Here is a 53,744-nt window from a genome sequence, read left to right as displayed (position 1 = left end):
GGATATCCCCTAAGTTGAAAGCCGGTGAGGCAAAAACAGCCGCCATTGTAGCGGCCAGCCGTCCACTTATCCACATGTAGGTTGCTCACAGGCCACCCAAAATCAATGCCTTAACCGCTAAAAAGGCGACCAATGGTCTGTGCATAAGCTCTGTGGATAAACCCACCTGAGCTCGTTGCACAAGTGGGGTCAAAAGTCTGTGGGTAACTGGCCTGTGGATAACTACCCGTTCCACACACAGCTTATCCGATAGCGCAGCACAGGCAGAGCACCGCTTCTCCCCCGTGTTGTCATTCTCTGTACAACACGTGGAACAAGGGCTCAAAGCAGTTATCCACAGATGATCGTGTCCCTAGCTTTTATAAGCTTTACAGAAAAGCTTTAAATAACTTCCTTCTTTATTTTTATATCTATCGCATGCCGGATGGAAGCCAAACGGGGAGAAGGGCGTCAGGACCCCGTCGACATCTAATTAAAGGAAAAGCTGGTTGGAAATTGACCTAGAGGCTTGCTTTCTCTAGAATCGCCGGTCTCTTAAAACGGGGGCCATTCCGGCCCGTTGTGGACGAACCAGGTAACAACGCCATGAAACGTACTTTCCAACCAAGCACCATCAAACGCGCCCGTACTCACGGCTTCCGTGCTCGCATGGCTACCAAGAACGGCCGTGCTGTCCTGTCGCGTCGCCGCGCCAAAGGTCGTGCGCGTCTGGCAGTTTGATAATCCGGTACTGGTGGTGAGTCAGGACTTCAGTCGGGAAAAGCGTCTGCTAACCCCCCGGCATTTCAAGGCAGTCTTTGACTCCCCCACCGGCAAGGTTCCGGGGAAAAATCTCCTGCTCCTTGCGCGTAACAACGATCTTGATCACCCCCGTCTCGGGTTGGTGATCGGCAAGAAGAGCGTAAAGCTCTCCGTTGAGCGCAATCGCCTCAAGCGTCTGATGCGCGAATCGTTTCGCCTCCACCAGGACACTCTGGTTGGTTGGGATATTGTTATCGTCGCGCGCAAAGGCTTGGGTGATGTAGAAAACCCCGAATTGATTCAGCATTTCGGCAAGCTCTGGAAACGTTTGGCGCGTACCCACAAGCCAGCACCAGCAGTCAGCACCGAAACTGTAGGGGTAGACAGCCTTGATGCGTAAACTGGCAATCGTTCCGATCCAGTTTTATCGCTATGCCATTAGTCCTCTGATGGCCAGTCACTGTCGTTTCTACCCCAGTTGTTCCTGCTACGCGTTAGAGGCCATAGAAAATCATGGTCTTCTGCGCGGTGGCTGGCTGACCTTTCGTCGTTTAGGTCGCTGTCATCCGTGGAATCCCGGTGGTTATGACCCGGTTCCACCTATCCCTACCTCCCGTTCTTCTTCGATGGCCGAGTAATCATGGATATTAAACGCACAATCCTGATCGTCGCCCTGGCAATCGTGTCCTATGTCATGGTCCTTAAATGGAACCAGGACTACGGTCAGGCTGCCCTGCCGACTCAGAATGTTGCTACCAATCAGGCTGCGCCGGCTATTCCGGACACCCCGCTGGGTAACAATGCGTCCGCGAGTGCCGATGTACCCAGCGCGAATGGCGAGACAAGTGCCCCGTTAGAAACGCCAGTGGTCACCAACAAAGACCTCATCCACGTGAAAACGGATGTGCTCGAGTTGGCTATCGACCCACAGGGTGGTGATATCGCACAGCTGAAGCTGCCGCTGTATCCACGTCGCCAAGACCATCCGGATGTGCCGTTCCAACTGTTCGATAACGGCGGTGAACGTACTTATCTGGCACAAAGCGGCCTGACCGGTACCAATGGTCCGGATGCACGTGCTACCGGCCGTCCGGTTTATTCGACCGAACAAAAGACTTATCAACTGGCAGACGGCCAGAACCAGTTGAACGTCGACCTGAAATTCAGCCTCGACGGTGTCAACTACATCAAGCGTTTCAGCTTTACCCGCGGTTTGTACGATTTGAAGGTCACTTACCTGATCGACAACACCAGCGACAAAGCCTGGAGCGGCAACCTGTTTGCCCAGCTCAAGCGTGACGCCAGCTCCGATCCGTCTTCCAGCACCGCCACCGGCACCGCCACTTACCTGGGCGCCGCCCTGTGGACAAGTAACGAGCCGTACAAAAAAGTGTCGATGAAAGATATCGACAAGGGCACGCTGAAAGAAACCGTCCAAGGTGGCTGGGTAGCGTGGCTGCAGCACTATTTCGTGACCGCCTGGATTCCGAACAAGGGTGACGCGAACCTGGTTCAAACCCGCAAGGACAGCCAGGGCAACTACATCATTGGCTTCACTGGCCCGGCGTTGACCGTCGCTCCAGGTGCCAAGGCTGAAACCAGCGCTACCCTGTACGCCGGCCCTAAAAGCCAGGCGGTACTGAAAGAGTTGTCCCCAGGTCTGGAATTGACCGTGGATTACGGCTTCCTGTGGTTCATTGCCCAGCCGATCTTCTGGCTGTTGCAACATATCCACAGCATCGTCGGTAACTGGGGCTGGTCGATCATCTTCCTGACCATGCTGATCAAAGGGCTTTTCTTCCCTCTGTCGGCAGCCAGCTACAAGTCGATGGCGCGTATGCGTGCCGTGGCCCCGAAACTGGCCGCGTTGAAAGAACAACATGGTGATGACCGGCAGAAAATGTCGCAAGCCATGATGGAGCTGTACAAGAAAGAGAAGATCAACCCGCTGGGTGGATGCTTGCCGATTCTGGTGCAGATGCCGGTGTTCCTCTCGTTGTACTGGGTACTCCTGGAAAGCGTTGAAATGCGCCAGGCGCCGTTCATGCTGTGGATAACTGACCTGTCGATCAAAGACCCGTTCTTTATCCTGCCGATCATCATGGGCGCGACCATGTTTATCCAGCAGCGTCTGAACCCAACCCCGCCGGATCCGATGCAGGCCAAGGTAATGAAAATGATGCCAATCATCTTCACCTTCTTCTTCCTGTGGTTCCCTGCTGGCTTGGTACTGTACTGGGTGGTCAACAACGTGTTGTCGATCTCTCAACAGTGGTACATCACACGTAAAATCGAAGCGGCTACCAAAAAAGCCGAGGCGTAATTTACTCTGTGGATAACCACTCAAGACGCCCCCTAGTGGGGCGTTTTGCTTTCCGTCACTTTTGTTCTGGAAACCTGCTGATGAGCGCTCCTCGTGAAACCATCGCTGCTGTCGCTACCGCTCAAGGTCGGGGCGGCGTCGGCATCGTTCGAATTTCCGGGCCATTGGCGGGCGTGGCAGCCAAGGCTATCAGCGGCCGGGAGCTGAAACCCCGTTATGCCCATTACGGCCAGTTCCTGGATGCCGACCACAGCGTATTGGACGAGGGGCTGGCCATCTATTTTCCAGGGCCAAACTCGTTCACCGGTGAGGATGTCCTTGAACTACAAGGGCACGGTGGTCCTGTGGTGTTGGACATGCTGCTGCAGCGCTGCTTGCAATTGGGTTGCCGCCTGGCCAGACCAGGGGAATTCAGCGAACGCGCATTCTTGAACGATAAGCTCGACCTGGCCCAGGCCGAAGCCATCGCCGATTTGATCGAAGCCAGTTCTGCACAGGCTGCACGTAACGCATTGCGTTCATTGCAGGGGGCTTTTTCCCTGCGTGTGCATAACTTGACCGAGCAACTGATCAGCCTGCGCATCTACGTCGAAGCCGCGATTGATTTTCCGGAAGAAGAAATAGACTTCCTGGCGGATGGCCATGTATTGGCGATGCTGGATAAAGTCCGCGATGAGTTATCCACAGTGCTGCGCGAAGCCGGACAGGGCGCCTTGCTGCGCGATGGTATGACGGTGGTGATTGCCGGCCGGCCCAATGCCGGCAAATCCAGCCTGCTCAATGCTCTGGCAGGGCGCGAGGCGGCCATCGTCACCGAGATCGCCGGCACTACCCGGGATATCTTGCGTGAACATATCCACATCGACGGTATGCCGCTGCACGTGGTCGACACCGCTGGTCTGCGCGACACCGACGACCAGGTGGAAAAGATCGGCGTGGAACGTGCGCTCAAGGCGATCAGCGAAGCCGATCGTGTGTTGCTGGTGGTGGATGCCACTGCACCTGAAGCTGTGGATCCTTTTGCCTTGTGGCCGGAATTTCTTGAACAACGGCCAGACCCGGCCAAAGTCACCTTGATCCGTAACAAGGCCGACCTTACGGGTGAAGCCATCGCCCTGGAAACCAGTGAAGATGGCCACGTCACTATCAGCTTGAGCGCGAAATCGGCCGGCGAGGGTCTGGAATTGCTGCGAGAGCACCTTAAAGCCTGCATGGGCTACGAACAGACCTCGGAAAGCAGCTTCAGTGCGCGGCGCAGGCACCTGGAAGCGCTGCGTCATGCCAGCGCGGCCCTGGAGCACGGGCGGGCCCAGCTGACCTTGGCGGGGGCTGGGGAGCTGCTGGCTGAAGATTTGCGTCAGGCGCAGCAGCTGCTGGGTGAAATCACCGGCGCTTTCAGCTCGGATGATTTGCTGGGGCGGATTTTCTCCAGCTTTTGCATTGGCAAATAGCCGAGTTATCCACATCGTCTACCAGTTGTAAGACACCGTACCGAGCAAGGTACGGCTGTCGCCCACCGACGTGCGGTAATCAGCCCATACGTTGCCCAGCGACGTATGTTGCTGGACGTTCCACCCCACTGCCGCCGAGCACCAGCATCCACTTGAGGACCTGGCGCCGCTGTTGCGTGGTGGATAACGCGCGGCGTGTGAGGTCAGGGGACAGGGCACCAAGGCTGCGCTGCAACTGCTCCATCTGGTTCCAAGCCGCCTGGTGGGATGGGTCACGATTAAGCCACTGCTGCCAGGCTTGATGTTGTGCGGGCGTCGGTGGTTGCGACTGAAATTGCACATACCAACTGGCAGCGGCCTCGAACGTCTTGCGGTGGGGGCTGACCATTACCGGTTGGCCATGATCAGGGAGCATTCGGTGAGGGCGCGGATCATGTGTTTCTTCACCGTGGTCAGCGATACCTGCAGTTGATCGGCGATCTGTTGATAAGTCAGCCCTTCAATCTGTGCGAGCACGAAAATTCGTCGTGCCCGCTCACCCAGGCCAGACAGCGCTTTATCCACAGCCACCAGGGTTTCGATGATGATTGCCTTGTCTTCTTCACTGATAGCTGTGGTTTCGGGACGCTCTGCCAGGGTTTGCCTGTAGGCCTGCTCGATGGCGTGCCGGCGATACCGGTCAATCACCAGGCCCCTCGCGATGGTGGCCAGATAGTCCCGTGGTTCGAGGATCTGCGCCGCATGTCGTCCACCGAGCATGCGCACGAACGTATCGTGGGCCACATCGGCTGCATCGCTGGCGTTATGCAATTTTCCCTTGAGCCATCCGCGCAATCACGAATGGTGCTGTTCATAGATGTGCTGGACCGCTGCGGTATGTGAGGAGGAAGGCATAGGCGCGACAAGGTAGGTTAATGATAATCCCTATTATTAACTGGCCCGGTGTTTTCCCACAATAGATCTGTTTTTGTGCCACCCGGGACTAATTCCCAGCTTTGCCGTGGACGAAATCGGCCGTTTCTGTGGATTAAGCCCTGTGAATAACCGCGGTTGTGCCCAGTTGATAACAGGGCCTGAAACCTGAGTAAAAACCCATCTGTGGATAACCAGTCGTTTAATCCACAGGTTTAAAGCACTTATCCAAGGGCCTCATCGGCAGATGACCACAACGTTTTGAATCGCTGTACACATTGAAAATAAAGGCCTGCAGAGATCTATCCACAGAAATGTTGCTCAGTATAAATAAACATAAAAACAAAGATTTAATAAATTTCTCTCTTTTAATTTCTATTGTCTGTGATTCATCCACAGCTGGTTAAATTTTGTGCAAAGGGTTCTTTAGGAAGGGCGAAGTCCCTATACTTGCCGCCAAAGCTGTAGAACCCTTTCAACAAACAATTCCTGATTACCTACATAAGCAGGCACGAGGTGCGTGGTGGATTTCCCTTCCCGTTTTGAAGTGATCGTCATCGGCGGCGGTCACGCCGGTACCGAGGCAGCACTGGCGTCAGCACGCATGGGTGTAAAAACCCTGTTGCTGACGCATAACGTGGAAACCCTCGGTGCCATGAGTTGCAACCCCGCAATTGGCGGGATTGGCAAAAGCCATCTGGTCAAGGAAATCGATGCCCTTGGCGGGGTAATGGCGATGGCCACCGACAAGGGTGGTATTCAATTTCGCGTGCTCAACAGCCGCAAAGGCCCGGCCGTACGTGCTACCCGGGCTCAGGCCGACCGCATCCTGTACAAAGCAGCGGTACGCGAAACCCTGGAAAACCAGCCGAACCTGTGGATATTTCAGCAGGCCGCCGATGACTTGATCGTCGAGCAGGACCAGGTACGCGGTGTCGTTACGCAAATGGGTCTGCGTTTTCATGCAGATTCGGTCGTACTGACCACGGGCACGTTCCTCGGCGGACTTATCCACATCGGTATGCAAAATTATTCCGGTGGTCGTGCCGGTGACCCGCCGTCGATTGCCCTGGCAAAACGTCTGCGTGAACTACCGCTGCGCGTCGGCCGTTTGAAAACCGGAACCCCGCCACGCATTGATGGGCGTTCTGTGGATTTCTCGATGATGACCGAGCAAGCCGGCGACACGCCGATCCCGGTCATGTCGTTCATGGGTTCCAAAGAACAGCACCCGAAACAGGTCAGCTGCTGGATTACCCACACCAACACCCGAACCCACGAAATCATTGCCGCGAACCTTGATCGTTCGCCGATGTATTCCGGGGTGATCGAAGGCATTGGCCCGCGTTATTGCCCGTCGATCGAAGACAAGATCCACCGCTTTGCCGACAAGGAAAGCCACCAGGTCTTTATCGAACCCGAAGGCTTGACCACCCACGAGCTGTACCCCAACGGAATTTCCACTTCGCTGCCGTTCGATGTGCAAATCCAGATCGTGCAGTCGATTCGCGGTATGGAAAACGCGCACATCGTGCGTCCGGGCTACGCCATCGAGTACGACTACTTCGACCCGCGCGACCTGAAATACAGCCTGGAAACCAAAGTGATCGGCGGCCTGTTCTTCGCCGGCCAAATCAACGGCACCACCGGTTATGAAGAAGCCGGGGCCCAAGGTTTGCTGGCCGGGACCAACGCAGCATTGCGTGCACAGGGCAAAGACAGCTGGTGCCCGCGTCGCGATGAAGCCTACATCGGCGTATTGGTCGACGACCTGATTACCCTGGGTACCCAGGAACCGTACCGGATGTTCACATCTCGGGCGGAATACCGTCTGATCCTGCGCGAAGACAACGCCGACCTGCGCTTGACCGAAAAAGGTCGCGAGCTGGGCCTGGTCGATGACGCCCGCTGGGCGGCCTTCTGCAAAAAACGCGAAAGCATTGCGCTCGAAGAACAGCGTCTGAAAAGTACCTGGGTTCGCCCGGGCACGGAGCAAGGCGACGCCATTGCAGAAAAATTCGGCACGCCGTTGACCCATGAGTACAACTTGCTCAACCTGCTTTCCCGCCCGGAAATCGACTACGCTGGTCTGGTCGAAGTGACTGGCCAGGGCGCAGAAGACCCACAGGTTGCCGAACAGGTTGAAATCAAGACCAAATACGCAGGCTACATTGATCGCCAGCAGGACGAGATCGCCCGGCTGCGCGCCAGTGAAGACACCAAGCTGCCTGTGGACATCGACTACACCGGGATTTCCGGGTTGTCGAAAGAAATTCAAAGCAAGTTGGGGATAACTCGGCCGGAAACCCTCGGGCAGGCTTCACGTATCCCTGGCGTCACCCCGGCAGCCATTTCGCTGTTGATGATTCATTTGAAAAAACGCGGCGCGGGCCGTCAGTTGGAGCAAAGCGCTTGAGTTCGTTGGTCACCTCGCAACACGCCGAAGAGTTATCCACAGGGGCGCGCCAGTTGGGCGTGGCCCTGACCGAAGCCCAGCATGAGCTACTGCTGGGCTACCTGGCCCTGTTGATCAAATGGAACAAGGCTTACAACCTGACCGCAGTGCGTGACCCAGACGAGATGGTGTCGCGGCATTTGCTCGACAGCCTCAGCGTGATGCCGTTTATCGAAAATGGCCGTTGGCTCGATGTGGGCAGCGGCGGCGGCATGCCTGGCATCCCGTTGGCGATCCTGTTTCCCGAGTCCCACGTGACCTGCCTGGACAGCAACGGCAAGAAAACCCGCTTCCTGACCCAGGTCAAACTCGAGCTCAAGCTGGATAACCTGCAAGTTATCCACAGTCGTGTCGAAGCATTCACGCCTGAACTGCCTTTCAATGGGATCATGTCCCGGGCGTTCAGCAGCATGGAGAACTTCAGCAACTGGACACGCCACCTGGGCGACCGTGATACCCGCTGGTTGGCAATGAAGGGCGTTCATCCAAGCGACGAGCTGTTAGCATTGCCGGCAGACTTCCACCTCGATAGCGAACACGCCTTGGCCGTACCTGGTTGCCAAGGCCAACGCCATCTGCTGATACTGCGCCGCACGGCATGATTGGGAACACAAGCAAGAATGGCTAAGGTATTCGCGATAGCGAACCAGAAAGGTGGCGTGGGTAAGACCACCACCTGTATCAACCTCGCAGCATCCCTGGTCGCGACCAAGCGTCGGGTGCTGCTGATCGATCTCGATCCACAGGGCAACGCCACCATGGGTAGCGGTGTGGATAAACACGGCCTGGAAAACTCGGTCTACGATTTGCTGATTGGCGAATGCGACCTGGCCCAGGCCATGCACTATTCCGAGCACGGCGGTTACCAACTGCTGCCGGCCAACCGCGATCTGACCGCGGCGGAAGTGGTGCTGCTGGAAATGCAGATGAAAGAAAGTCGTCTGCGCAGCGCTCTGGCGCCCATTCGCGAAAACTACGATTACATTTTGATCGACTGCCCACCGTCGCTGTCGATGCTCACGCTTAACGCGCTGGTTGCCGCCGATGGGGTAATTATCCCCATGCAGTGCGAGTACTTCGCTCTCGAAGGCTTGAGCGACCTTGTGGATAACATCAAGCGGATTGCCGAGCTGCTCAACCCGAACCTGAAAGTCGAAGGCCTGCTGCGGACCATGTATGACCCGCGCCTGAGCCTGATGAACGATGTGTCGGCGCAGCTCAAGGAACACTTTGGCGATCAGTTGTACGACACCGTGATTCCACGCAACATCCGCCTGGCCGAAGCGCCAAGCTATGGCATGCCCGCGCTGGCGTACGACAAATCCTCGCGTGGTGCCATTGCCTACCTGGCATTGGCTGGCGAGATGGTTCGCCGCCAACGCCGTAATTCACGCACCGCTGCAGCCCAGCCAACTTAAGGAATCCCCATGGCCGTCAAGAAACGAGGTCTCGGACGTGGACTGGATGCACTGTTGAGTGGTCCGACCGTCACATCGCTTGAAGAACAAGCGGTGCAGGCCGACGAGCGCGAGCTGCAGCACTTGCCGCTGGACCTGATCCAGCGCGGCAAATACCAGCCACGACGGGACATGGACCCCCAGGCCCTGGAAGAACTGTCCAACTCGATCAAGGCCCAGGGCGTGATGCAGCCCATCGTGGTGCGCCCCATTGGCGGTGGCCGCTTTGAGATCATCGCCGGGGAGCGCCGCTGGCGTGCCAGCCAGCAGGCCGGCAAGGAGACCATCCCGGCGATGGTGCGCGATGTGCCGGATGAAACTGCGATCGCCATGGCGTTGATCGAGAATATCCAGCGTGAAGACCTAAACCCGATCGAAGAAGCGATTGCGTTGCAGCGTTTGCAGCAGGAATTCCAGCTCACCCAGCAACAAGTGGCTGAGGCAGTGGGCAAGTCCCGCGTCACCGTGTCCAACTTGTTGCGTTTGATCGCGCTGCCGGAAGTGATCAAGACCATGTTGTCCCACGGCGACCTGGAAATGGGCCATGCCCGTGCGTTGCTCGGTTTGCCGGAAAATCAACAGGTTGAAGGGGCGCGACACGTTGTCGCACGAGGCCTGACCGTGCGTCAGACTGAAGCGCTGGTGCGCCAGTGGCTCAGCGGCAAACCTGCACCGGTCGAAACCGCCAAACCTGATCCGGATATCGCGCGACTCGAGCAGCGCCTGGCCGAGCGCCTGGGCTCTGCGGTGCAAATTCGTCACGGCAAGAAGGGCAAAGGGCAATTGGTCATCGGATATAACTCCCTTGACGAGCTTCAAGGCGTCCTTGCCCACATCCGCTGAAACATTTGCTTATGTAGCGCGTGATCGGAAATCACTACCCGACAGTTGAATAGGGGCTGAACCGCCCCTATACTCTGCGCGCATTTTGTCGGCACAAATTATGCCAAGTTATTGATTTCCGGCAGCCGACCATTGAGGAGCAAGAGTGATGGAAACCCGCACGCCAAACACGTTGCCGTTCCATCGCTTGGCTGTTTTTCCGGTTCTACTGGCTCAATTTGTCATTTTACTGATCGCCGCATTGGCGCTTTGGTATTGGCATGGAGTCGTAGCCGGGTATTCAGGACTCTGCGGAGGCCTGATAGCCTTGCTGCCCAATATGTATTTTGCTCACAGGGCCTTTCGGTTTTCCGGCGCCCGAGCAGCCCAGGCTATCGTCCGGTCTTTTTATGCCGGCGAGGCGGGGAAACTGATTTTGACGGCAGTGCTGTTTGCACTGACCTTTGCAGGTGTGAAGCCATTGGCGCCGCTGGCTGTATTCGGCGTCTTCGTGTTGACCCAACTGGTCAGCTGGTTCGCTCCCCTGCTAATGAAAACAAGACTTTCGAAACCTTAGGGCGTTTGAGGCAACCATGGCAGAAACAACCGCTTCGGGCTATATCCAGCACCACTTGCAGAACCTGACCTTCGGTCAGCTTCCTAATGGCGGCTGGGGCTTTGCCCACACCGCAGCAGAAGCCAAAGAAATGGGTTTCTGGGCTTTCCACCTGGATACTCTGGGTTGGTCGGTCGCATTGGGTCTGATCTTCGTCCTGATTTTCCGCATGGCGGCAAAGAAGGCGACTTCCGGTCAGCCAGGTGCTTTGCAGAACTTCGTTGAAGTATTGGTCGAATTCGTCGATGGCAGCGTGAAAGACAGCTTCCATGGCCGTAGCCCGGTGATTGCACCGCTGGCACTGACCATCTTCGTCTGGGTGTTCCTGATGAACGCCGTCGACCTGATTCCGGTGGACTGGATTCCTCAGTTGGCCATGGCGATCTCCGGCGACCCGCACATTCCATTCCGCGCCGTATCCACCACTGACCCGAACGCCACACTGGGCATGGCTCTGTCGGTATTCGCGCTGATCATTTTCTACAGCATCAAGGTCAAGGGCATCGGCGGCTTCATCGGCGAACTGACCCTGCACCCGTTCGGCAGCAAGAACATCTTCGTTCAAGCTCTGCTGATCCCGGTGAACTTCCTGCTGGAATTCGTCACCCTGATCGCCAAGCCGATTTCGCTGGCTCTGCGACTGTTCGGCAACATGTATGCCGGCGAGCTGGTGTTCATTCTGATCGCTGTGATGTTCGGCAGCGGCCTGCTCTGGCTTAGCGGCCTGGGCGTAGTTCTGCAGTGGGCGTGGGCTGTGTTCCACATCCTGATCATTACCCTGCAGGCCTTCATCTTCATGATGCTGACCATCGTCTACCTGTCGATGGCGCACGAAGAGAACCATTAAGACCAGTCTCGACTAGTCTGATGTCCTTCCCGGTCAAACGGGAAGGTGGCCCAACAGGGCTATGAAACGATTTGTTTTACCGCTTTAAAATCTAAAAAACCTAAACCATACGACGTAAAAGTCGGGAGGAAAGATGGAAACTGTAGTTGGTCTAACCGCTATCGCTGTTGCACTGTTGATCGGCCTGGGCGCCCTGGGTACTGCCATTGGTTTCGGCCTGCTGGGCGGCAAATTCCTGGAAGGCGCAGCGCGTCAGCCAGAAATGGTCCCAATGCTGCAAGTTAAAATGTTCATCGTCGCCGGCCTGCTCGACGCCGTGACCATGATCGGCGTTGGTATCGCACTGTTCTTCACCTTCGCGAACCCCTTCGTTGGTCAACTCGCTGGCTAATCACTCGATTTTCGAGTGATTGGGGTGATGGACAACGAATGAGCGAGGTGTTGGCGTGAACATTAATGCAACCCTGATTGGCCAATCCGTTGCGTTCTTCATTTTTGTAGTGTTTTGCATGAAGTTCGTGTGGCCTCCGGTCATCGCGGCTTTGCACGAACGTCAGAAGAAGATCGCGGATGGTTTGGACGCTGCCAGCCGTGCAGCTCGCGACCTGGAGTTGGCCCACGAGAAAGTGGGTCAGCAACTGCGCGAAGCTAAAGCACAGGCAGCCGAGATCATTGAGCAAGCCAAGAAACGCGGTAACCAGATCGTCGAAGAGGCTGTTGAAAAAGCCCGCGTCGAAGCTGACCGTGTGAAGGCTTCGGCTCATGCCGAGATCGAACAGGAACTGAACGGTGTCAAAGACGCGCTGCGTGCCCAACTGGGTGCTCTGGCCGTTGGCGGTGCTGAGAAGATCCTCGGTGCCACAATCGATCAAAACGCGCACGCGGAGCTGGTTAACAAACTGGCTGCTGAAATTTAAGCGAGGGCGATCATGGCAGAACTGACCACGTTGGCCCGACCTTACGCTAAGGCAGCCTTCGAGCACGCCCAGGCCCACCAGCAGCTGGCCTCTTGGTCAGCCATGCTCGGCCTGGCTGCAGCAGTGTCGCAAGACGACACCATGCAGCGCGTGCTCAAGGCCCCGCGCCTGACGAGCGCAGACAAGGCCGCCACTTTTATTGAAGTGTGCGGCGACAAGTTTGATGTGAAGGTGCAGAACTTCATCCACGTCATTGCCGAAAACGACCGTCTCCCGCTTTTGCCGGAGATCGCCGCTCTGTTCGACCTGTACAAGGCCGAAGCAGAGAAATCGGTAGACGTTGAAGTGACCAGTGCTTTCGCATTGAACCAAGAACAGCAAGACAAACTCGCCAAGGTTCTCAGTGCACGACTCAATCGGGAAGTGCGCCTGCAAGCTTCGGAGGACGCATCGCTTATTGGTGGTGTTGTTATCCGTGCCGGCGACCTGGTTATCGATGGCTCGATTCGCGGCAAAATCGCGAAACTTGCCGAAGCATTGAAATCTTGAGTTTGAAGGGGCAGCAGAGCAATGCAGCAACTCAATCCTTCCGAAATAAGTGAAATTATCAAGGGCCGCATCGACAAGCTCGATGTGACCTCCCAAGCCCGTAACGAAGGCACTGTCGTCAGCGTATCTGACGGCATCGTGCGGATTCACGGTCTGGCCGACGTAATGTACGGCGAGATGATCGAGTTTCCGGGCGGCGTCTACGGTATGGCCCTCAACCTGGAGCAAGACTCCGTAGGTGCCGTTGTATTGGGCGCGTACACCAGTCTGGCTGAAGGCATGAGCGCCAAGTGCACAGGCCGCATCCTGGAAGTTCCGGTTGGTAAGGAACTGCTGGGTCGCGTAGTCGACGCACTGGGTAACCCTGTTGACGGTAAAGGTCCACTGGGCAACACCGAGACCGACGCGGTCGAGAAAGTTGCTCCAGGCGTGATCTGGCGTAAGTCGGTAGACCAGCCTGTACAGACTGGCTACAAGGCTGTCGATGCCATGATCCCAGTCGGCCGTGGCCAGCGTGAGCTGATCATCGGTGACCGTCAGATCGGTAAAACCGCTCTGGCGATCGACGCGATCATCAACCAGAAAGACAGCGGCATTTTCTGCGTCTACGTAGCCATCGGTCAGAAGCAATCGACCATCGCCAACGTAGTTCGCAAGCTGGAAGAAAACGGCGCCCTGTCCAACACGATCATCGTGGCTGCCAGTGCTTCGGAATCTCCTGCGCTGCAATTCCTGGCACCGTACTCCGGTTGCACCATGGGTGAATTCTTCCGCGACCGCGGTGAAGACGCGCTGATCGTTTATGACGATCTGTCCAAGCAAGCAGTGGCTTATCGCCAGATTTCCCTGCTGCTGCGCCGTCCACCAGGTCGTGAAGCTTACCCAGGCGACGTGTTCTATCTCCACTCCCGTCTGCTGGAGCGCGCATCCCGCGTTTCGGAAGAATACGTAGAGAAGTTCACCAACGGCGCAGTGACCGGAAAAACCGGTTCCCTGACCGCACTGCCGATCATCGAAACCCAGGCTGGCGACGTTTCCGCGTTCGTTCCGACCAACGTGATTTCCATCACCGACGGTCAGATCTTCCTGGAATCGGCCATGTTCAACTCGGGCATCCGCCCTGCAGTGAACGCCGGTGTTTCGGTATCCCGTGTGGGTGGTGCCGCTCAGACCAAGATCATCAAGAAGCTCTCCGGTGGTATCCGTACCGCTCTGGCTCAGTACCGTGAACTGGCGGCATTCGCCCAGTTCGCTTCTGACCTGGACGAAGCGACCCGTAAGCAACTTGAGCATGGTCAGCGCGTTACCGAGCTGATGAAGCAGAAGCAATACGCCCCAATGTCGATCGCTGACATGGCGTTGTCGCTGTATGCCGCTGAGCGTGGGTTCCTGACCGACGTTGAAATCGCCAAGGTCGGCAGCTTTGAACAAGCGCTGATTGCTTACTTCAACCGCGATCACGCCGAATTGATGGCGAAGATCAACGTGAAGGGTGACTTCAATGACGATATCGACGCTGGCATGAAAGCCGGTATCGAGAAGTTCAAGGCCACCCAAACCTGGTAAGCCGCAGCGGGAGCCGCAAGGCTCCCGCTTGCTAACCTGATAGGTGTTACATGGCAGGCGCAAAAGAGATTCGCAGTAAGATTGCGAGCATCAAAAGCACGCAAAAAATTACCAGCGCCATGGAAAAAGTGGCGGTCAGCAAAATGCGCAAGGCACAAATGCGCATGGCTGCTAGCCGTCCTTATGCGGAGCGTATCCGCCAGGTAATTGGGCATCTGGCCAACGCCAACCCGGAATACCGCCACCCGTTCATGATCGAGCGCGCCGTCAAGCGTGCAGGTTATGTGGTAGTGAGCAGTGACCGTGGTTTGTGTGGTGGTCTGAATACCAACCTGTTCAAGGCCCTGGTCAAGGACATGGCGGTAAACCGCGAAAACGGCGTCGAGATCGATCTGTGTGTTGTTGGTAGCAAGGGTGCGGCCTTTTTCCGTAACTTCGGCGGTAACGTCGTTGCAGCTATCAGCCACCTGGGTGAAGAGCCGTCGATCAATGATTTGATCGGCAGTGTGAAGGTGATGCTGGATGCGTACCTGGAAGGCCGGATTGACCGCCTTTCCGTGGTATCCAACAAGTTCATCAACACCATGACCCAGCAGCCAACCGTGGAGCAATTGATTCCACTGGTGGCGACTCCGGATCAGGAACTCAAGCACCACTGGGACTACCTCTACGAACCAGACGCCAAAGAGCTGCTTGACGGCTTGATGGTGCGCTACGTGGAGTCGCAGGTGTACCAGGCGGTGGTCGAGAACAACGCAGCTGAACAAGCGGCGCGGATGATCGCGATGAAAAACGCTACCGATAACGCCGGTGATCTGATCAGCGATTTGCAGCTGATCTACAACAAGGCGCGTCAGGCTGCGATCACCCAAGAGATCTCGGAAATCGTCGGCGGCGCTGCCGCGGTTTAACGGTTCAAATATTCAGAGGATCCAGCTATGAGTAGCGGACGTATCGTTCAAATCATCGGCGCCGTTATCGACGTGGAATTTCCACGCGACAGCGTACCGAGCATCTACAACGCGCTGAAAGTACAAGGCGCGGAAACTACCCTGGAAGTTCAGCAGCAGCTGGGCGACGGCGTAGTTCGTACCATTGCGATGGGTTCCACCGAAGGCTTGAAGCGCGGTCTGGACGTTGTCGACACTGGCGCTGCCATCTCCGTACCGGTCGGTAAAGCGACCCTGGGCCGGATCATGGACGTACTGGGCAACCCGATCGACGAAGCTGGCCCGATTGCCACCGAAGAGCGCTGGGGCATTCACCGCGCAGCACCTTCGTTCGCAGAACAAGCGGGCGGCAACGACCTGCTGGAAACCGGCATCAAGGTTATCGACCTGGTTTGCCCGTTCGCCAAAGGCGGTAAAGTCGGTCTGTTCGGTGGTGCCGGTGTAGGCAAGACCGTAAACATGATGGAACTGATCCGTAACATCGCCATCGAGCACAGCGGTTATTCCGTGTTCGCAGGTGTTGGTGAGCGTACTCGTGAGGGTAACGACTTCTACCACGAGATGAAGGACTCCAACGTTCTGGACAAAGTGGCACTGGTTTACGGTCAGATGAACGAGCCGCCGGGAAACCGTCTGCGCGTAGCCCTGACTGGCCTGACCATGGCCGAGAAGTTCCGTGACGAAGGTAACGACGTTCTGCTGTTCGTCGACAACATCTATCGTTACACCCTGGCCGGTACTGAAGTATCCGCACTGCTGGGCCGTATGCCTTCGGCAGTAGGTTACCAGCCGACCTTGGCTGAAGAGATGGGCGTTCTGCAAGAACGTATCACTTCGACCAAGGAAGGTTCGATCACCTCGATCCAAGCGGTATATGTACCTGCGGATGACTTGACCGACCCGTCGCCAGCCACCACTTTCGCCCACTTGGACGCCACTGTCGTTCTGTCCCGTGACATCGCTTCCCTGGGTATCTACCCAGCGGTCGATCCACTCGACTCGACTTCGCGCCAGCTGGACCCGAACGTGATCGGCCAGGAGCACTACGACACCGCTCGCGGCGTTCAGTACGTGCTGCAGCGCTACAAAGAACTGAAGGACATCATTGCGATCCTGGGTATGGACGAGCTGTCGGAAGCCGACAAGCAGTTGGTAAACCGTGCTCGTAAGATCCAGCGTTTCTTGTCGCAGCCGTTCTTCGTGGCTGAAGTCTTCACCGGTGCCTCGGGTAAATACGTTTCCCTGAAAGACACCATTGCTGGCTTCAAAGGCATCCTCAACGGTGACTACGACCACCTGCCAGAACAAGCGTTCTACATGGTCGGCGGCATCGAAGAAGCGATCGAGAAAGCCAAGAAACTGTAATCCTGGCGCCCGGAAACGGGCGCTCATCAGGTTGAGGCAATCAGATGGCTATGACAGTCCATTGCGATATCGTCAGCGCGGAAGGGGAAATCTTCTCCGGTCTGGTAGAAATGGTGATTGCACACGGCGAACTCGGTGACCTGGGTATTGCCATGGGCCACGCGCCATTGATCACCAGCTTGAAGCCAGGTCCGATCACTCTGACCAAGCAAGGCGGGGAAAAGGAGGTGTTTTACATCTCTGGTGGTTTCCTCGAGGTTCAGCCGAACATGGTCAAGGTACTTGCCGACACCGTGCAACGTGCTGGCGACCTGGATGAAGCCTCCGCTCAGGAAGCCGTCAAGGCTGCCGAGAAGGCGCTGAACGAAAAAGGCGCAGACTTCGACTACAGCGCTGCTGCAGTCCGTCTGGCCGAGGCCGCAGCCCAGCTGCGTACTCTCCAGCAGATCCGCAAGAAGTAAGCGGCCACGCCGTTTTGCTTGATGCGTGATTGATTAAAAAGGGTAGCCTCGGCTACCCTTTTTCTTTTTTTGCAAAACACTTCTTTGGTCTGAACCCGGACCGCCCAGGATTGGTAGCCATTCATGTCTCTTGAAATCGTCATTCTCGCCGCAGGCCAGGGCACCCGCATGCGTTCAGCCCTGCCCAAGGTACTGCATCCGGTTGCGGGCAACTCCATGCTGGGCCATGTTATCCACAGCGCCCGCCAGTTGGACCCACAACGTATTCATGTGGTGATTGGCCACGGTGCCGACGTGGTCCGTGAGCGTCTGGCTGCGGACGATCTGAATTTCGTATTGCAAGACAAGCAACTGGGCACCGGCCACGCGACCGCGCAGGCTGTGCCTTTCATCACCGCGGACACGGTATTGATCCTCTACGGCGATGTCCCGCTGATTGAAGTGGAAACCTTGCAACGTCTGCTCAAGCACGTGGTGCCTGGCCAGATGGGCCTGCTGACTGTTGAGCTGGATGACCCTACGGGCTACGGCCGCATTGTGCGCAACGCCGACGGCAAGGTGGCCGCCATCGTTGAACACAAAGATGCCAGCGAAGCCCAGCGCGCGATTACTGAAGGCAATACCGGCATTCTCGCCGTGCCTGCCAACAAGCTCGCCGACTGGATGAGCCGGCTGTCCAACAACAACGCCCAGGGCGAGTACTACCTCACCGACGTCATCGAGATGGCCGTCAGCGATGGCCTGCTGGTCGCCACCGAGCAGCCCCATCATCCGATGGAAGTGCAGGGCGCCAACGACCGCAAACAACTGGCAGAGCTGGAACGTCACTATCAACTGCGCGAAGGCCTGCGCCTGATGGCCCAGGGCGTGACCCTGCGAGACCCGGCGCGTTTCGATGTACGTGGCGAAGTCACGGTGGGCCGCGACATCCTGATCGATATCAACGTGATCCTCGAAGGCCGCGTGATCATTGAAGACGGTGTGGTCATCGGTCCGAACTGCGTGATCAAGGACAGTACCTTGCGCAAAGGCGTGGTGGTCAAGGCCAACAGCCATATCGACGGTGCCGTGATGGGTGAGGGCAGCGATGCCGGGCCGTTTGCGCGCTTGCGTCCGGGTAGTGAGCTGGGGGCCCAGGCCCATGTGGGTAACTTTGTCGAACTGAAAAACGCTCACCTCGGCGAGGGCGCCAAAGTCGGTCACCTGACTTACCTGGGCGATGCCGTCATCGGCGCACGCACCAACATTGGGGCTGGCACCATCACCTGCAACTATGACGGTGCCAACAAGTACCAGACCACCATTGGCGAAGACGTGTTCATCGGCTCCAATAACTCGCTGGTTGCTCCCGTGACCATCGGTGATGGTTCCAACACCGCAGCGGGCTCGACCATCAACCAGGATGTGGATAAGTCCCAACTGGCCGTTGCCCGCGCTCGTCAACGCAACATCGACGGCTGGAAACGCCCGGTCAAAATCAAAAAGACCTGAGTTATCCACAATTCGATGGCCTGGTGCGCTCCTGTGGGAGCTGGCTTGCCTGCGATAGCGGTCTGACATTCACCATGATGTCGTCTGACACGCCGCTCTCGCAGGCAAGCCAGCTCCCACAGTTGTTTAGTGGCATGCCCGAAAGCTCTACAAAAATGCCTTCTTCCCCTTGACGATCTTTCGCCAATAGGTTTTGATTGCCTTCGTTATCTTTCGAAACGAAACTTATCACTACCATGTCGAAACGAAACACCCCCCAACGACGCCACAATATCCTCACCTTGCTCAACGAACAGGGCGAAGTCAGCGTGGACGAGTTGGCCAAACATTTCGAAACTTCGGAAGTGACCATCCGCAAGGACCTTGCCGCCCTCGAAAGTAACGGCCTGCTCCTACGTCGCTACGGTGGCGCAATCACCATGCCCCAAGAGCTGGTGGGCGACGCTGCCCAGCCCATCTCGGCCTACAAGCGCGCCATCGCCCGTGCGGCCGTGAAGCGCTTGCGTGAACACGCGCGCATCATCATCGACAGCGGCAGCACCACCGCCGCGATGATCCCTGAACTGGGTCATCAGCCGGGCTTGGTGGTGATGACCAACTCCCTGAACGTGGCCCGCGCCTTGAGCGAACTGGAACATGAACCGGTGCTGTTGATGACCGGGGGTACCTGGGACCCGCATTCGGACTCGTTCCAGGGGCAGGTCGCCGAGCAGGTCCTACGTTCTTACGACTTTGATCAACTGTTCATCGGCGCCGATGGCATTGATCTGCAGCGCGGCACTACCACCTTCAACGAGCTGCTGGGCTTGAGTCGTGTGATGGCCGAGGTCGCCCGTGAAGTGGTGGTGATGGTCGAATCTGACAAGATCGGCCGCAAGATTCCCAACCTGGAACTGCCCTGGAGCAGCGTCCATACCCTTATTACCGATGATCGCCTGCCGCTCGAGGCCCGCGACCAGATCCAAGCCCGCGGCATTACGCTGATATGCGCGGCAATCATCTAGGAGAAGCACCATGTGTGGAATTGTTGGCGCAGTCGCCGAACGTAACGTTACTGCCATCCTGATCGAAGGCCTCAAGCGCCTCGAATACCGCGGTTACGATAGCGCCGGTGTGGCCGTCTTCACCAACGCCGGCAAGCTGGAGCGCATGCGCCGCCCGGGCAAGGTCAGCGAACTGGACCAAGCCCTGGCCGGTGAGCCGCTAGTAGGTCGCCTGGGCATTGCCCACACCCGTTGGGCCACCCACGGTGCACCCTGCGAGCGTAACGCTCACCCGCACTTCTCCGGCGACCTGGCGGTGGTGCACAACGGCATTATCGAAAACCATGAAGTGCTGCGTGAACAACTCAAGGGCCTGGGCTATGTGTTCACCTCGGACACTGACACCGAAGTGATCGCCCACCTGCTCAACCACAAGCTCAAGGATCACAGCGACCTGACCACCGCCCTCAAGGCCACGGTCAAGGAACTGCATGGCGCCTACGGCCTGGCCGTGATCAGCGCCAGCCAGCCTGACCGCCTGGTTGCCGCACGCAGCGGCAGCCCATTGGTGATCGGCCTGGGCTTGGGCGAGAACTTCCTTGCCTCCGACCAACTGGCCCTGCGCCAAGTGACCGACCGCTTCATGTACCTGGAAGAAGGCGACATTGCCGACATCCGCCGTGAAAGCGTGCAGATCTGGGACGTGAACGGTCAGTCCGTCGAGCGCGAAGCCGTGCAATACCGCGATGGCGCCGAAGCCGCCGACAAAGGCGAGTTCCGCCACTTCATGCTCAAGGAAATCCACGAGCAGCCGTCCGTGGTACAGCGCACCCTGGAAGGTCGTCTGAGCCAGAACCAAGTATTGGTGAACGCTTTCGGCCCGCAAGCCGCCGAACTGTTCGCCAAAGTGCGCAACGTGCAAATCGTCGCCTGTGGCACCAGCTACCACGCCGGTATGGTGGCGCGTTACTGGTTGGAGGAACTGGCCGGCATCCCGTGCCAGGTCGAAGTCGCCAGCGAGTTCCGCTACCGCAAAGTGGTGGTACAGCCTGACACCCTGTTCGTGACTATCTCTCAGTCCGGTGAAACCGCCGACACCCTGGCCGCCCTGCGCAATGCCAAGGAACTGGGCTTCCTCGGCAGCCTGGCCATCTGCAACGTCAGCATCAGCTCCCTGGTGCGTGAATCCGACCTGACCCTGCTGACCCAGGCCGGGCGCGAAATCGGCGTCGCCTCCACCAAAGCCTTCACCACCCAACTGGTGGGCCTGTTACTGCTGACCCTGTCCCTGGGCCAGGTGCGCGGCACCCTCGCCGAAGGTGTCGAAGCCACCCTGGTGGAAGAACTGCGCCGCCTGCCGACCCGCCTGGGTGAAGCCTTGGCCATGGACAGCACCGTGGAAAAAGTCGCCGAGCTGTTCGCCGACAAGAACCACACCCTGTTCCTGGGCCGTGGCGCGCAATACCCGGTGGCGATGGAAGGCTCGCTGAAACTCAAGGAAATCTCGTACATCCACGCCGAAGCCTACCCGGCCGGTGAGCTCAAGCACGGCCCGCTGGCCTTGGTGGATGACGACATGCCGGTGGTTACCGTGGCGCCGAACAACGAACTGCTGGAGAAGCTCAAGTCCAACCTGCAGGAAGTACGCGCCCGTGGTGGCCAACTGATCGTTTTCGCAGATGAAAAAGCCGGCATGACCAACGGTGAAGGCACCCACGTCATCAACATGCCGCACATCCACGACACGCTGTCGCCGATCCTCTACACCATCCCGCTGCAGTTGCTGTCGTACTACGTTGCCGTGCTCAAAGGCACCGACGTTGACCAGCCGCGTAACTTGGCCAAGTCGGTGACGGTGGAGTAAGCCTTACTGACGTACCCAAAAGTGAAGCTACGAAATAAAGTCTGTCGGAAATAAATAAAGTCTGTCGCTGGCGCCTTCGATCCCCCGCGATTGAGGAGCCGGTGACGCTTTGTCCGGGCCACCGTGCTCGGGACGCACTTCAAGGTTTAGACGAGCAAATGATCTTAGCTATTCAGCCTGAGGAGACGGTGCGTTCCTTTGTGGCAAGAACTCTTTTTATTAAAGGGAAACATTCTTCCGAGGAGGTCTTTCGGAAGTTTCCCAAAAACTGCATCTTAAGCACGGATATTTTGTCAATCGCCGGAACGCAGGGATGGATTGGTTGCTACGGTTTTAACAAGATTCTTCATAAGCATACTGATTATCCGTTAAAAGAAATTTTTAAAAATATTCAAGATATTTCCTACTCTAGGGACGAATATATAGGTCGTCCGAATCTCTATAGTTCCGATAGTACCCAGGCCGGATTTTGCCCAGTTTGTGTTGCCGAAGATGTTGAACGCTTAGGGTTCTCCTTTTGGCGACGTGCTCACTGTTGTGAGCTGAAAGTCTGTGCTGAGCACAATGTAGAGTTAGTCAAACGCTGCCCATACTGTGACAAGCCGTTCCGCCATGGTGGCCATGATCTGAATGTGATGTGGGCTACCTGTGAGGGACAGCAGTTTAAAGATAGCTCAGTGATGTTGAACGCAGACCAATTTGAGCTGAAGAAAGCTCAATTCTTTGCAGAGATCCTGTCAGCCACCTACCACCTCTCTGAGGAGGCAGTTCTTGCGGTTTTGAATGAGAAAGTCCATCAAAATGACAAACTAAAGCTTAAAATTTGGAACTCCAGATACAACCAGCCTCTAGGATATACAATTAAACGGCGGCTAGAGATTGTCCAAGAGGCCAGGTCTAGGAACAGGCTACCACATGGAGAAACTACTGATTTTATTATTCAGGCTATATTGGGAGTCTATGAAAGATTTGCTGACTTTGTCATTGACGTGAAGTCGTATGGGGACGAAGTTCGCCCAGTGGAGACATTATGGTCTACTTATATAGCAGGACATCAAGAGTCAACACATTTCGTTGAAGAAAACTATGACCAAGGTGTTGGTGTCTGGTGTTGTCCGTTCCCTGCTAGGGACTTTTTACGGATGTGGGATTGGCGGCCAGTGTATTATCCCTGCTGTAGTTTTGAGCGACCAAAAAGAAAAGGTCCTCAACCTCGACCCGAGCTAGTCAAGAAAGCGCCGCCGGGTGTTTACAGACGGAAATAGGTTTCCGCTCTAAATGTACGCTACGAGGACTAACCTCCAATAAAGTGATTCCCATGAGTATCGATATCCCCGTCATACTATAGGATCAACAGCTCAATCCCTGGCGGTGAGCACCGCTTTTCCTCTCGCAGGCCGCTAGGGAGCCAGAACAGGTCACATATAGACTCCGTGTTCAATTCTGAGCAATACGTCTCGAACCTCGGGATAGCCGCTAGGTTTGGTCAGCATCTCGCAAGGGCTGCGTCGGTTGAGCGCAAGTACTGGTGAACCGAGCCACCTATCGGCGCTTTTACGGTTTCCTAAGGTGTGACTTGCCTGCATCAAGGCTTGTACCCGTCTGAACTCGTAGCCACGGTATGTTGAGCTCCAGCATGCTGGCGGGCGCGAAAGGGCCAATCCTAGGATAGAAATCTTACTCATGTCCTTACACCTCGTTCGTTTCTTCAGCTAGCGTGAGGGGCTACCGAAATCCGCTGGCCTTACCGCATTGCACGTGGTCGTGAAGGACCTTCGACTTGGAGCGACGCAGCACCGTGGACAAGAATGCTCTTGAGGCGGGGTATCGGTTCCGATTTTCCAAGCAAGACGAGAGCATGGGAACCCGGGCGTAAAGCTCGGTCGTAGTGACTGGACCGCGCTGCAGTCCAGTAATCGCCTCGTACGCCGTTCGTATCATGCTGAGCAGCCGAGAATCCCGGGCCTCCCAGTCAATGGGGTGTTTTTCCACTTTGGCCGGTTTGACGAAGGTTTGCTCTTTGGCCATCAACCATGCTTTGTCGTTTCTATAAAGCCAGGCATAGATAGAAGGAATGGTGTTTCTCAAAGCCTGGACCCCCAGTTCAGGATGCAAATTGTGTAGGTATTGCCACTGCGCTCTGTGCTCCGCTAGTTCCCGGCTGTTCCTAGCTTCAATAGCCAGGGCATTGGTAACTGGATTGGCACGCAACAACCTATTGATCGTTGAGACCGAGATCTCAAGCTCTTTACAAAGCTTCTGTTTCGGAATGCCCTTGCCCAGTTTTGAGAGCAGAACCTCTTTAAGCTGGCCTTTTAATCGTTTGGGTCTTGGAGTGTTTTTGGTTGGAGCCGCAGCGTTTGAAAGCGAGACTTGCTCATCAGGTTTTCGCGATGGAGTGCTAGCGACTCGCTGGACTAATCTGGCGACCTCAGCGTCGTAGGCCTTCAGGAACGAGCGCAGGTCATCAAATAGCCAATCAATCAGTAGCAGATGCTTCAAAGGATGAATGCTTCTGCGGGGGGTACGGATAAGCTGGTTCATAAATGACTCAGTGCTTTTCTCATCTTCCGGCAATGATTCAAACAGATGAAAGCGGCGAAGCGGCTCTATGCGATCAAGCAGCGATGCAGATCCACCCCCTTGGAGCACAGCTTTTCGATAGGTCGCAGCGACGGTGCAGGACTCGAGGGACATTACTCTGCCGATGACCGCAAGATCGATGACATTGTTTGCCAAGTTCAGGAAAGCCGGGCGTAACCACAGCTTCTGTGAGGAGGCCTGTTGGATCAAGCAGTCCTTGGTAGGTAGCGACCATTCAAACCTACCTGACCACCGCCTACTTTTGGTGGATACCATGAGCCAAGCTTGGTGGCGTGGACAGATCAACACACCTGGGTATTGATGTGTGAGGTGCCAGTAAGCTATACCATGGGCGTCCACATCCTCGCGCATACAATATGGACATGCTTTCAACGGGTGTTCAGCGCCAAAACCACTTGATACCAAGCCAAGTCGATATTTAAGTGAATCAATTCGATCGCCTTTTATAGTTATTATTGCATCTTCAATTTTGATTTTATTTTGGAACGGTACAAACACTGAGAATATTGTGTGATGTAGGAGAATCGACTCCGCGCTTCCCCAATAATGAAATCCATTCTGTTCTAAAGCTGCTATGCCGCAAGGAATATCATGCTTTATAAATTTCTCAGATAGGCCCAGCACGGCAGTCGATGTAGTCGCAGGGTCTAGGTTACCCATTACAAGATGCTGTCGACTGCATAGGCTGAATAGCGTTTCGTCGGGTAGCCAGTCCAGCCGAGGGAATTGCCCTCTCACCCATTCCTGACCAGAAGTGACGTTCATGTGGCCTCCGAGCGGAAACAGAGGAAATGAGTTTAGCGGCCGGCTACTCGTGCTACGGATCAATTTCGCCTAAACAGGTAGACGATTATTCACGAATCGTAGGTCCCATAACTGGGGGGATTTACCAAATTTTTTTAATTACCGGGTCATCTATGCATGCCGGTTTTTGGCGCTCCAAGCACCGAAAACACTGGGAAGTCAGTAAAAAAGCGCCGGCGGAGGCGCAACTTAGCTGTTTTATTCCAGTTGTCAACCGACATTTTTCGGCGGTACTATGCATCATTAAGTGACGTTTACTAAAGGCAGTACTGAAACTGAAGATGCATTACAAACGATCGATGCAAATTCTGCCTAATTAACGTAGAGGTTGCTATCAAAGTGCAGCTATCTCAAACGAGATAGTTTGAGTGACTATTACTGAAGCTTGAGGAAAAACAACATGGAATCTGGATAGAAAACCCAGGAGCCAGATAGACAAAGGCCCAAGTGTGACCTTGGGCCTTTGAGGATAAGTCAGCTTTCGACTCCTGACGAATCCATTGTCTATCCCCTCGCGTAGGGCGTCAAGCCCTGCACGGCTCCGCTCGTCTCCAGAAAAGTATACTGCGCGTGGTGTAGCTATCGCCGTGCCCGCGCTATTGGATGGCTTATTCAACCGATGTAGGTGGATTGTTATGCGTCACCTGCTAAGGATTGAATGGATGGTAGATAACATAAGTGGATCTAAAAAAATCGTTACTCCGCATAATAGGCCGACAAGGCCGTTTCAAATGGGGAGATAATTACTTATCCGGAATTTATGCGGTCCCTGGTGAAGCACCCAAGGGCTCTCGTATATGCCGCCTTAATAGCAGGAAGCTTGGACGAGCACTGCATCTTCTTTCTACCCCTGAAAGAATCTTCGCACAACTGGCTCTTTATAATCCCGACGTGTTCGAGTTGCATGAGCAGAAAATGCTCAGCCCCATTCCACAAGTTCATCCACTTCAAGGAAACCCCTTAGCTGCTGGGCTGAAACTTCTGCCAGTGAAGGGAACATCATTGGTTGCAGAGGAAATCGGTCTCAAACACGCTACAGCTGTCGTGACCTACGATGATGGTGAGCGCCAGAGGGTTCCCCACCCCTATTTGGGCGATCTGCTTCTCTATATCCAGCCGCAAGGCTCGGACCCCTATGCCGTGAACTGGACAGTAAAGTTGAATGCGATGGATTTTGATGAGGTCGCTCGGGGAAGTTTGAAGAGCTTGGCGAAACAGAAAGAAAACCGCGAGAAAGCTCGCTTACGGCACGCCTTGGAAGAAATTTACTACCACAGTGCAGGCATCAGGACTGTGAGGGTTTCCAGGGATCTGCTGGATCCAGTCCTAGTGGCCAACTTGGATCTTCTGTATGGCTACCATGATCGCGAGATCAGCCTCGAATCAAATCTTCTCGAGGATTTCTCACACGACATCGAAGACTGTGTCACTCAAGGGAGACCAGTAGCGTCCGTTGCGTTGATGTACGGACAGCGGTGGGGGCGGCGTGATCTGTTTCTGACGAAGATCTACAAAGACATATGGGAGCGCAAACTACCGGTCAGTTTGTTTGACCCGATCCTTATCGATCATCCATTGATGACGGATGCGCCGGATGTTCTGCAGGTCTATAGCTCACTTTTTGCCGGGCTATCCGAATGATCACTGGTTCTAAGCTGAGAGCACCTGAAGGATTCAAAGGGCTGACGAAGGATGTCGAATACTATTTCCTTGCAGGTGACGGCAGGGTAAACAGGGCACGCCTTGTATTTTTTGATGAAGAGGGCACGACTGCAAGTTTGCTAACGTTTTCCCGGCCTGAATTTGATCTAGCTCTGACCAATGGTGATCTTGTGGAATGCGGTAGCGACGCCACACCTCCTTGGTTAATGGCCATCCGTGGCATTTCAGTGGATCAATTGGAAAAAGATCGGGTAAGGGCAACGAAAAGCTACGATGAAATGGTTAACAAGCGTTACCTCGCCATAGCGGAATTGGTAGGCCATGCTGAAGAGATCCTCTCTAACGACAATCCCGAATCGATCATCAACGCTCATGCTGCCAATCAGTCACCTTCTCAGAATGCAGCCCGGTTGAGGTTTTGGTTTTTTAGCTATCTGGTATTCGGCCGCTCGAAGTGGGCGCTTATGCCAAAGTTCGACCGCTGCGGCAGAGGCAAAAGGGAACAGACCGCAGACGGGCAAATGTTGGGAAGGCCGCCAAAGTCAGGACGTAAATCCCGATCTCCTGCTACGGCCCAAATGCAGGCTTCTATCCTGGACGGGTTTATCAAATACAACGATAAAACTAAATCTGACGCTGAAATCTTTGGTGCCGTGCTGGTGGGTGAGTTCGGTTGTGTTCCTTTTACAACATCGACAGGAAATAAGAAGTTCTATCATCCCGAAGGTAAGCCTTTCCCCACAAAAGGACAGTACGATTACTACCTTGGTCAGGCGATAAGTACGAAGGCGTATAGGAAAGCACGTAGAGGTACCAGTGGGGCTCGAGCTAAGTCCGGGTTTGTTGGGAGCTTTTCCCATGACTTGGTCAATGTAAACCAAGTTGTTGAGTTTGACGGCTACAACCCCAAAGGCAAGATATCTGGCTTGCTCGAAGGATCCGCTATGGATTCGGCCTGTATAGTTCGAGGGGTATGTGGCCAGTCTGGTGCCGTCGTCGCCTTGGGTTTCTCCGAAAACAAAGAAACCATGGAAGCTTACCGCATGGCCCTGTTCTCGATGGCCATAAGCAAGGTCAAATTTGCGTCGTTGTTCGGCCTGACTATCAGAAAAGAAGACTGGCCTACTTACGGTCTGCCGCAAAACATCGTCTTCGACCGTGGGCCAGGCTCTACCATGGGCGTACCGACTCGTTCAGAAGCAGTGGCCCGTGACGAAATGATGAGTTGGTTATCCAGACTTGAGCTGACTCCTACCCACTCGGGTCAGTCGAAAGCCACGGTTGAATCGTCACATCCTCGGACTAAGTCCGACAATGATCAGCCAACACACTTTCATAGCTCGCTCAACTTTGTGGAGATATGCAAGCGGCATATTCTACAAGCTATTTACGATAACCATGCTTCAGATGCTGAAGGGAAGATGACACCTGAGATGCTAGATGTGGGCTTCAGCCCCACCCCACATAACATTTACAAGTTCTACAGTGATCTTGGTTACGATTCCGGCACGGAGGTAACTTTTGACTACGCCGTGAGAGAATTCCTGACACCTCATCCGGCGCACATCAAAAGGAGTGGGGTTTATTTTTATGGTCGTAAGTACAATTCATCGAAGCTGATTGATACCTCGGTTTTTGACCGCATTGCGCTCAATGGCCAGATACCGGTCACAGCTTATGTGATGACCATGTGTGTTAGACATATCTGGATCGAATTAGAAGGCGTTTTGTACGAGTTGGACTTTGTAAAGCCGGCGAGCGTCCATCCCAGCAGTGTCGACATTTCGCTGTCGGATCTTCAGGTGCTCAATGAGAATCGGCTGCGTGGCAATGCGCAGCTTCGTGAAGAGCAGCCCGCAATCCTTCAGGATCGCAATGCCCAATTTCTTCACGCTACAGGCAAAGCCTGGGACAGTGGTACCCGCAAGCTTGGGCGTCCTGCGAAGGGAGGAGCGTCTGAACGTGATGCCGCCGACCAGAAGCGGTTGATGGGGAAACGCAATGACTAACATCTTTTCTGCGCGCTTTGACGGGCTGGACACGCTGGCTGATATCCGGAGTTTGATTACAGTGCAACCTGATCCGGTGACCGGGCTTGAAGAGTTGAGTCCTGGATTGGCCGCTGAGCGTTTGTCAGAGGTACTGAAGACGATTTTCCTTCCCAACCAGTTTTCTTTGGACTTCATCAAAGACAGCGTTGATCGTGCGCGCAGCTTTTCGGCTGAGAGTTTCTCCACGGACCAGCAATATCAGCGTCGGCTGTATCACCCCCCTGAGAACGAGGCCTTTCCTATCTGCCTCACCGGCCTTGCAGGGGTTGGGAAGAGCCAAACTATCAGTGCGCTGATGAAGGTGATGCCTGGACCTGCACCATATGCATCCGCTCATTACCACGAACCTCATATATTAATCTCGTACTGGTACGCCAGCGCGAGGGGTAAAGCTGGCGGCAGACAGCTGTTGGAAGATTTCCTCGGTGGCGACGCGACAGGAGTTAGAGCGAATACATCAAAGCTACTGACGGAGTGCCGGCGTAGGGTTAATCGTGATGGTGTATCACTAATGATGCTCGAAGAGATGCAGCATCAGAGCACTGGCCAAGGGGGGGCCCGCGTTACGGATATTCTCCTAACCATGGCCGGGCTTGGGGTTCCGATGATCTATGTAGCCAACTACAGCCTGGGTCACAAATTGCTGACAAGGAACAGTGAGGACAAGCAACGGCTTCTCTCTGAACCCCGTGTGATGCTACCGGACCATCCTGACTCGAAGGCCTGGAAGGAGTATGTTCTAGAATGCATACGCGTGAGCGGGGGGCGCGTATCTGCAGATCCCAGTGCCCTGGTACATGAGCTGTATCGCTGGACGTTCGGTATAAAGCGTCTGGCGGTTCAACTGATCAAGGTGGCGTATCTTGAGGCCCGTGCAGCCCGTCGCCATACGATTACTTTGGAGGACGTCAACAAGGCATACCTTTCAGCCGCTTACTCCAGCAGTAGGGACGACGTCGAGGAGCTAATTCGCCTCAGCGTTCATAAGAGCAAAACCGGGGGCAGGCCAGACCTTCGTTGCCCGTTCCCGGTGCCGATGCCATCAAACGTCTTGAGCTTTGCCAAGGACGATCGTGCTTTACGGGTGAGCGAGAAGATTTTTGTTTCATCCCTTACAGCCGAGGAGCGCAAGACTTTCGAGCTGCTCCATCCACCGGGTTCACCGTCCAATCTCCCTTCGAAGCCCAAGCGAGAGAAGAAACCAGCGTTGCCCGCGCAAACTCGGGAAGGCTTAGAGGATGCGTACAGCCGACTGCTATCAGAGTCCAAAGGTTCACCTAAACCCAGAGGGCCTGGAAAGTAAGCGCTACGAAAGCGGTCGCGTTGTCCTCCCAAGACATTGTCAGTCCTATGAAGAGGGTGTGGCCTGCAACAGCGCAGGCAACACTTGTTCGGCCGAGCCCATGAGCATCAGCTCGTTTGGAGCCCCTAGGCAAACGTCTGCAATGTTGACGTGGATGACCGTCGCGCCAGATGTCGACGCGATTTCAGGAATGTCCGCCGCAGGCCTGACGATTCCTGAAGTCCCGACGGAGATCAGAACGTCGCAATTTTTGACGTCAGCCAATGCGGCTTTCCAAGATCCTGAAGGCAGATCCTCTCCAAACCACACAACTCCGGGTCGGAGTTTCCCATTGCACCGGGTACACCGTGGAGGCTCTACCCATTGTCCTTCTGCAGAAACCTGGAATTGATCAGTTGTGAGTTCCGCCGGACGCTTGCAGGCAAAGCAGATCGGAGTGATCAAGCTGCCGTGCAAATGCACGACGTTCTGAGATCCCGCGCGCTCGTGCAGGTCATCAATATTCTGAGTTATAACCGAGACCTGTATGCCGGTGCTCGCCAGTCGGCTAATCGAAAGATGAGCGGCGTTTGGTTGGGCTTGGCGAGCTTGGGAACGCCGCCACAGGTACCACCCCCAGACCAGTTGAGGGTCTTCTCGAAAAGCTCGTGCTGTTTCCAACTTTTCAGGGTCGTGCTTCTCCCAAAAGCCTGTGAGCTTGTCGCGAAATGTTGGAATCCCACTTGCAGCAGAGACGCCGGCGCCGGTGAAAAACACGACTTTTCGAGCAGCGGCCAGGGCTCCGATAGCTCTATCCCAATCGTTCATCTGGGGACTTTCGCGTCTGTAGCGTAAGTGATCGGGGAGTGATAGCTGCTTTCGGTGGAAGAGCTGAAAACCGGACCCATTGGGGACACGTCAGGATCTGACGCCTCTTCGATCCGACCCGCCAGCAGCATCTGAAACGGATTTGGATAGTGGCGCAGGAGAGATTTGGCTTCACGGCGTATTCGTTCTGGTAACGAGGAATCTCGAGATAGCTCGAGGAGAAACTCTCCCGTTTGGATGACAGCCCGGGTACGTTCATTTGGCATGGTCATATTGAGGCCCTCTGATACATCGCGCAGCAGCTCTTGCCCCGCAGATCTCCAGTTTAGCTCTCTTAGGTTGGTCTAAAAGCAAAACAGGCCGATCCGCATCTCAATGCAGAAGAGGAGGCTCATTGGCGTGAAGATGTTAACCACGTTCAGACTATGAGGGATTAGATCAATGCCTTGCTACGGGAGCATAATGAGTCATGCCAGCCAGACCAAGGTGCAAGTAACGTCATGACCGAAGCCCAACGCTGGACAGTGAAATGCCAAGATCCTGCGGATGGAAGTGGCGACGTCATCATTGACATACCGCCGGACCTACTCGCCAGTTTAGGATTGAGCATCGACGACGTACTAACCATTGAAGTGATCGGCGGCGCGATAGTTCTGACGCCGAAGCTGCGCGACTCAGCTATACCCTAAGGGCAATGCACTGCCAACGCCCTCGCTCACGTCACTTTTGCCGAGTTGGACGAAAAAAGGTCGAGGATCAGCAGGACTGAAGGAGATAAGCTTGCCGAGGAGATCAACGCTGCTAAAGCTCTGCGTCTGAGCAAGTAAAGTATGATAATCGAGTGGTTTGGGATAGGGCTTTCGTGAACCGGCTGGTTGATGCAGGCATCAATCTGCCCGATGAGCCGGGTACGAGAATCATCGCTAGAAGCTCTTCAGCGTTTTCTCGCGTTCGGTCACATTCAAGGTAAGTGACAGGCTGCAGCAGCTAAGGGAAAAAACCATGGAAGATGCTCGCGCAGTCGAGTTATACGCGGAGTTCCGCCGGAACTACCAGAAAAAGCGGGTTGCCACCATCGTTTCGAGCCCTGACCTAGCTGATGGCGTGACGATGCCTGCATTCCCGATGATGATGTTTCATCAGACTGCCTCAGACACTCTCCGGGAACTGTCTAACAGCACGAATGACTTCCGGCGCTGGATCAATATGCTCGCGGCCTGGGAGCCGATATACGAAGCCTGCGATCAGGATGAACAGCTGAGCCTGCTTGTCGAGCACATTGCGCCCTTATCTGCACTAACACTGGGCGCACCGCAAGCCTTGCGGGGCCGCATGATGTTTGCGGCTGCAACGGGCTGTGGTCATGCAAATTATCACCTTTCAAGCACCCGGTCTGATCTGCAATGGAATGGCTCCGGCCATCTGTCAATGAGCATTGCGTCGAGGATTGGCCAGCCTTGGGCGAATTGGCGGCGATTGGCCCCAGTCCTGGGTGATTTGGGTAGAGGCTCAATCTCAGAAGACACGGACGATTACCGTAATCAACGTGAACATGGCCACCCTCGCAACATTGGAATGGGGCTTACGGCGCTCATCTCCGTGACGGAGAGTGCTGGAGGCCGAGGCTGGAGTTTTGGATCCAGGGAAGCTATCCCGCTTGAAACAGTCATAAATGTCGCAGAGGGTCAACATGCAGTTGTCGTCAGGGCCTACGAAGCGCTCTGCGACCTTGCGCATGAGCAATTCGAGGCTTTGATGGAGTCTGGCCGAAATAGCCCTCCGCGTACCGGCGCCATTGACGCCGAAATATAGGAAAGAAATCGCTGCACATCAATGGTGCTTCCTTGGGTATTAGCCTATATGAATGGCACCTTAAGAATTTTTATTAGAAGGAAGGCTTTATGAACAGTATTTATCTTGAAGCTATTGAAGAATATGAGCACCTGACGGGCACACCTTATCGCGATGAGTGTTACCCGACACCTGCTTTTGTGCCGAGCGAATTACTTAAAATTGTGAGTAAAGTAAAGGTCAGCCAAGCAAGCAAGGAACAGATAGATCTGATTTATCAGACACAGCAATACAATCAAAGCGGAATCGTTGTGCTTCCAGATGACAAAAAGTATCTGGTCGATGATTTCAACGCATGTAAAGAACGAATGGAATTATGGAACACTACGCTTTGAGCTGAATACGTTCGACAAACAGCAGCTCCAGCTGGTTAACCAGCGACCGGGAATGAAGCTGACCGGACGCGATAAAAAAATTGAACTCACGGAAAAAAGGACTAGACATGAATAATGCGGAAGACAAAGCTCGCCAACGCATCAAATCAATCCAAGTAGCAGTAGACATCGAGAGCGCAGAAGGCTCGTATGACTTAGCCTGGGGCTATCTACTTGCGCTGCAAGATTTCGATTTGATCACTGAAGACCAGAAAAACGAGCTGGATAATGAGGCCAGTAGCGCGAAAAAGACTCGTATAGCCGAGCTAAAAAAGAAGAAAAGATGACTTAATCGTTTAGGCCAAGGGGGAGGGAGCATTTCCATCCCCTGTAATTGACAAAAGTCGCTGGCTGAATCCTCGCCTCGCACCTGCGGAGTTGCGGTCGTAGAGGGGCATTACGTTCGTGTCCGATAACTGAGGTAAGATTAATGGTAAGCACTGTGACGATCTACAAGAATGCGGGGATTATCAAGATCGACGAGGTGTCGTTTTGCCCAAAGAAATTCTCGGATATAACAATTGAAGGCGGACATCCCGATGGTCCCGTTTGGAGCCTTGGCGCAGCTCGAGCAGTGATAAGTATCGCTGACGCAAACCTGTTGGTAGCTTCAGGTGTAACCGACAACAGGTAGGAAAAATCGCTGCACCCTCAAGCCTGCCCCGTGGCGGCTTTGCCAAGTTCAGGATGCGATTTCCGAATCCGTTAATGGCCTTCTAACTACCCACGGATAAGATATGAGTGCTCAGTTGATTGGAATACACATGGAGCTTCAAATTATCAAGCAGGAGGTTCTTGCAGCGGTATTCGGGCCTTGGCCTTGCACGGATCATGAGGAGCATCATCAGTTAAGGGAAGAAGGGGTAAATTCTATGAATGGGAAGCTGGTAACTATCGGAGCTTTAATCTGTACGGCTATAGCTGGTTGCGGTACAAAAACCGTTTCGCAGGAGCTAGCGTCTAAACAGGGTGTTATCACCGGTACGGGAAAGGATGGATACCCTGTCGTAAAGTCCATCACGTTTAAGCGGCCTAAAGCCGATATCTCTCGTGTCCTTGCATGTATGCAGGCTGAAGTCGATGGATTAACAGGAACCCCGGTACAAATCGATGGAGCAGTTAAGTCGAATGGAAAGGCCTACGCCTCCCTCCAGTTCAGCAACTACGTCGCCTTCGCCATGACAGTTCGCAATAACGAATACCGCTTTGACCGGTTGACCAACGCAGGTCTCAACGGACCTGCTTTTGAGCTGATGGCGTCATCCTATGGAACACCCGAGAATGCTTACGCGGCCCTCGAATCTATTGCTGATCGTGTCAGTGAATGTGCTGCCAAAGTCAGCGACGCTCTTTGAGGGGGAAAAGCTATGAAGAAGATGTTGAAAGCTGACAATGCCCCTTCGTGCATTGACATCGATTTGAGCGTGTTAAAATGGCGAAAAAACTCGTCAGAGATTGACATTGGGCTAGCAGATTACCCGCCCCTCTTGAGCCATATTCTCAATGGCAATGAATACGGGCCGCTCCTGAACGGGCCCGATGTCGCTAGACATAGAAATGAGTGGCGTACTTTCATCAGGGATATGGCCTCTTGTGTGCCTAAAAACGCTGTGCTTCTAGATCGGTTTCATACCCAATGGCATGTCGGACACCACCACATCCGAGCACTTGTTGATGAAGATGACCTGTTGATGAACATGCTCTGGAAGTGGTTACCTCGATACAACGGATCTGAGCTGCTCCTCTATCGTGGAGAAAATTTAGATAGATTCGAACTCGGGAGAATTGGTACTGCTTGGAGTGATAAAGAGAGCGTAGCAGAGATGTTTGCCAGTGGGTTGAACGCTGAAGGCAGAGGCGGTGTGATCTTGGAAACAACTGGAACTGCGAATTCAATAATCGCCGGCCCATCAGCTCACAGCATCTATTTGCGGGAGTATGAGTACACCATCGACAGGCGCAGATTGAGCACTATCAATGTCAAATGCCATTTTCCCCCACGACACTGTTAGCCAGTGAGAATCACTGATGTGGATTTCTGCATTCAAGACCTACCCCCTTGCATTCGCATTTAGCACAGAAATTCTGTATCCGAGCTTCCAGTTCGCGGGGAGAATGGCCTCACGATGATTGACAGGAGAATCCCATGGTTGAAGTTTTGCTAGGACTCATTGCTGGTATCTTGGGAGTGATATGCATTCTTGCGACTGAATACTCTTCAACGTATCCCAAGTCAAGACCGGAATTTCGTCACTCATTAAGACCATGGTAGTTCTTCACGAAATTAGTGCCGACCAAAGCAAGAAGTTCGAATCGACTACGGCTCACCTGGAGCAATTAGTTGAGGCGTATGTAAGCACTGAGCGGAGTGTTGCGGAGATCAAAGATGTTACTGATGTTATTCTGTACAAATTGCCAAGTTCGGCTGAGAGAGCGTTTCTGGACCAGATGGAGATCGACAACGAGGTTTGGAAAGGCATCATGAACGCTGGTGGACGTCAGACATAACAGGGCTACTTAATTAGTATTTCGCCATAGCGCAAATAGAACGGAAAGGTGCGTTGATGCTTGAGACATTTCTAACATCCGCAGTAGTGGCCGCTCTAGTCGGAGGCTATGTCAGTCTCGTGAACTCAGAGCGGAAGATCCAAATCGAGAATGTCACCCAAGAGCGCGCTAAATGGCGAGAGCAGATTAGGCTCAATGCGATCAAGGTGCACAAGGCAGCGATTGATCCAGACATCGAGGTTAGAAAATCATCGCTAACCGAACTGCGGATGGTAGTTGAGTTACTGCTGAATCCGCACGATCCTGAGGATGTCGCCATCCTCAGGTGCATTGAAGAGCTTGCTGACTGCAAAGAACCTGCGAAGCGCCTCCCTGAGCTTTCCAGGCGACTGGCATTCTTACTCAAACACGACTGGGAGCGAGCGAAGCGAGAGGCGAAACCTTGGTGGTGTCGCCACTCCGTCAAAAAGCCGCTTCGAGAGAGCCTGGGCTAAAGGTCATCAGCCAACCATCGAAACACAATGGAATGAGAACATGGACTTGTTGAATGTCGCCCGTGCATTTCGCGAAGCGCTTGATGTGCAAAAGCGCGATGGAACGCTACCGGTTCATATGCAGATGTTTCCTTTATGCTGCTGTGGGGTTATTTCAGAGCTACTGGGTCAGTACTTAAACGAATCGGGGGTGCATGCTGAATGGGTCTGTGGATCCGGTCATGCCTGGTTGGAGTGCGAAGGCATCGTGATCGACATCACTGGCGATCAGTTCGAAGGTAGGCCAGCGGTCTACGTTGGGGCCCAAGACGATTGGTATCGGTCACTAGGCGAGTCATCCCGAGGTATAGCAACTCGCTTAAAAAACGGCCCTCATTACGGCGATGAAAGCGTTGTTCTTCATGAAGTGATGCGCAGAGTTCATCTGCAGCTACGAAGCGCATAGGAAAAATGCAGCCAACGCTTGGTTATTCAGCCAGAGTGAAGGATGGCGCAGGCAATTCAACAAAGGTGGGCGGAAGTGACCAAGGAAATAAAACTCCGACATGCGAAGATTACTTTGCTTGCTGTGGGAGTGATTACTGTAGTGGCAGGAGGCGTTGTCGCGTTTGATAGTTACCAGCGACAAGCGGTCTTCGATGAGAAAACTAAGAGTCTTCGCACCACGTTGACCACATATGAATGCACCGCGCTGTTCGACTGCGAGCGCTTCGGACCGCTGTATCTCGATATCCGAGGTCGTGATGAGTGTGAGCGGATTGCACGTTTAGATATAGATAAAAGAATTGAAGCGGTGGGTACGTCGATTCTCACACACTACACGTTCGATTGCGAAGGTCACTTGAACTAGGAAATGGCACGGGCAGTGAAAAGAACCTGCACAAAATCACCCTGTCTCCTGGTGATCGGTTTCGCCGACAGGCAGGACCGTATGACCTTGATACTGGCCGGCCGCGATATGCCGTCGAGGTAATCGCGCCGGATGAGCAAGCGCAACGCCAAGTCGAGGATAATTCGCAAATTATGGGTGCCCCTGGTAGACACTTCTATGTGTGGGATATCACGAACGGTTCGAGATGGCCTGTACTCCTGACACTGACCGTGGACGGAGTACCGGTAGATCAGGGCAACAATTGACGAACTGTTCGATGAAAAAGCACGGATCTGCCGCCCAGGTATGTTGGCGCTGATACGATTTTGACCCAGTCTGCAGGACTTCGTTGACCCACCCGAAGACTCATCAAACGAAGACCTCGCGCGGGATTTAAAAGGGTATGTATGGTTCAGTCAAATTCAGCAGCCTGGGTCAAAATCGTATCAGCGCCAACAGTTCTGGTCTTTCGCATCCTTCGCTTCGATACGGAAATTTTCGCATTCCATCGCTCACATTTCGCTTTGGACACGGATGTGCGGACCAAATTGCATAGCTTACGGATGTAGGCCGCGACAACGAGCGGGCTCAGCTCTATACCCAAATCCAGACGCGAACAGATCAGCAGACTGTGGTCAGAGAGCAGCAAAGGGCAAAGATGACAGCTGTCAGATTACTGAACCGAGGATGATCAGCATTCGATGTGATTCCTCTCCCGTGGGTATCCCCTAAGCCTGCGGGATAATGCGATTTCTGACGGATTCGTACGACCAGTTCCCCGGCTCGCTGGATGTATCTATGATGGTAAGGCGAATGGCCACTCCCGCTGCGCTCCTTGAGAGCTAGGTGAGGCGCTACAAACGGATTTCGCCTTACTCATAGATGACGTTCAGAGGATACCGGTCGGTGAAAATTAGAAAGATCGTGATCAAGAACTTTCGAGGGGTGAAAGCGCTTGATTGGAACGTGCCAACAGCCGACATTTTTTGCCTTATAGGCAAGGGCGACTCCTCAAAATCCACAATCCTGGAAGCCATCCGGTACACGTTCCATCCCCAGTGGAATCTGGCTCTCAGCGACTCAGATTTTTACCAATGCAAGATCGCTGATCCCATTGTCATTGAGATCACAATCGGGCATTTGGCAGCTGACTTCTGTGCACTCAATAAGTACGGGCTTCACCTACGGGGCTGGGATGCTGCAGCTCAGAAGCTTCATGACGAGCCAGATGATCATTTTGAGAGCGTATTGACCGCCCGGCTAACCGTCGAAAAGGATCTGGAGCCGAAGTGGGCAGTCGTGTGCGATCGCAATCCTGACGGAGTGCCGTTCAAGCAGGCAGACAGAAACAAAGTCGGCGTGGGCCTCATCGGAGTATTTAGTGAACGAGAGCTCTCCTGGGCAAACGGAACTGCTCTTGCCAAGCTGACCGCGGCGCAGAGCTTGAGCGAGCTATTGGCCAATGCATCGAGGACTGCGAGGAGTTCGCTCGATGTCGACCGGGCTGTCACCCTGACAAACTTCGACAATGCAGCAACCAAATCACAAGAGATTGCGAAGCTCTTGGGTGTTCCTGTACTTGATGCCTATAAGGCCCATCTCGACTTGGCGTCCATCAACCTGAAAGTTGGCGGTCTTTCCCTGCATGACGGCGAAATCCCGTTACGCCAGTTAGGTCTGGGATCTCGCCGAATGCTTCAGTGTGGGATCCAGAAAGCGGGTCTGGAGGAAGGCCATATCACGTTGTTCGATGAGTTGGAGTTCGGCCTCGAGCCCCATCGCATTACGCGCCTTATCAAGCACATCAGGGAGGACAAGCGTGGGCAGTATTTCCTAACCACTCATTCGCCGATGGTGCTTCGCGAACTCACGGTGCAGGACCTTCATATCGTCCACAGCAAGGGCGGGGTCGTGACGATCGTCTCTGCTGCCGAGAAGGGCCTCGAAGAGCATGAGGTTCAGGGGAAGATTCGCTCCAGCGCTGAAGCATTCTTGGCCAAAAAGGTCGTCGTGTGTGAAGGCGCTACCGAGGTAGGTTTCATAAGGGGCTTTGACGATCACCAGCTCGAGAATGGGCAAGACCCATTGTCGTATCACGGTGTGGCGTTGCTGGACGCCAAGGGAGCCAGCAAAGTGAAGGGCATGGCCATCGCCTTCAAAAAGCTTGGCTATGACGTGTCGGTGCTAGCTGATGGCGATGCCGAGAAGCAGTTCTCAGCCGATGATGCTGCAGGGCTTGTGGCGTTAGGAATTCCTACCTACGTCTGGAGCGATAAACTTTCGCTTGAGGAACGGGCTTTTGCAGATCTTCCCTGGGCTTCCGTACTTGCCAGTTTGACGCTTGCCCAAGTCGAGCTCTTCTACTCGGTATACGATCAAGTGCGATCGCGGTATCAGGACGTGTTGGACCCTGACATCAGCGAATGGCGGGATAGTCCCAAGCTACGTACTGCAATCGGTGCTGCAGCAAAGAGCGCGGGGTGGTTCAAGGACACCACTAGAGGCGACCTGTGGTTCAAGGCAGTGAGCGCCGCTTTCAACGATGCCGTGTTCGGTAAAACAAATCTCGCCGTAGAGTTGGGAAGGCTTTGGGAGTGGGCCAAGCGTGTCTGAAGACCTCGCAATCAAGCTCAACGACTGTACCTCCAAGGGCTATGTAATCGCGCCAGCGGGGTTTGGAAAGACTCATCTCATCGCAATGGCGGTGCGAGCTTCCGGTGGCCGGCAGCTTATCCTGACGCACACTTTTGCCGGCGTGAATTCCATAAAAACCAAAATGGTGGACTTGGGCGTTCGCGCTTCCCAGTTCCAGGTCGATACGATCGCTAGCTGGGCACTTCGACTCTGTCTGGCGTACCCGAAGGCATCTGGGTGGAAAATTGAAAACCCGACCAGCAAGCAGTGGAATAAGTTGTATGAGTGCTGCTCCCGTTTGCTCGGGAAGAGATTCATTCGTGAGGCCGTGTCTTCCAGCTATATAGGTCTCTACGTCGACGAGTACCAGGACTGCTCAGACGTGCAGCATGATCTGGTCTGCAACCTGGCAGAGTTTCTCCCAAGCCGACTCTTGGGAGACCCCCTCCAAGCCATATTTGATTTTGACGATGGCAAGCTCGTTGATTGGGAAGCCAGCGTCTATCCCAAATTTGATTGCTTGGGACAGCTGGAGATCCCCTGGCGGTGGGTCAACGCGAAGAGTCCGGAACTGGGCGAATGGCTCAAAGGTGCGAGGCGAAAGATCGAGCTAGGCCAAAAGATTGATCTGTCAGCCCATCTTCCACCGAGCGTAATTCGCGCCTACACCCAGCCTGACTATCTCGCCGCTAAACAGTTCACGGCGCTTTGTGGCCTGTTAAATCATGATGAGAGCGTCATTGCACTCCATGGCGGTGATCAACAGTCCAAGAACAAAACTCACCGTTTGGCCAACCGCTTGGCGGGCCGCTTTTCCTCAATCGAGGAAATCGAAGGGAAGGATCTGCATTCGTTCATCAAAAAGCTTGCGGCTGCAAAGACCGCTCAGGCGGGCTTTCTCCTCGCCCTGAAGTTCGCAACGAAGTGCTTCACAGGTGTAACTCGCACGCTAACGGCAGGCACCAAGCGGGGTGAGGTTACCAACCTTCGCAAGACAACGAGGTACCCACTGGTGCTCCAAGCCGCGAATGACTATTTGTCTGACCCGTCGAGCAGCTATCTCAAGGCATTCTTCCAAACCTTGAAGAGCAACCCTGAAACATCAGCCTATCGCCGTGACTTACTCTATCGTTTCTTGAACGTGCTCAAAATTCATGTTGATGGCCAAGCTACGACGCTCGTGGACGCTGGTATTCTTTACCAGCGCGAGATGAGGCACTCGGGGCGGCCGATCAGCCATCGTAAGCTGATTGGAACCACATTGCTGGTCAAGGGCCTTGAGTATGATCACGCCGTCATTCTTGATGCCGACTCGCTTGATGCGAAGGATTTGTACGTCGCGATGACCCGAGGAGCGAAATCTCTAACCATCATCGGGACAGCTCGGCATCTACCTGCTTGAATACCTATTCAGTTTTGAACATTTTGGATCGGTCACCAATATCCATCGTTCAGTACCTGCACAGGAGCAATATTCAATATGGAAGGCGAGATGAATGAACTGGAACTGAGGCCGCGGGTGTTCGTCTCCGACGTCATCCAGCTCGGCGATATTATCCTGACAACCACGCCCGACCCCATGAGCAAAACGATCCGTAAGGCCATTGGTGCGGACATCTCTCACGCTATGATTTGTGTGGGGAAGTCGAGTGTGATCGATTCTACTGGTGACGGTGTACATGCACGCAATCTCGACCGTCTGATACTTGAGCCAGGCTGCGCTGGTCATGTTCTTCGTCCGGTTGCGCCCCTGACTACTGATCAACTGCACTCTATTATCGCCTTCGCCAGAGCTGCGGTTGGTACTCGATACACCAAGATCGGCGCCGCCAAGAGTGTATTGGCTGGTTTTGTGGCCGGTCGGAGGCAGTTCTGCTCGCGATTGGTCGCGCAGGCTTATCACAGGGCAGGGGCGAACCTAGTCCCGGATGCTGACTTTTGCCATCCAGGGGAGTTACTGAATAGCGCGGCGCTTTTTGAGGTTCCGAATGTACTGAGAGATCTCAATGCGGAAGAAGAGGCTGGCTGGCGTGAAAATGTTGACCACGTGCAGGTTATGCGGGATTCAACCAATGCTTTGCTTCGGGAAGCCCGAATGCTGTCCTCTGAGATTGAATCACTCAACGACATTGATGCATACCTAGTGGACCATCAGGAGGCAGATGATCACCTAGTAAAAGCTCTGAGAGCTTCAAGGTATCTGGAACTGTGGAAGGATGAGTTTGAAAGGAATGCTTGGCAGTATCACGTCGCCTTCATGGAGGGATACAAAAGCTCGGCGGAGCACAAGCAGAGATATTGTGAAGAGCTGCTGGCAAGCGAGAAGTTAGGTCAAAACCGTTTTGTCCTGAACCATGCGGGCTATGTGACCGTGAACGCATTGCATCCGCGCCAATATTTCGCTCTGAAGATAAAGCTTTACGAGCTTTTGACACAGCTACATGATCGTCGCATTAGGGCAGCAACTACTTGGCTTGAGCGTAAGGGGCTGCTTAAGCCGGAGCCTCGCCCGCTGCTTCGTCCGCACACGCCGGAATGGTTCGCTTCGCTGCGTGAGTGGGACCCAAAGCAGGCTGCGATGACGGAAGCGGCCATCCGGGTAGCCGGAAGTTTGGATGTGTGCACTGTCTGTGCAGACGAGCCAGTCTGCGATTATGTCCTCTTGAGTGTTCCACCGGCTGGACCTGGAACGTGTCGACTTTGCGATGACTGCTTTCATATCCGCTCCATTGACGAACCAATGAGGACTTTCTAGCCGTGGAGTAATTTCATGTCAGCACGTGAGTCAGTTTTCAATCAGCGCCAACAGAAGATACTCAAACAAGCTCAAGAGCGGAAATATGGAAATTTTTAGCGTGATAGCCGGTACTTTCGGTAGAATTTTCGGAAAAATAGCTACACCTTACATAAAGAGCATTTGGTATCGAATCAGAGGCGAAAAATTTTGTAAGCGAGGTAAGCCTAAATACGAAGGTGTTATATCCTCCATTGCGGATTACAAAAAGCTTTCAAATTTCATAGCTAGCAACGATGAGGGCATCGTGTTCCTTGACCTCACGATGGATGAAAACGGTTTTCGAGGCGAAACTGAAAGTACGGCCCCTTACTTTGTAGCTTTTGAGGATTGCTTTGAAGAACTTGAGGTAGGAGAAAGTCCTTCAGTTTTCAAATGCACCGGCACACAGTTTAACGTCCACATATCCCACGTAGAAGGAAGCTGTTTTTTTTGCTCGCAGCGAGGGTTTATAAGGCTGAGGGGTTACTTCGTGATAACAGGCTACTCCGGACCTTATCAAGGCCTAATGGATTGCAACCTTAGAGGCGTAAGACACGAAGATATAAAAGTGTAGTGTTAATAAGCAGTCAATACCAACTACCCTTTGCCATTTAACCAGTGCTAGAAAGCATTGGCAGGTATCCGACTGGACGGGTCCGTAGTCCCTGCCGGCGTGCTTAGCCCTTTCTACCTCCCAAGCCGTTCTTTCACAAAATTATCGGCTTGAAGAACCCGCTTGGACACATGGCGTTCAAATTGCTGTATGGCGTAGCGCATCTCTTTTTTACCCCAACGCTGCTCCAGTTCCATTTGACGTTTCCGCGCCTCAGGTGATCCGAGGATCGATCTCGAATCTATGAGCAATATCTCTCCCTCAGTAGCCTCTTGTGTGCTGGTACTCATCGCGACTTGAGAGCTGTGAGTGCCAACCACGCTAAACCCCATACTCTCGTAAAACTCTACATTTGAGACTGAGCAAGTCAATTCAGCATGAGGATAGCGATCAAGCATCGCGACTAGCAGGTTTTTCCCAATCCTACGCCCTTGATGAGTACTCTTCACAGCCATGTAGCAAACACCGCAAGCGTCGGTCTGCCTCATCACCGGAAGGTAGAGTAGAAACCCAACGACCTCATCTCGCGTCAATTCGTCAAAAGCCAAGAGCAGTTCGACTGGGGCATTAGCGTATCCGATTCGCTCGATGTACAACTCGACCTCACGTACGAGCGCCCACTGGTAAAGGCTATAGAACGCGTTGCTGGCAGGAATCGCGTCCAGCCTCAGGTCAGTGCAAAAAGATGCGGCAAGTTTCAAAACCTGATCAACGGCGGACTTGTCTGGGCATGCTTGGTGATACAAAACGATGGACATCTTATTCCTTTAAGATCTTTTGGATGCGGCTTGGGATGAGGTCAGGATCGTTGGACTGTCTTCGACACCTTGAGCCAGCCGCTCAAGCCCTACTCGGTTGAACGGAAGTTCCACCCCCTGAAAAGCTTCGACCAGTCGGCGCTGCAGGTCGGCTATAGTGGGAAGCTCTTGGTATACCGTACCAATTCCCCAGCTACCGTCCAAATTCGCGAAATAGGTCGCCAACTCTTCATCGTAACCTACGGCGCCATGAGCCTGCCAATCGAAGAATCCGTAGCCTTTCTGATCTTCGATCTCGTCATCATCCAGTGTCGTGAAAATGCTGCCAAATGCAAATCGAGACATCACTACTCCATTTCACTTCATAGACAGCTGGCCAATTAGTCATCGCTGTCTTGTTTAAAAAAGCAGCCTACAACATGACCTTGCGATGGTGCTATGAATCGGTAGGCGCCTTTGCAAGCCGTAGCCGTAAAAAATGTTGAGCCAGCGACACTAGACGATCTACCTGACCAACTGGTACACAGGATGGCTTTTGAGATTATCGTAAACAGAAACGCAGTCGGGCGGTGTAAAACTAGGCTCATTACAACGACAAAGGATAGCGCTTGAATCAGTGCCAGATGGATCTAGCAACGACGCCAAATGGGGTCAATGGCCATGAGATTGCACACGAGAGCTTGGTGTTGGAACCTAGCGAGCGCGATCGTGCTGAACTGCATGTACACATGAACGGAGCCATCCCGATATCGACGATCCAAGACATTTTTACGGATGAATTAACTGAGCTGCCGTCTGGCTTCCTGATTGAGCGGGACATGTTGCGACACACACCGTGTCAGTCGCTGGCGTCATACCTGACCCCTTGGCAGGTGTTGCGGCTCTTCCCCAAAAGACGCGAGAACCTGGATCGCCTTTCCTTGGCTGTCGTCGCGAACCTCGCGCAGAACAACGTGCGCTTTGTAGAACTCCGAAGCAGCGTTTTATATCTTGCAGCTCTGCAAAATTGCTCGCCCGCTCAAGCCTTGGAGCGCCTTTTAGAATCTTATAGAGCTGCATCCGACGGCTTCGGTATGCGTCTCGGCTTGGTCCTCACGGTGACACGCGGCGATTACAGTTTGGTAGGCCTAGCTACCCTTCTACAGGCCTACCAAGATCTCGGTGAACCGGATGATGTGGTGGGGCTAGATCTGGCGGGCGATGAGGAGATTGCGTATCCAGCCGAATTACCGTCGCTATTTCGGAAGGCGAAGGATCGATTCGGACTCGGGATCACCATTCATGCGGGCGAAACTGGTCGCGTGGAAAACGTTCGGTCAGCCGTGGAGTTGTTTGGCGCAGATCGTATTGGCCATGGAACAGCTGCTAGCAAGGATCCTCACCTGCTAGATCTCCTGGCACGAGAGGATATTTGCATCGAAGTATGCCCAATCAGCAACAGGCTCACCGGAGCTGTTCCTGTCGACGAGGCCCATCCTCTGTTGGAGTTTCGGCGCCACCAGGTTCCTTTTGTAATTTGCTCGGACAACCCAGCGATTCATCAGCGAGGCCTCGCAGATGATCATGCGACGGCGATGGCCGAGGGACTCTCCGCCAGTGATATTTCCGAACAGTTCGACGTCGCGAAGCGGTACTCATTCATAGAGGGTCTAAATTGAAAATCCGTTTCATGTCCGGAAATCAGCACAAGGTCAACGAGGTGCAGCGAATTCTTTCCCCTATCGGAGTGGAAGTAGTGTCGGTGTCTCGGAAAATTGAAGAACTGCAAACCGAGGATGTCCACCGCTTAGTGCGGGACAAGTTGACCAAGGCATTTGAGGCTATAGGTCGCCCGCTTTTCGTCGAGCACACAGGGCTTTACCTGAGCGGTCTCAATGGACTTCCTGCGGGCCTAACCCAGATATTCTGGGACAAGCTGGAGGCAGAGCGATTCGTCAAGCTTGTAGCGGGTCTCGAAGATGCAGCAGTGACCGCAAAAACAGTGCTCGGGTATTGTGATGGGCGCCAGATTCACCTGTTCGAAGGCTCCATCGAGGGAACTGTGCCTCTTGTACCGGCCGGTCCAACTGACTTTCAATGGGACTGCGTTTTCGTCCCGAACGGGCACACCCAAACTTTCGCTGAGATGGGACCGGCCAAGGACGCTATTTCCATGCGCCGCAAAGCACTCGATCAGTTCGCCGAATATCTCAAAACTTGTGAGGGCGTAAAATGAACGCTGAGTTGCTACGCGCGCACCGCACCGGCAAACTGATGCTTTTTGTAGGTGCTGGGGTGTCTGCCAATCTAAGCCTGCCTACTTGGGGCGAGCTTATCGCACGCATTGCTCAGGACTTGGGATACGATCCGAAAATCTTCTCCACTTACGGAACACCGCTTGCACTTGCGGAGTATTACAAGAGGAAAAAAGGTACTCTTGGGCCGCTTCGGAGCTGGATGGATCGCGAATGGCACAAGCACAGTACAGATATCTCCACGTCCGAAATCCATCGACTGATTACCCTCGGACGATTTTCACGGATCTACACCACCAACTATGATCGATGGCTGGAAATGGCCCACGACAAGTTCGAGGTACCATACGACAAGATTGCAAGCGTTGCCGACCTAGTATCTGCCGCTGAGGGCCGGCGTCAGATCGTAAAATTCCATGGAGATTTCGATGACGAGTCATCAATCGTTCTTGACGAAACAAGTTACTTTCAGCGATTGAATTATGAATCTCCGCTGGACATCAAGCTCAGCAACGATGTCTTGGGGAACTCTGTTCTCTTCATCGGATACAGCATTTCGGACATCAATATTCGACTTCTGTTTTACCGACTGACGGAGATGTGGGGGCGCTCCGTATTACCATCCGCCAGACCAAAGTCATATGTATTCACGAATCGGCCGAACCCTGTTGCTCAGGAAGTGCTGGGGCAATGGGGAATAGAGATGATCGTTTCGGAAGAGGATGATCCAAAGAAAGCGCTCACGAATTTTCTTCAGGAATTGGTGAGCTGAGAGAATTGGCGGTCGCGATTTCGGTCTCATCAGCGGAAACTGCATAGGAATGTGGATGAAAGCCGTGTACGTCAGCAGCGCTTCCAGGCATGGCGCGTTGAAGCTGACAGACGCATAGCAGACGGCTTAGCAATGACCAATTCTATAAGTAGCGGCTCCGCGAACACTCTTGGTGGGGGCTTCGCAAGGGCTGCACATTAGTCGAACGGGTTGAGCTCGAAGTGGCGTTCGAGCGCTGCCTTTTTGAGTTCCCGCCTGACAGCCATGGCTGTTGGCGCTGATACGATTTTGACCCAGTCTGCCGGACTTCGTTGACCCACCCGAAAACTCAGCAAACGAAGACCTCGCGCGGGATTTAAAAGGGTATGTTTGGGTCAGTCAAATTCAGCAGCCTGGGTCAAAATCGTATCAGCGCCAACAGCGCAAGGCCTGCGAAATGAGTTTTTATCAGACCTAATCATGCTAGCAGGGACGCTGATAGGGCAATATCTGCTCAGCTTGCATTGACCGACTTCTGACGACGACAACAGAACCCAATTAAAAAGGACTGATATGGATATTTGGGCAGCCAACAAGCTTTTCTATTTCATCGCTTTCGTCGTTCCCGGATTCATCAGCCTGAAGATGTACGCGCTTCTTCAGCCGACGCAAGTCAAAGACTCAGCGCAACAATTAATAGACGCCGTCGCCTATAGCTCTATCAACTACGCGCTGCTATTGGGGCCGATTTACGCAGTAGAGAACTTCAACCTCAGAGCATCCTATCCAACGCTTTATGTGTTGTTTTACATCCTTGTAGTGCTGGTTGCTCCGATTGCTTGGGCATGGGCCTTTCTATGGCTTCGCAAAACCCAGCTGCTGCAACGATCGCTTGCGCACCCCACGGGAAAACCTTGGGATTTTGTGTTCAGCCAGCGAGGTCGCTATTGGGTGATAGTGACCTTGGTTGACGGACGTCAAATCGCGGGCCGCTTCGACACAAAGTCTTTTGCTTCGAGCAGTCCGGCACCGGAGCAGATATACCTCGAAGAGGCATGGGTTTTGAGCGAGGGAGGGGGATTCGAACGAAAGAGAAATGACTCCGCCGGTATCATCATACTTGCCAAAGAAATAGCTACACTTGAGCTCTTCAACCTCAAAGACGCTGAGGAAAATGAAAATGTCGAACAAGAAAAATGACTCATCTGAAAGAGTTGCCCCTCCTTCCAAAAAGCGCGATACCGGTCGCGTAAGTAACGGTTATATGCCTATTCCAACAAGCGAGCGTGCGCCAGCACCACCACCTAAAAATCCATAAAGGTTTGTTGAGTAAATTCCAGATAATCTTTAGACAGCGGAGCGACTATTAATGTCAGACAAGCAAAAGAACGGCGGTACAAGCGGATCAGGTGATGGCGGACGGCAAGAGTTTAGGGATGGATACTCTCCAAAACCCACCAGCGAAAGTAAATCGGTAGCTCCTCCACCAAAAAATCCTTGAGGAAGGTATAGGAAATGACTGACAAAAATGAAAATGGTAAGCCAGCTCCCGTGCAGGATGGTTTGCAAACTAACGGCTATGTTCCCCAAAGACCGACTTCGCAAGCAGTGGCCAAGCCTGTCGCGCCCCCTCCGAAGCAACCGTAAAGCTTTCTTGACTTGCTGATGTTGTGGTTATGAGAGTTTCCCAGGATCCAGAGTGGTACTGGCAGCGGGCAGTACCTTTTATCCGCAGATTACCGTTCACGATGATCTGCGGTCCGTCCTTGGTTCTCAGAAGGACGGTTGGGGTATGGCATTTTGGTTTGGGTCGAGTGACGGCTGCCTGGGAGGTCGTCAGCCGAAAAGTGTTTTAACAGAAGATCCACGCGCTGTGCTGGAGGCTGCGGAGTTGGAAGTTTGCGGAGCTATGCACGGCTGAGACTGGCTTCGTCTAAAGATGCTCATCTGGTTCGGCCGGCCGGCCGGCTGGATGCGATGCTCCGAGTGAAGGGCCGCGGGAGAACTGATCGACGTGGATGCGCGGATAATAGCGTCGACGGAACGGCAAAATCTGCATTGGTTGTGGACCGGGTGGTCCTGGGGTCTGGCAGGTCAGGCCCCAAGCACGTCTCGATCATCATTCTCACTGTGCGTGAGTTACACGCGTCAGTAGTCAATTTATGTTGTTAAAATTCATTAAAATCATATGGTTGCGTAATTCCGACAGACTTTATTTAGTAGGTCACACGGTGAGGCCTCAAAAAATGCGGGATGCGACAGACTTTATTTCTGATTAGCCCGTCGGCTAATCCCAGTAATTGCTGGGCTCGATTCGACAGACTTTATTCCGTAGGATCAAAAGGGGCTGTTTTAAACAGCCCCTTTTTTGTATTTTGAATTCGCTCAATTCAAGGTTGGCTATTTCAGTTAAGCGCAGATCCTGTGGGAGCTCCATCGGGTTTGAGAAAGGGGTGGGTCAGGTCCACCAGTAGCGCACGAGATGAAAGAAGATCGGCGCCGCAAAGCACACCGAATCCAGCCGATCCAGCATCCCGCCGTGCCCTTCGATCATGTGCCCCCAGTCTTTTACGCCGCGGTCACGCTTGATCGCCGACATCACAATCCCGCCGGCAAAGCCCAGCAAGTTGATCAGCAGCGCGATCAGGAACGACTGCCAGGGATTGAACGGTGTGGTCCACCACAGCGCCGCGCCGATCAAGGAGGACAGCAGAATCCCGCCGACAAAGCCTTCCACCGTCTTCGAAGGCGACAGGTTGGGCGCGATCTTGTGTTTGCCGAACAGCTTGCCGCACACGTACTGCAATACGTCCGACAGTTGCACCACGATCACCAGATAGGCAATAAGCAGCAGGTTACGGCCTTCGTAGCCCGGTATGTCCAAGGTCAGTAGTGCCGGGACGAAAGACACGCAGAACACGGCGATCATCAACCCCCATTGCACCTTCGATGCACGTTCCAGAAAGTGCGTACTGTCGCCGCCCAGGGAGGCGAGGATCGGCAGCAGGAGGAACACGTACACCGGAATGAAGATCGAGAACAGCCCATACCAGTCGGCGTAGATCAGCAGGTATTGCAGCGGCAGGGCCAGGTAGAACGCGGCCACCAGGGCCGGGTAGTCGCTGCGCCGGGTGGGCGTGAGGGTGAGGAATTCGCGCAGGGCGTAGAACGACACCGCGTAGAACAGCAGGATCACCGCGCCGGTGCCGAGCCAAAACGCGATGCCGATCACCACCACCATCACCCACCAGGCGTTGATGCGGGCGTTGAGGTTGTCGATCACGGCATTCGGGCTGCCACGGGTGCGCAGCTTGAGGATCAGGCCGATCAGCGAGGCGATGACCAGGATCGCGCCGATGCCGCCAAATAACATCAGGGTTTGGCTATCCATCTCAGGAATGCTCCGGGGCAAGGGCGAGCAGGGCGTCGCGGCTGCGGGCAAGGAAGTCGGCTTTGTCTTCGCCTTCTTCCAGTTGCAGGGGGGCACCGAAGCTGGTGGTGCATAACAAGGGCAGTGGCAATACGCGGCCCTTGGGCATAACCCGGTTCAGGTTGGCTATCCACACAGGGACCAGCTCGGCCTGTGGGTAACTCTTTGCCAGGTGGTACAAACCGCTTTTGAACGGCAGCAAGCCATCCTCCAGATTGCGCGTGCCTTCGGGAAAAATGATCAGCGAATCGCCGCCCTCCAACGCCGCAAGCATGGGCTGCAATGGGTTGTTCACAGGGTCCTTGCGCTCACGGTCGATCAGCACGCCATTGAACACTCGATTGATGATGTAGCGGCGCAGCGCACTCTTGTTCCAGTAATCACTGCCGGCCACCGGGCGTGTGAATTTGCGCAGGTTCTGCGGCAGTGATGCCCACACCAGGACGAAGTCGCCGTGGCTGCTGTGGTTGGCGAAGTAGATCCGCTGCACCGGGACCGGCGCGCACCCCAGCCACAGGCTGCGGGCGCCAGTGACGGTGCGGGCCATGGAAGTAATCAGCGTGGCGACCACGGGTTCGAACATGGGAATTCCTTATCCGGCGAAGGGTAGCCAAGGGCTGGCGAGAATGATGCCCAGGGTCAACAGCGCTTGCGCGCCCAGCAGCCAGGCTTGTTTACGCAGCAGTTTGAGGGCGCCGCGACGGCGTTCAGTCCATGGCCGACCGGCTCGTTTGGGCGATTGCAGGCCAAGGGTTTGCAGGGCCTGGTCCAGGTCTGGCGTGCGGGTGGTGTCGCGAGCGAGCAGGGCGAACAGGTCGGCGTCGAAGGCCACCCGCAGCGCCCAATACTTTTGCAGCAGGCCCAGCACGATCATCCACAGGGCCAACAGCAGACAAATGGTGGAAATGCTGGCCAACAGCAGCTGGGCGAGGCCGAACAGCACGCCGAGCAGCGTCAGTCCTGTGGATAACTGATCCAGTGATCGGCCACGGCGCAACAGGCTGGCGACAATCTGGAGTTCCATATCAGCAGGCATTTGGCAAACCCTCCAATGCTTGACGGTGTTCGGGGTGCAGGACCACATCGGCCCGCGCTGTACGAATAATAGCCAGCGCTTGCTCAACCGTGGTGGCTCGCCCCGTGTTCAACAGCCAGGCGGCGATGGCGGTGGCGCTGCGTGAGTAACCGAGGGCACAGCACACCAACAGGGGGCCGCTCGCTTGCAGGCGTTCAATGGTGTGGGCCGCTTTCAAGCATTCGTCGGGGGTTGGAGCGATCAGGTCCAGCACGGGCACGCAGGCGTAAGCACGGCCCTGTGGATTAATCGGCAGTTCGGCGCATAAGTCCACAATGGCCTTGAATGAACCCAGCTCGCGGGTGGCAGGAATACGCCCGAGCCAGACGTTATCCACAATCGGATCGGCCTGAGGATGTTTGCGCGTCCACAGCCGCGAATTGATCCAGGCGCCCGCCAGATAAGGTGCATATAACCAGCGTGCCGCAGACGTAAGGTGGCCATCCTCACGTTTTTGAAAGCCCGATGCGCCGAGTACGAGGTAGTTGGCCGTGATCAACCCCAGAGAAACCGCCGGCCATAGCAGCCATAGCCAAGCGCCACCGCATACGCAGGCCAGCACTGTCAGTATCACTGCGCCCAGCCCATAGCGTATCCCTAGCCGCCATCGTTGGTTATCCCGCGTCAGCTGTGCATTCAGTAAGGGGCTCGGGTGCTCCACCGGCCATAACCACACGCACAACCACCCCGCGAGGGCGCCTGTGGGTAAGTCGATAAAGTGATGTTGATAAGTGGTCAGCACCGAAACCCCGATCAGCGCGAACCAGCCATGCACCACCCAACGCCAAAATCCTTGAGTATGCCGTTGGTACATGACCCACAGGATCACCAGCAGCGCGATATGCAACGAAGGCGCCTGGTTGAAGGGCTTGTCAAAACCGGCCAGCACCGCAAACAACCAACCGAACACACCGTCCAGTTCCGGCCGCTCAAACGTGAAGCGCAGTGGCCAGATCAGGAAGCAACTCACGGCTATCACCTGCGCACTCAGCAGGCGCAGCGCATGCTGTTTGAGCTCATGACGCGTGTTGGGTAGCAGCAACGAGAAGCCGTAAAGCAGGTCGATGGACCAATAGGGTACGATGGTCCAGGCCCAGAATGGCATGCGTGTTTCCCAGCCGAACACCAGCGTGCCGACGTCGCTGCGCTGGCTGGTGACCCAGGTGGCAAAGCCATAGGTGCTGAAAAACAGCGGCGCCAACAGCAGCAGCCAAAGCACCGCAGGTTTCAATAAACCGGGTTCGCGCATGTTCAGATCTTCTGTGCCAGGGACACGGTGAAAATGCCCCACTCATCCACGCGCTGGGTGATCTTGCGAAAGCCCGCTGCTTCGACGAGTTGGTCCATTTCCGCCTGGCTGCGCCGGCGCATCACCCAAGCTTGGCCCTGACGGTGGCTGGTGAGCGCACGGGCAATCAGCTCCAACTGCGGGTGCCACGGTTGGCCGGTGTAGACCAGGTAACCACCTGGCTCCACGGCTTCGGCCAGGCCCGCCAGTGAACCGCCGACCATGGCGTTATCGGCGAACAATTCGTACAGGCCGGATACCACGGCCAGGGTCGGCTTGGGGTCCAGGGCGGCCAGGTCAGCGCGGTCGAACGCATCGCCTTTGACGAATTGGGCGATGTCCCCCAAACCCTTTTCGCGAATCAGCGCGCCACCGTCGCGCACGTTGATGTCGCTGTAGTCGCGCAGCAGGATCGATTCCGGCAACGGCGATACGCCTTGCAGGGCCTCCAGAATGTAACGGCCGTGGCCGGCGGCGATATCGACAATGCGTACTTGGCGATCATCCTCACCCAGCTTGGCCATCGCTAGGCGCAGCAGTTCCTCGACGTTCAACTTGCGTTGGCGAATACCGCGCCAGCCGATGGAGTTGAGGTAGTTGGCGTCGATCATCCGCCCCAGCGCGCCTTTGCCAGTGGGTTTGTTGCGGTACACGTAGTCCAGGGTGCTGCCGGAGTCAAAGCCGGTGTCAAAGCCCAGCTTCACCCCATCCGACAGATTTTTGCCCAAGCCCATACTCGCGCGGGTCATGCGCCAGTACAGGTCGCGCAGGGAGTTGCGTGGCAGCGGTGCGGCAAGGGATTCGGATTCGGCGCATGTGGCGCCAAGTTTGTCGGCATCCAGCAGAGAGGCGCGATCCAGAGGGTGGGTGAAGTTCTGCAGAATAAAGCGCTTGGCGCTGTTCACGGCCACGGCGCGATCGCGTTCACCGAGGGTGTCGTGGAAGAAGCCGGGGAGGATATGCAGCTCTTTTTTCAGGCTGCCGAGACGGTCGAAAAACTGCTGCTGGGGTTTACGATGCACCACGAAATCGGAGCCGGAGATCAGCAGTTGGGTCGGCACCTGGATCGCCTGGGCATCGGCTACA

54 protein-coding genes and 1 pseudogene (1 of these 55 only partly in view) are annotated in these 53,744 nt (G+C 54.5%); 42 read left to right on the top strand and 13 right to left on the bottom strand.

All coding sequences use genetic code 11. The annotated features are described in order from the left end of the window. The first annotated feature begins 585 nt into the window (after nucleotides 1-585). The 5 genes from rpmH (at nucleotide 586) to mnmE (ending at nucleotide 4,515) form a co-directional block, all read left to right on the top strand. Nucleotides 586-720, top strand: a complete 135-nt coding sequence (gene rpmH / locus CLM72_RS28640; protein WP_003213577.1) for a 50S ribosomal protein L34 — start codon at nucleotides 586-588, stop codon at nucleotides 718-720. A 13-nt stretch (nucleotides 721-733) separates the two neighbouring features. Further along, nucleotides 734-1,141: a ribonuclease P protein component gene (gene rnpA / locus CLM72_RS28635; protein ID WP_020302575.1), complete on the top strand. Its 408-nt coding sequence runs from the start codon at nucleotides 734-736 to the stop codon at nucleotides 1,139-1,141. Then, nucleotides 1,134-1,379 carry a membrane protein insertion efficiency factor YidD gene (yidD, locus tag CLM72_RS28630; RefSeq protein WP_019816912.1) on the top strand — a complete coding sequence of 82 codons (246 nt, stop codon included), beginning with the start codon at nucleotides 1,134-1,136 and terminating at the stop codon, nucleotides 1,377-1,379. The genes rnpA and yidD overlap by 8 nt, the downstream gene beginning before the upstream one ends. A 2-nt stretch (nucleotides 1,380-1,381) precedes the next feature. After that, nucleotides 1,382-3,064: a membrane protein insertase YidC gene (yidC, locus tag CLM72_RS28625; protein ID WP_054898311.1), complete on the top strand. Its 1,683-nt coding sequence runs from the start codon at nucleotides 1,382-1,384 to the stop codon at nucleotides 3,062-3,064. An 80-nt stretch (nucleotides 3,065-3,144) separates the two neighbouring features. Next, nucleotides 3,145-4,515: a tRNA uridine-5-carboxymethylaminomethyl(34) synthesis GTPase MnmE gene (gene mnmE, locus CLM72_RS28620; protein ID WP_014720595.1), complete on the top strand. Its 1,371-nt coding sequence runs from the start codon at nucleotides 3,145-3,147 to the stop codon at nucleotides 4,513-4,515. Between the two features lie 45 nt (nucleotides 4,516-4,560). Here mnmE and CLM72_RS28615 read toward each other — a convergent pair. Together CLM72_RS28615 and CLM72_RS28610 are read right to left on the bottom strand one after the other, a co-directional pair. Beyond that, nucleotides 4,561-4,903: pseudogene (locus CLM72_RS28615) on the bottom strand (DUF4880 domain-containing protein); the annotation flags it as partial. Continuing rightward, nucleotides 4,903-5,349 carry a sigma-70 family RNA polymerase sigma factor gene (locus tag CLM72_RS28610; protein WP_256595258.1) on the bottom strand — a complete coding sequence of 149 codons (447 nt, stop codon included), beginning with the start codon at nucleotides 5,347-5,349 and terminating at the stop codon, nucleotides 4,903-4,905. The gene CLM72_RS28610 and the pseudogene CLM72_RS28615, both read right to left, overlap by 1 nt. Before the next feature lie 601 nt (nucleotides 5,350-5,950). On the opposite strand from CLM72_RS28610, the gene mnmG reads away from it, so the two are divergent. The 17 genes from mnmG to CLM72_RS28515 all read left to right on the top strand — a co-directional run bounded on the left by mnmG (nucleotide 5,951) and on the right by CLM72_RS28515 (nucleotide 23,035). Then, complete coding sequence (gene mnmG / locus CLM72_RS28605; RefSeq protein WP_105229199.1) at nucleotides 5,951-7,843, top strand: tRNA uridine-5-carboxymethylaminomethyl(34) synthesis enzyme MnmG; 1,893 nt, start codon at nucleotides 5,951-5,953, stop codon at nucleotides 7,841-7,843. Then, nucleotides 7,840-8,484: a 16S rRNA (guanine(527)-N(7))-methyltransferase RsmG gene (gene rsmG, locus CLM72_RS28600; protein WP_105229063.1), complete on the top strand. Its 645-nt coding sequence runs from the start codon at nucleotides 7,840-7,842 to the stop codon at nucleotides 8,482-8,484. Before mnmG ends, rsmG begins: the two co-directional genes overlap by 4 nt. Before the next feature lie 18 nt (nucleotides 8,485-8,502). Continuing rightward, on the top strand, nucleotides 8,503-9,300 hold the full coding sequence (locus CLM72_RS28595) for a ParA family protein (RefSeq protein ID WP_005792605.1): 798 nt from the start codon (nucleotides 8,503-8,505) through the stop codon (nucleotides 9,298-9,300). Between the two features lie 9 nt (nucleotides 9,301-9,309). Beyond that, complete coding sequence (locus CLM72_RS28590) at nucleotides 9,310-10,182, top strand: ParB/RepB/Spo0J family partition protein (protein ID WP_003195890.1); 873 nt, start codon at nucleotides 9,310-9,312, stop codon at nucleotides 10,180-10,182. Between the two features lie 148 nt (nucleotides 10,183-10,330). Continuing rightward, on the top strand, nucleotides 10,331-10,738 hold the full coding sequence (locus CLM72_RS28585; protein WP_010565865.1) for a F0F1 ATP synthase subunit I: 408 nt from the start codon (nucleotides 10,331-10,333) through the stop codon (nucleotides 10,736-10,738). A gap of 16 nt (nucleotides 10,739-10,754) precedes the next feature. After that, a complete protein-coding gene (atpB, locus tag CLM72_RS28580; RefSeq protein WP_003195886.1) occupies nucleotides 10,755-11,624 on the top strand; it encodes a F0F1 ATP synthase subunit A in 870 nt (289 codons plus the stop codon). Nucleotides 11,625-11,757: 133 nt separating this feature from the next. Further along, nucleotides 11,758-12,015, top strand: coding sequence for a F0F1 ATP synthase subunit C (gene atpE / locus CLM72_RS28575; protein WP_002555987.1), 258 nt, complete (start codon nucleotides 11,758-11,760; stop codon nucleotides 12,013-12,015). Nucleotides 12,016-12,070: 55 nt separating this feature from the next. Further along, nucleotides 12,071-12,541: a F0F1 ATP synthase subunit B gene (locus CLM72_RS28570; protein ID WP_003195835.1), complete on the top strand. Its 471-nt coding sequence runs from the start codon at nucleotides 12,071-12,073 to the stop codon at nucleotides 12,539-12,541. 12 nt (nucleotides 12,542-12,553) lie between these two features. After that, a complete protein-coding gene (locus CLM72_RS28565; RefSeq protein ID WP_003195833.1) occupies nucleotides 12,554-13,090 on the top strand; it encodes a F0F1 ATP synthase subunit delta in 537 nt (178 codons plus the stop codon). 21 nt (nucleotides 13,091-13,111) lie between these two features. Further along, a complete protein-coding gene (gene atpA, locus CLM72_RS28560; RefSeq protein ID WP_105229062.1) occupies nucleotides 13,112-14,656 on the top strand; it encodes a F0F1 ATP synthase subunit alpha in 1,545 nt (514 codons plus the stop codon). Between the two features lie 50 nt (nucleotides 14,657-14,706). Beyond that, nucleotides 14,707-15,567 (top strand): F0F1 ATP synthase subunit gamma, encoded by an 861-nt coding sequence (gene atpG, locus CLM72_RS28555; RefSeq protein WP_005792602.1) that lies wholly within the window; start codon nucleotides 14,707-14,709, stop codon nucleotides 15,565-15,567. A gap of 27 nt (nucleotides 15,568-15,594) precedes the next feature. Then, a complete protein-coding gene (gene atpD, locus CLM72_RS28550; RefSeq protein WP_003195827.1) occupies nucleotides 15,595-16,971 on the top strand; it encodes a F0F1 ATP synthase subunit beta in 1,377 nt (458 codons plus the stop codon). A 44-nt stretch (nucleotides 16,972-17,015) separates the two neighbouring features. Continuing rightward, a complete protein-coding gene (locus tag CLM72_RS28545; protein WP_003177061.1) occupies nucleotides 17,016-17,432 on the top strand; it encodes a F0F1 ATP synthase subunit epsilon in 417 nt (138 codons plus the stop codon). Nucleotides 17,433-17,555: 123 nt separating this feature from the next. Continuing rightward, the gene (gene glmU, locus CLM72_RS28535) at nucleotides 17,556-18,923 is read left to right on the top strand and encodes a bifunctional UDP-N-acetylglucosamine diphosphorylase/glucosamine-1-phosphate N-acetyltransferase GlmU (protein ID WP_105229061.1); all 1,368 of its coding nucleotides are present in this window, start codon (nucleotides 17,556-17,558) and stop codon (nucleotides 18,921-18,923) included. Nucleotides 18,924-19,159: 236 nt separating this feature from the next. Further along, nucleotides 19,160-19,927: a DeoR/GlpR family DNA-binding transcription regulator gene (locus tag CLM72_RS28525; protein ID WP_003195822.1), complete on the top strand. Its 768-nt coding sequence runs from the start codon at nucleotides 19,160-19,162 to the stop codon at nucleotides 19,925-19,927. A 10-nt stretch (nucleotides 19,928-19,937) separates the two neighbouring features. Beyond that, nucleotides 19,938-21,770, top strand: a complete 1,833-nt coding sequence (gene glmS / locus CLM72_RS28520) for a glutamine--fructose-6-phosphate transaminase (isomerizing) (RefSeq protein ID WP_034129178.1) — start codon at nucleotides 19,938-19,940, stop codon at nucleotides 21,768-21,770. 158 nt (nucleotides 21,771-21,928) lie between these two features. Beyond that, complete coding sequence (locus CLM72_RS28515) at nucleotides 21,929-23,035, top strand: TniQ family protein (protein ID WP_105229059.1); 1,107 nt, start codon at nucleotides 21,929-21,931, stop codon at nucleotides 23,033-23,035. A gap of 153 nt (nucleotides 23,036-23,188) precedes the next feature. Here the strand turns inward: CLM72_RS28515 and CLM72_RS29430 are convergent, their stop codons facing one another. Together CLM72_RS29430 and CLM72_RS28505 are read right to left on the bottom strand one after the other, a co-directional pair. Then, on the bottom strand, nucleotides 23,189-23,356 hold the full coding sequence (locus CLM72_RS29430) for an antitoxin Xre/MbcA/ParS toxin-binding domain-containing protein (protein WP_228394574.1): 168 nt from the start codon (nucleotides 23,354-23,356) through the stop codon (nucleotides 23,189-23,191). A 139-nt stretch (nucleotides 23,357-23,495) separates the two neighbouring features. Continuing rightward, entirely contained in the window at nucleotides 23,496-25,139 is a 1,644-nt protein-coding gene (locus CLM72_RS28505; RefSeq protein WP_105229057.1) for a TnsD family Tn7-like transposition protein, read from the bottom strand. 954 nt (nucleotides 25,140-26,093) lie between these two features. Here CLM72_RS28505 and CLM72_RS28495 point away from each other — a divergent pair. From CLM72_RS28495 to CLM72_RS28485, 3 genes are read left to right on the top strand one after another with little or no spacing between them, the layout of a single operon-like run. After that, nucleotides 26,094-26,819 (top strand): transposase, encoded by a 726-nt coding sequence (locus CLM72_RS28495; RefSeq protein WP_228394610.1) that lies wholly within the window; start codon nucleotides 26,094-26,096, stop codon nucleotides 26,817-26,819. Beyond that, nucleotides 26,816-28,849: a transposase gene (locus tag CLM72_RS28490; protein WP_105229055.1), complete on the top strand. Its 2,034-nt coding sequence runs from the start codon at nucleotides 26,816-26,818 to the stop codon at nucleotides 28,847-28,849. The genes CLM72_RS28495 and CLM72_RS28490 overlap by 4 nt, the downstream gene beginning before the upstream one ends. Continuing rightward, entirely contained in the window at nucleotides 28,842-30,194 is a 1,353-nt protein-coding gene (locus CLM72_RS28485) for a transposase (protein ID WP_052721968.1), read from the top strand. Before CLM72_RS28490 ends, CLM72_RS28485 begins: the two co-directional genes overlap by 8 nt. Before the next feature lie 45 nt (nucleotides 30,195-30,239). On the opposite strand, the gene CLM72_RS28480 is transcribed toward CLM72_RS28485, so the two are convergent. Together CLM72_RS28480 and CLM72_RS29425 are read right to left on the bottom strand one after the other, a co-directional pair. After that, a complete protein-coding gene (locus tag CLM72_RS28480; RefSeq protein ID WP_105229054.1) occupies nucleotides 30,240-31,001 on the bottom strand; it encodes an NAD-dependent deacylase in 762 nt (253 codons plus the stop codon). Beyond that, nucleotides 30,998-31,267: a BPSL0761 family protein gene (locus CLM72_RS29425; protein WP_371920480.1), complete on the bottom strand. Its 270-nt coding sequence runs from the start codon at nucleotides 31,265-31,267 to the stop codon at nucleotides 30,998-31,000. The genes CLM72_RS28480 and CLM72_RS29425 overlap by 4 nt, the downstream gene beginning before the upstream one ends. A gap of 234 nt (nucleotides 31,268-31,501) precedes the next feature. On the opposite strand from CLM72_RS29425, the gene CLM72_RS28470 reads away from it, so the two are divergent. The 13 genes from CLM72_RS28470 (at nucleotide 31,502) to CLM72_RS28405 (ending at nucleotide 43,083) form a co-directional block, all read left to right on the top strand. Continuing rightward, nucleotides 31,502-31,690 carry an AbrB/MazE/SpoVT family DNA-binding domain-containing protein gene (locus CLM72_RS28470; RefSeq protein ID WP_105229052.1) on the top strand — a complete coding sequence of 63 codons (189 nt, stop codon included), beginning with the start codon at nucleotides 31,502-31,504 and terminating at the stop codon, nucleotides 31,688-31,690. 313 nt (nucleotides 31,691-32,003) lie between these two features. Further along, nucleotides 32,004-32,813 (top strand): hypothetical protein, encoded by an 810-nt coding sequence (locus tag CLM72_RS28465; RefSeq protein ID WP_105229051.1) that lies wholly within the window; start codon nucleotides 32,004-32,006, stop codon nucleotides 32,811-32,813. 89 nt (nucleotides 32,814-32,902) lie between these two features. After that, a complete protein-coding gene (locus CLM72_RS28875) occupies nucleotides 32,903-33,187 on the top strand; it encodes a hypothetical protein (protein ID WP_158688702.1) in 285 nt (94 codons plus the stop codon). A gap of 107 nt (nucleotides 33,188-33,294) precedes the next feature. Next, the gene (locus CLM72_RS28460; RefSeq protein ID WP_105229050.1) at nucleotides 33,295-33,513 is read left to right on the top strand and encodes a hypothetical protein; all 219 of its coding nucleotides are present in this window, start codon (nucleotides 33,295-33,297) and stop codon (nucleotides 33,511-33,513) included. Between the two features lie 450 nt (nucleotides 33,514-33,963). Continuing rightward, on the top strand, nucleotides 33,964-34,581 hold the full coding sequence (locus CLM72_RS28450; protein ID WP_105229048.1) for a hypothetical protein: 618 nt from the start codon (nucleotides 33,964-33,966) through the stop codon (nucleotides 34,579-34,581). A 12-nt stretch (nucleotides 34,582-34,593) separates the two neighbouring features. Next, entirely contained in the window at nucleotides 34,594-35,238 is a 645-nt protein-coding gene (locus CLM72_RS28445) for a hypothetical protein (protein ID WP_256595257.1), read from the top strand. Nucleotides 35,239-35,790: 552 nt separating this feature from the next. Continuing rightward, on the top strand, nucleotides 35,791-36,228 hold the full coding sequence (locus tag CLM72_RS28435; RefSeq protein ID WP_105229046.1) for a hypothetical protein: 438 nt from the start codon (nucleotides 35,791-35,793) through the stop codon (nucleotides 36,226-36,228). 40 nt (nucleotides 36,229-36,268) lie between these two features. Then, entirely contained in the window at nucleotides 36,269-36,673 is a 405-nt protein-coding gene (locus CLM72_RS28430; RefSeq protein WP_105229045.1) for a hypothetical protein, read from the top strand. Nucleotides 36,674-36,715: 42 nt separating this feature from the next. Beyond that, on the top strand, nucleotides 36,716-37,078 hold the full coding sequence (locus CLM72_RS28425; protein WP_105229044.1) for a hypothetical protein: 363 nt from the start codon (nucleotides 36,716-36,718) through the stop codon (nucleotides 37,076-37,078). A 927-nt stretch (nucleotides 37,079-38,005) separates the two neighbouring features. Beyond that, the gene (locus CLM72_RS28420) at nucleotides 38,006-39,712 is read left to right on the top strand and encodes an ATP-dependent endonuclease (RefSeq protein ID WP_168220187.1); all 1,707 of its coding nucleotides are present in this window, start codon (nucleotides 38,006-38,008) and stop codon (nucleotides 39,710-39,712) included. After that, on the top strand, nucleotides 39,705-41,135 hold the full coding sequence (locus tag CLM72_RS28415) for a UvrD-helicase domain-containing protein (RefSeq protein WP_105229042.1): 1,431 nt from the start codon (nucleotides 39,705-39,707) through the stop codon (nucleotides 41,133-41,135). Before CLM72_RS28420 ends, CLM72_RS28415 begins: the two co-directional genes overlap by 8 nt. A 90-nt stretch (nucleotides 41,136-41,225) precedes the next feature. Beyond that, nucleotides 41,226-42,488, top strand: coding sequence for a YiiX/YebB-like N1pC/P60 family cysteine hydrolase (locus CLM72_RS28410; RefSeq protein ID WP_256595256.1), 1,263 nt, complete (start codon nucleotides 41,226-41,228; stop codon nucleotides 42,486-42,488). An 85-nt stretch (nucleotides 42,489-42,573) separates the two neighbouring features. Then, nucleotides 42,574-43,083: a hypothetical protein gene (locus CLM72_RS28405; protein ID WP_105229040.1), complete on the top strand. Its 510-nt coding sequence runs from the start codon at nucleotides 42,574-42,576 to the stop codon at nucleotides 43,081-43,083. Nucleotides 43,084-43,196: 113 nt separating this feature from the next. Here CLM72_RS28405 and CLM72_RS28400 read toward each other — a convergent pair whose 3' ends face one another. Continuing rightward, a complete protein-coding gene (locus tag CLM72_RS28400; protein WP_105229039.1) occupies nucleotides 43,197-43,880 on the bottom strand; it encodes a GNAT family N-acetyltransferase in 684 nt (227 codons plus the stop codon). 9 nt (nucleotides 43,881-43,889) lie between these two features. Then, nucleotides 43,890-44,225: a hypothetical protein gene (locus tag CLM72_RS28395; protein ID WP_105229038.1), complete on the bottom strand. Its 336-nt coding sequence runs from the start codon at nucleotides 44,223-44,225 to the stop codon at nucleotides 43,890-43,892. A 263-nt stretch (nucleotides 44,226-44,488) separates the two neighbouring features. On the opposite strand from CLM72_RS28395, the gene CLM72_RS28390 reads away from it, so the two are divergent. The 4 genes from CLM72_RS28390 (at nucleotide 44,489) to CLM72_RS28375 (ending at nucleotide 48,065) form a co-directional block, all read left to right on the top strand. Further along, the gene (locus CLM72_RS28390; RefSeq protein ID WP_105229037.1) at nucleotides 44,489-45,538 is read left to right on the top strand and encodes an adenosine deaminase; all 1,050 of its coding nucleotides are present in this window, start codon (nucleotides 44,489-44,491) and stop codon (nucleotides 45,536-45,538) included. Further along, nucleotides 45,535-46,095: a non-canonical purine NTP pyrophosphatase gene (locus CLM72_RS28385; protein WP_046070194.1), complete on the top strand. Its 561-nt coding sequence runs from the start codon at nucleotides 45,535-45,537 to the stop codon at nucleotides 46,093-46,095. The genes CLM72_RS28390 and CLM72_RS28385 overlap by 4 nt, the downstream gene beginning before the upstream one ends. Then, nucleotides 46,092-46,886: an SIR2 family protein gene (locus CLM72_RS28380; protein ID WP_105229036.1), complete on the top strand. Its 795-nt coding sequence runs from the start codon at nucleotides 46,092-46,094 to the stop codon at nucleotides 46,884-46,886. The genes CLM72_RS28385 and CLM72_RS28380 overlap by 4 nt, the downstream gene beginning before the upstream one ends. A 552-nt stretch (nucleotides 46,887-47,438) precedes the next feature. After that, nucleotides 47,439-48,065, top strand: coding sequence for a DUF6338 family protein (locus CLM72_RS28375; RefSeq protein ID WP_046070192.1), 627 nt, complete (start codon nucleotides 47,439-47,441; stop codon nucleotides 48,063-48,065). 1,258 nt (nucleotides 48,066-49,323) lie between these two features. On the opposite strand, the gene CLM72_RS28370 is transcribed toward CLM72_RS28375, so the two are convergent. The 5 genes in view from CLM72_RS28370 to CLM72_RS28350 are tightly spaced (at most 9 nt apart) and all read right to left on the bottom strand, a layout consistent with a single transcriptional unit that may run on beyond the window. Next, on the bottom strand, nucleotides 49,324-50,256 hold the full coding sequence (locus tag CLM72_RS28370) for a phosphatidate cytidylyltransferase (RefSeq protein WP_014720583.1): 933 nt from the start codon (nucleotides 50,254-50,256) through the stop codon (nucleotides 49,324-49,326). A 1-nt stretch (nucleotide 50,257) separates the two neighbouring features. Next, nucleotides 50,258-50,878: a 1-acyl-sn-glycerol-3-phosphate acyltransferase gene (locus CLM72_RS28365; RefSeq protein WP_105229035.1), complete on the bottom strand. Its 621-nt coding sequence runs from the start codon at nucleotides 50,876-50,878 to the stop codon at nucleotides 50,258-50,260. A gap of 9 nt (nucleotides 50,879-50,887) precedes the next feature. Then, complete coding sequence (locus CLM72_RS28360) at nucleotides 50,888-51,331, bottom strand: hypothetical protein (protein WP_105229034.1); 444 nt, start codon at nucleotides 51,329-51,331, stop codon at nucleotides 50,888-50,890. Then, nucleotides 51,321-52,619: a phosphatase PAP2/dual specificity phosphatase family protein gene (locus CLM72_RS28355; RefSeq protein WP_105229033.1), complete on the bottom strand. Its 1,299-nt coding sequence runs from the start codon at nucleotides 52,617-52,619 to the stop codon at nucleotides 51,321-51,323. The genes CLM72_RS28360 and CLM72_RS28355 overlap by 11 nt, the downstream gene beginning before the upstream one ends. Before the next feature lie 2 nt (nucleotides 52,620-52,621). Beyond that, nucleotides 52,622-53,744: the 3' portion of a bifunctional alpha/beta hydrolase/class I SAM-dependent methyltransferase gene (locus CLM72_RS28350; RefSeq protein WP_105229032.1), read on the bottom strand. It continues 626 nt past the right edge of the window; 1,123 of the gene's 1,749 nt are visible here — the last part of the coding sequence; the start codon falls outside the window, past its right edge; it ends in the stop codon at nucleotides 52,622-52,624.

This window comes from Pseudomonas sp. MYb193 (genome assembly GCF_002966775.1).
Classification (GTDB): Bacteria; Pseudomonadota; Gammaproteobacteria; order Pseudomonadales; family Pseudomonadaceae; genus Aquipseudomonas; species Aquipseudomonas paracarnis.
The sequence above is the reverse complement of the archived record's forward strand: the minus strand, read 5'-3'. Positions and strand labels throughout refer to the sequence as shown.

Coding starts and splice junctions, on each gene's coding strand:
- CLM72_RS28495 (WP_228394610.1), top strand. CDS start 26,094: ATGCTCAGCCCCATTCCACAAGTTCATCCACTTCAAGGAAACCCCTTA.
- CLM72_RS29425 (WP_371920480.1), bottom strand. CDS start 31,267: ATGCCAAATGAACGTACCCGGGCTGTCATCCAAACGGGAGAGTTTCTC.
- rpmH (WP_003213577.1), top strand. CDS start 586: ATGAAACGTACTTTCCAACCAAGCACCATCAAACGCGCCCGTACTCAC.
- glmS (WP_034129178.1), top strand. CDS start 19,938: ATGTGTGGAATTGTTGGCGCAGTCGCCGAACGTAACGTTACTGCCATC.
- CLM72_RS28525 (WP_003195822.1), top strand. CDS start 19,160: ATGTCGAAACGAAACACCCCCCAACGACGCCACAATATCCTCACCTTG.
- CLM72_RS28485 (WP_052721968.1), top strand. CDS start 28,842: ATGACTAACATCTTTTCTGCGCGCTTTGACGGGCTGGACACGCTGGCT.
- CLM72_RS28595 (WP_005792605.1), top strand. CDS start 8,503: ATGGCTAAGGTATTCGCGATAGCGAACCAGAAAGGTGGCGTGGGTAAG.
- atpE (WP_002555987.1), top strand. CDS start 11,758: ATGGAAACTGTAGTTGGTCTAACCGCTATCGCTGTTGCACTGTTGATC.
- CLM72_RS28405 (WP_105229040.1), top strand. CDS start 42,574: ATGGAAATTTTTAGCGTGATAGCCGGTACTTTCGGTAGAATTTTCGGA.
- CLM72_RS28465 (WP_105229051.1), top strand. CDS start 32,004: ATGGAAGATGCTCGCGCAGTCGAGTTATACGCGGAGTTCCGCCGGAAC.
- atpG (WP_005792602.1), top strand. CDS start 14,707: ATGGCAGGCGCAAAAGAGATTCGCAGTAAGATTGCGAGCATCAAAAGC.
- CLM72_RS28365 (WP_105229035.1), bottom strand. CDS start 50,878: ATGTTCGAACCCGTGGTCGCCACGCTGATTACTTCCATGGCCCGCACC.
- CLM72_RS28545 (WP_003177061.1), top strand. CDS start 17,016: ATGGCTATGACAGTCCATTGCGATATCGTCAGCGCGGAAGGGGAAATC.
- CLM72_RS28410 (WP_256595256.1), top strand. CDS start 41,226: ATGAATGAACTGGAACTGAGGCCGCGGGTGTTCGTCTCCGACGTCATC.
- CLM72_RS28450 (WP_105229048.1), top strand. CDS start 33,964: ATGAGTGCTCAGTTGATTGGAATACACATGGAGCTTCAAATTATCAAG.
- CLM72_RS28395 (WP_105229038.1), bottom strand. CDS start 44,225: ATGTCTCGATTTGCATTTGGCAGCATTTTCACGACACTGGATGATGAC.
- atpD (WP_003195827.1), top strand. CDS start 15,595: ATGAGTAGCGGACGTATCGTTCAAATCATCGGCGCCGTTATCGACGTG.
- atpB (WP_003195886.1), top strand. CDS start 10,755: ATGGCAGAAACAACCGCTTCGGGCTATATCCAGCACCACTTGCAGAAC.
- CLM72_RS28460 (WP_105229050.1), top strand. CDS start 33,295: ATGAATAATGCGGAAGACAAAGCTCGCCAACGCATCAAATCAATCCAA.
- CLM72_RS28400 (WP_105229039.1), bottom strand. CDS start 43,880: ATGTCCATCGTTTTGTATCACCAAGCATGCCCAGACAAGTCCGCCGTT.
- CLM72_RS28425 (WP_105229044.1), top strand. CDS start 36,716: ATGGCGCAGGCAATTCAACAAAGGTGGGCGGAAGTGACCAAGGAAATA.
- atpA (WP_105229062.1), top strand. CDS start 13,112: ATGCAGCAACTCAATCCTTCCGAAATAAGTGAAATTATCAAGGGCCGC.
- CLM72_RS28515 (WP_105229059.1), top strand. CDS start 21,929: ATGATCTTAGCTATTCAGCCTGAGGAGACGGTGCGTTCCTTTGTGGCA.
- CLM72_RS28565 (WP_003195833.1), top strand. CDS start 12,554: ATGGCAGAACTGACCACGTTGGCCCGACCTTACGCTAAGGCAGCCTTC.
- CLM72_RS28590 (WP_003195890.1), top strand. CDS start 9,310: ATGGCCGTCAAGAAACGAGGTCTCGGACGTGGACTGGATGCACTGTTG.
- CLM72_RS28435 (WP_105229046.1), top strand. CDS start 35,791: ATGCTTGAGACATTTCTAACATCCGCAGTAGTGGCCGCTCTAGTCGGA.
- yidC (WP_054898311.1), top strand. CDS start 1,382: ATGGATATTAAACGCACAATCCTGATCGTCGCCCTGGCAATCGTGTCC.
- CLM72_RS28480 (WP_105229054.1), bottom strand. CDS start 31,001: ATGAACGATTGGGATAGAGCTATCGGAGCCCTGGCCGCTGCTCGAAAA.
- mnmE (WP_014720595.1), top strand. CDS start 3,145: ATGAGCGCTCCTCGTGAAACCATCGCTGCTGTCGCTACCGCTCAAGGT.
- CLM72_RS28380 (WP_105229036.1), top strand. CDS start 46,092: ATGAACGCTGAGTTGCTACGCGCGCACCGCACCGGCAAACTGATGCTT.
- CLM72_RS29430 (WP_228394574.1), bottom strand. CDS start 23,356: ATGCAGGCAAGTCACACCTTAGGAAACCGTAAAAGCGCCGATAGGTGG.
- CLM72_RS28490 (WP_105229055.1), top strand. CDS start 26,816: ATGATCACTGGTTCTAAGCTGAGAGCACCTGAAGGATTCAAAGGGCTG.
- CLM72_RS28470 (WP_105229052.1), top strand. CDS start 31,502: ATGACCGAAGCCCAACGCTGGACAGTGAAATGCCAAGATCCTGCGGAT.
- CLM72_RS28445 (WP_256595257.1), top strand. CDS start 34,594: ATGAAGAAGATGTTGAAAGCTGACAATGCCCCTTCGTGCATTGACATC.
- CLM72_RS28875 (WP_158688702.1), top strand. CDS start 32,903: ATGAACAGTATTTATCTTGAAGCTATTGAAGAATATGAGCACCTGACG.
- CLM72_RS28370 (WP_014720583.1), bottom strand. CDS start 50,256: ATGGATAGCCAAACCCTGATGTTATTTGGCGGCATCGGCGCGATCCTG.
- CLM72_RS28505 (WP_105229057.1), bottom strand. CDS start 25,139: ATGAACGTCACTTCTGGTCAGGAATGGGTGAGAGGGCAATTCCCTCGG.
- CLM72_RS28360 (WP_105229034.1), bottom strand. CDS start 51,331: ATGCCTGCTGATATGGAACTCCAGATTGTCGCCAGCCTGTTGCGCCGT.
- CLM72_RS28585 (WP_010565865.1), top strand. CDS start 10,331: ATGGAAACCCGCACGCCAAACACGTTGCCGTTCCATCGCTTGGCTGTT.
- CLM72_RS28375 (WP_046070192.1), top strand. CDS start 47,439: ATGGATATTTGGGCAGCCAACAAGCTTTTCTATTTCATCGCTTTCGTC.
- CLM72_RS28430 (WP_105229045.1), top strand. CDS start 36,269: ATGGACTTGTTGAATGTCGCCCGTGCATTTCGCGAAGCGCTTGATGTG.
- yidD (WP_019816912.1), top strand. CDS start 1,134: ATGCGTAAACTGGCAATCGTTCCGATCCAGTTTTATCGCTATGCCATT.
- CLM72_RS28355 (WP_105229033.1), bottom strand. CDS start 52,619: ATGCGCGAACCCGGTTTATTGAAACCTGCGGTGCTTTGGCTGCTGCTG.
- glmU (WP_105229061.1), top strand. CDS start 17,556: ATGTCTCTTGAAATCGTCATTCTCGCCGCAGGCCAGGGCACCCGCATG.